Raw genomic sequence first — 57,671 nt, 5'->3', positions numbered from 1 at the left:
CGTGGCCGAGCCTGATCCAGACATCCTGGAGGATCTCCTCCGCTTCATTCGGATCGCCCGTGCGGGCGATGAGGAAGCGCTGCAGCGCGGCGCGATGGACGCGATAAAGGGCTTCGAGACCTTGGGAGCTATCCGGCCGCACCGCTCGCCTTGTAGCCGATGCCATGGCAGCGACAACCGATCCCTTGGGGGTCGGAGTTCAACATGGCGCTCGGCGGGTTGCGCGATCGGCTTCCGGCAATCGGGGGTGCACATGACGGCACGCGTTCACCCGGTTGCGACTGGCTGACCGAAACCTTGGTGTCACATCCCGACCCTAGACATCCGCTCCGATGCGACTCGAAACTTACGAATGGAGCGGCTACCGCGTCGATCTGCTGCGCTATCTGGGGCGGCGGGTCGACGATGCGGCGGTGCGCGAAGACATTGTGCAAGAGGCCATTGTCCGGCTGCTGGTCTATCGCGAGAAGCCCAACACGCCGATCGCCAATGTCACCGCGTTGCTCCGCCGTATCTCGCTGGATCTGACGCGGGATTATTTCCGCCGCGCCGGCCGCCGCCAGTTCGTCGCGCTGACCGACGATCTTCCCTGTAGCCAGCCCGCCATTCACCAGCGCATCGAGCAGCGTCAGTTGCTCGCGATCGTCGCCGCCCTCGTCAAGGCGATGCCCAGGCTCCGGCGCGAGGTATTTTTCCGCCGCCGCGTCGAGGGGCAATCGTCGAAGCAGGTGGCCGAAGCTCTGGGCATTTCCCCCGCCGCCGTCGACACGCATATCGCCCGCGCCGTGCTCGATCTGCATATGGCCATCGAGAAGATCGAGAAGCGTGGCGGACCGATCAGAGACTGACGCGATCGAGTGGGAGGCGGCGCAATGGGTCGCCCGGCGGATGAGCGACGAGCCGTTCGACGAGGCCGGCTTCAACGCCTGGCTGGCGGGCGCGCCGCGCCGCCGCGCCCTGTTCGAGACGATGTGGCAGCGGTTCAACGGCGCCGGCCTCGATGAGGCGCTGGAAGGCTATGCCCGGCGCCGGCAGGGGCGGCGCGCGGCGCTGGCGGGCGTCGGGGCTGCCGTGCTGATGCTGGCCGGCAGCTATGCGGCGTGGCCCTCGGCCGAGCTGCTGATCGCCCGGCCCGCGCATTTCGCGGTCGCGCCCGGCATGCTCCGCGAGATCGCGCTGGACGACGGCACCCGCCTGACGCTGGCCGGCGGCGCCGAACTGCGCGTCCGCTACACCCGCCATGACCGCGTCGTCGAACTGAGCGGCGGCACGGTGTTCGCCGATGTCGCGCATGATGCACGCCGCCCGTTCCGCATCGAGGCCGGCGGCGCCGGGATCACCGATCTCGGCACCCGCTTCGAGGTCGCCACCAAGCCCGGCGCAATCCGCGTCACCGTCGAAGCGGGCGCCGTGCGGTTCGCGGCGAGGGGCTGGGCGCGCGCGCGGCTGGACCTTGCGGCGGACCAGGCGGCGACGCTGGACGACAGGGGCTTCGGGCCGATCCGCCCCGTGCAAGCCGGCGACATCGCCCGCTGGCGGCACGAATGGGCGGAATATCGCGACGCGCCGCTATCGCGGGTGATCGACGATCTGGAAAGCGCCTCGCCGCTGCCGATCCGCATCGAGGATGCCGCGCTCGGCCGCCTGCGGGTGAGCGGCCGCATTCGCCTGACCGACCCGGCGCGGCAGCTCGACAATCTCGCCGTCATCCACGCCTTCCACGTCACGCGGGTCGCTGGCGCGATCATCTTGTCCGGCACGCCGCCGCGCCTCTAGGTCGAGGGGGAATGGCCGGGATGTGGCGGTGGCGGGGGTGGAGCAGGGCGGGCGGCGCCGCGCTGGCGGCGCTGGCGGTGCCGATTGCGGCGCAGGCGCACGCCGGGCTCGATCTGCCGGCGGCCGATCTCTCCACGTCGCTGACCGCGCTGTCGCGCGTGGCGGGCATTGAGATTCTCGTCGATCCGGCGCTGTCGCGCGGCAAGGCGGGGCCCGCCATCCGCTCGGCGACGACCCCGGAGGCAGCGCTCGACCGGCTGCTGCGCGGCTCGGGGCTGACCTATCGACGGCACGGCGACACCTTCCTGATCGTCCGCGGCGAACCACCGGGCGGGCGGCGGGCGGCCGGCCCGCCGCCGGCGGCGCTGCGGCATCGCGCCGGTGCCGTCGGCATGCCCACCGGCCACGCCGCCGCCGTCGACGAGAGCATCGTCGTCACCGGCAGCCATATCGCCCGTCCCGAGTTGCGCGCGGCGATGCCGATCCGCGTCGCGCGTATGGACGACGCCCGGGATTTCGGACGGGACAGCGCTTACGAGGTGCTGCTGCTCGATCCGGCGATCGCGCCCGGCCTCGGCGAGTCCAACTCGCAGGGCCAGGAATATGACACCGGCGTCGCCAACATCAATCTGCGCGGCATGGGCAATAACCGCTCGCTTGTGCTGGTCGACGGGCGGCGCTGGGTTTCGGGCGGCGCGCGCATTTCCGCCGTCGACCTCAACACCATCCCGAGCGCGATGATCGAGCGGCTCGAGGTGGTGACGGGCGGGGCGGCGGCGATCTATGGCGCCGACGCGGTGACCGGCGCCGTCAACGTCATCATGAAGAAGGACATCACCGGGCTGCATCTGTCGGCGACGAACGGGATATCGGCCCGGGGTGACGCCGCCCAGTCGAACCAGTCGGCGACCGGAGGGGTGCGTTTCGGCGGCGGGGGCGGACAGTTCGTCATCGGTGCCGATCACGTGCGCCGCGCGCCGCTGCGGTGGGCGGACCGCTTCGATCGCCGGCAGACCTATTATGCCAATCCGGCCAATACCGGCCCCGCCGACGGCATTCCCGACAATGTCGTCGCCAGCAATTACGGCTCCTTCTATCGCAGCCCGGTGCCGAGCTTCTATGTCGGCAATCAATGGTACCAATATCGTCAGGGCAGGATCGTGCCGGTCGCTTACGACACGCCGGTCACGCCCGGTGAGACCGGCACCGGCGATGGCGGCCCGGTGACCACCGGTTTCGAGAACCACCTGCTGCGCAATGCCTCCGAACGCGCGTCGGTCTACGCCCACCTCGCCTATCAGCTGTCGCCGGCGCTCGGCTGGAGCGCGACCTTCAACTACGCGCACAGCTATACGCGTGCGATTCCCGAATGGCCCGAAGTACGCACCGATGCGCGGCCGGCCAATTGGTGGGGTGGCACCACCGGCGAGGTCGCGACACTCGCCAACCCCTATCTGCCGGATGCCATCCGCCGGTTCATGCTCGATCGCGGGCTGACCGCGCTGCCGCTCGCGCGCAGCTATTTCAACCTGCCCCAGGCCTATGAAATCCATCGGCGCGACAATGTGACGCTGGGCAGCGCGATCGACGGCGTGGTCGTCGAAGGACTGCGCTGGTCGGCGTTCTGGCGCTACGGCCAGACGATCGATCGCATCACCACCACCAACATGGTGGGCAAGGCCGAATGGTTGCAGGCGCGCGATGCCGTCGCCGACCCGGTCAGCGGACAGATCGAATGCCGCGACGCGGCGGCGCGGGCGAGGGGTTGCGTTCCGCTCGATTTCTTCAGCGTCGAGCCGTACAGCCCGGCGCTGCTCGCCTATATCGAGAACATCCGGCACGAGTGGAACAAGAACGCGCTGCTCACTGCCGGCGGCGCGATCGAAGGCAATGTGCTTCGCCTGCCCTATGGCGATGTCTCGATCGCGGCAGGGGTGGAACGGCGGCGCGAGACGCTGCACACGCGGGACGATGCGGACACGGCGAAGCTTGCCGACATCATTATCTCACCGGGCGCGGATTACGCTTTCCACCCGGCGCTCGATGCCGCGCGCGATACGATGGAGGCCTATGGCGAGGCCGAGATCCCTTTGCTGCGCGACCTGCGCTTTGCCCGCCGGCTCGCGATCGAAGGCGCTTATCGCGTGTCGCGCTACAGCGACAATCCGCGGACGCAGAGCTGGCGGCTCGGCGGCAGCTGGCAGCCGCTGGAGGGCGTCACCTTGCGCGGGGTGTTCTCGCACTCGGTCCGGGTGCCCAATTTCGGCGAACTGTTCTCGCCCGTCGGACATGCCACCTACGGGCATATCAGCGACCCGTGCCAGGCCGGCGCCATCCTGCAGAATGTTAATCGCGCCGCCAATTGCGCGGCGCTGCTGCCCGGCCTCGTCCTCCCGCTGCCGAACCCGAATCTCAACGCGCCGGTGGTCTATAGCGGTGGCAACCCCGACGTGGGGTCCGAAACATCGAACAGCTTCACCACGGGTGCGGTGATCCAGCCGAAATCATTCCCGGGACTCGCCCTGACGATCGACTATTGGAACATCAGGATCAACAATGTCATTACCTCGCTGTCCTATACGACGATCCTCAATAGCTGCGTCGATGCTCCGGGTGAGCCCAATGCCGTCTACTGCCAGTTCATCCGGCGCAATCCGGACGGCACCGTCGACTATGTCCATGCGCAATATGCCAACCTCGCCGCACAGCATGCCAGCGGGGTCGACTTCGGTGCCGGTTACCGGGCGAGGCTGGGCGCGGGGTTGTTCCGGGCGAGCGCCAGTGGCAGCTGGCTGATCGCGCAGACCACCGTCGCCCAGGTCGGCGGCGCGGGCGTGGATTATGCCGGCCAATGGAATTACCCGCGCCTCCGCGCGACGATAACCGCCAGCTATGCGCTGGGCCGGGTCACCCTCGGGCTGACCGGCCGCTTCATCAGCCGCAGCGTCTATAGCGTCACCGATGCTTCGCCGGAGACGCGCGATCCAGGCCATGTGCCGGCCTATCTCTATGCTGATCTGATGCTCCAGGTGCGCGCCGCCGACAGGATGCGGCTGACGCTGGGCATCCGAAACCTCACCGACGCGCAGATTTTCGCGCCGCTGCGCGACACCGCGCCCGGGCCGCATGGCGCGGGAGGTGTCGCCACCGGCGCGGCCTATTACGATGCGATCGGCAGGTCCTTCTTCACGCGGATTGAAGTTGATTTCTGATTGTCCGAACGGGTGGGCGAGTGGCTGCAATATAAGTGCAACAAAAAACAATGTAAGATTTGGATCGCTGCGACGGCTTGTCCCCCGAACGAGGTTCGTAACAGGGGGATTGCAAGTGTTCATGGTCCGTGGCCCGCTCCGTGCGGGGGTGGCGAGCTGCGCGCTCGCGCTTGGTCTGTTCGCAGGCGGGATCGCGCATGCGCAGATCAGCGTCGATCCGGGCAGCGACATCATCGTCACCGGCACGCACATCGCGCGGCCGGAGCTGCAATCGACGATGCCGATCCGCGTCATCACCACCGAGGATGCGCGGAATTTCGGGCGTAACACGGTCTACGATGCGCTGCTTCTCAATCCGGCGGTTGGTCCCGGGCTCGGCGAGATGAACTCGCTCGGCCAGGAATATGACCAGGGCGTCGCCAACATCAACCTGCGCCAGATGGGCGCCAACCGCTCGCTGGTGGTGGTGGACGGACATCGCTGGGTGTCGGGCGGCGCGCGGACCTCGGCTGTCGATCTCAACACCATCCCGACCGCGCTGATCGACCGGATCGAGACGGTGACCGGCGGCGCCGCCGCGATCTACGGCGCCGATGCCGTGACCGGTGCCGTCAACATCGTGATGAAGAAGGAGATGACCGGCCTGCATCTCACCGCGACCAGCGGTATCTCGAGCCGCGGGGATGCGCGCCAGTCGGACGTGTCGCTGGCCACCGGCTTCGATTTCGGCGGCGGGCGCGGCCATTTCGTGATCGGCGGCAATTACAGCGACACCGGGTCGCTGGCGACGCTAGACCGCACACGCAAGCGCTATGTCTATCAGGTCAACCCGAAGAGCACGGGTCCGAACGACGGCATTCCCGACAATTACCTGATCGACTATCATCAATTCTACCGCTCGCACTTCCCGACCTTTTGCATCATCGGCACGGCGGGCATGTGCGGCAGCCAGAACGGGCAATGGTATCAGCTGATCGACAGCCAGGTCGTCGCCATTCCCAAGAACAGCTATTCGGTGGTCTCGAACGGCGATACCGGCGTTCAGGACGGCGGGCCGGACAGCGCCTTCGGCATCTATGATTCGGTGCTCCTGCGCGGACGGTCGGCGCGGGCGTCGGGCTATTCGCATCTGTCCTACGAGCTGACGCCGGCGGTGACCTGGAACGCGGTGTTCGGCTATGCCCACAGCTATAGCCGCGGCAATTCCGAGTGGCCGCAATATCGCGACGACGCGCGCGCCAACAACTGGTGGGGCACCAATGGTGTCGGCACCACCGGCGAGATCGCGCGGCTGACCGATCCCTATCTGCCCGATGCGCTGCGCAGCTTCATGGTCGCCAACAAGCTCACCCAGATCTCGTTCGACCGCCACTATAACAACCTGCCGACGCCGTGGGAGGTGCACAAGCGCGACGCCATCACCCTTGGCACCGATGTCGGCGGCGCGCTGACGGGCAAGCTGAACTGGCAGGGCTTCGTTCGCTACGGGCAGGTGATCGACAACATCACCACCAAGAACGCGGTCGGGCGCGATGAGTGGCTGAAGGCGCGCGACGCGATCATGCTGGATGGCCAGATCGTCTGCCGCGATCCGGCCGCGCGCGCAGCCGGCTGCGCGCCGTTCAACTTCTACACCACCGAACCCCCCAGCCAGGCATGGATCGACTATGCCGAGAAAGACCGGTTCGAGCGCACGAAGAATACCATGGTGAACGGCGGCGCCAGCGTCGACGGCAGCCTGTTCAGCCTGCCTTATGGCGACATCTCGATCGCGGCCGGCGTGGAGTGGCGGCGCGAAACGCTGCGTACCCGCGACGATCCGGACACCGCCAAGCTCGCCGACATCATCTGGTCGCCGGGCATGGACATGGCGCTCCACCCCGCGCTCGATCACCGCCGCGATACCGCCGAGGCCTATGGCGAGGCGGTGATCCCGCTGCTGCGCGACCTGCCGTTCGCGCGCCGGCTGGAGATCGAGGGCGCGGTGCGCTGGTCCCACTATAACGACAATCCCGACACCACCACGTGGAAGGCAGGCGGCGCGTGGGAGCCGGTGACCGGCCTCACCGTGCGCGGCACCTATTCCCATTCGGTGCGCGTGCCCAATTTCGGCGAGCTGTTTTCGCCGATCAGCATGGTCACGCTGGGCCATATCAGCGATCCCTGTCAGGTCGGCCGGGTCGCGCAGGACAATGATCGCGCCGCCAATTGCGCGGCGACGGTGCCCAACTGGTCGGGGCCGCTGCCCAATCCCAACCTCAACCAGCCGCGCGTCTTCAGCGGCGGCAATCCCGATCTGACGCCGGAGACTTCCAACTCCCTCACCATCGGCGCGGTGATCCAGCCGCGCTTCCTGCGCGGGTTCGATCTCACCGTCGACTATTGGGACATCAAGATCGACAACGTCGTCACATCGCTCGCCTACACCACGCTCATGGAAAGCTGCGTAAACGCCACCGGCGGCCCGGACGAGGCCTATTGCCAGTTCGTGCACCGCGATCCCGCGACCGGCGAGGTCGATTATGTCCAGGCGCAATATGCCAACCTCGCCGGCCAGCGCGCACGCGGCATCGACGTCGGGGCGAATTACCGTTTCCCGATCGGCCGCGGCCAGATGCGGCTGAGCCTCAGCGGCACCTATCTCCTGGAGCAGACCACCATCTCCCAGGTCGGCAGCAAGGGCACCGACAATTCCGGCGCGTGGAATTACCCGCGCTTCAAGGGCACGTTGCTGACCAGCTATTCGCTGGGCCCGGTTACGCTCGGCGTGAATACCCGCATGATCAGCGCCGCCAAATATAGCGCTACCGCCCAATCGGACGAGACATATGAAATCCCGCGCATTCCTGCCTATTTCCTCAATGACGTCACACTGAATATCCGCGCGAGCGACCGCTATACGTTCAGTCTCGGCGTGAAGAATGTGAGCGACAAGCGACCGCCCTTCTTCCTCCAGGATACGCCGACGACACCGCACCAGACAGTCGGCAACAATAGCGGCAATGCCTATTACGACGCGATCGGGCGCTATTTCTTTGCCAAGATCGACGTCGATTTCTGATCGTGACGCCACGAGGAGGAATGCAGATGAGAGCCGTCACCCTGATCTCGGCGATCGTCGCCGCGCTCGTCGCCTCCGCGGCGCCGGCGGCGCGGCGGCCGCTGGTCGTCGCCCATCGCGGCGGCGCGCTCCTGATGCCGGAAAACACCATTCCGGCGTTCGACAACGCGCTGCGCCTCGGCGTCGACATGCTCGAGTTCGACATGGTGATGACCGCCGACGACCAACTCGTCATCACCCATGACGCCAGCGTCAACGCGAGCTTCTGCAGCGCCGACGGCGTGGCGCCCGCGCCCGTGCGCAGCCTGACGCTCGCGCAGATCGAGACGTTCGACTGCGGCGCGAAGCATCGCGCCATCTATCCCCGCCAGCAGGCGGTGCCCGGCACCCGCATGCCGACGCCGGACGCCTTCTTCGCGCGCTACGCCCCGGCCAAAGTGATGTTCTTCGGCGAGATCAAGATGCCCGGGCCTTCCGAGGGCAGCGTCGATCCGGTCGCCTTCGCCCGGCAGCTCGATGTGCTGATCCGCAAATACCGGCTGGAAGATCGCTACATGCTGCAATCCTTCGACTGGCGGGCGATCGATGCGATGCATGCCATCAACCCGCGCATGCGCACCTGCCTGCTCGGCGTGTGGCGTGAGAAGGCCGACCCGCTGGCGCTGGCCCGGGCCCATCATGCGAGCTGCGTGCTGCTGCGGCTGGAGGATGCCGACGCCGCCGGCGTGAAGCGGCTGCGCGACGCCGGCGTGCAGGTATTTTCCGATGTCGTCGACGATGAGGCGGGCTGGAGCGCGTATCTCGCGCGCGGCGACGACGCGATCTTCACCAACGACCCCGCCGGCCTCACCGCCTTCCTGCGCCGCGCCGGTCGCTGATCCCATGCCAACCAGAGGGCTTGCCATGCTGAAACTCGATCGCCGACAGCTCATCAAGGCCGGAGGCGGCATCGCCCTGCTCGCCGGCCTGTCGCGCTCGCCGCTGTTCGCAGCGCCGCTCGGGGCCAACCCGTTCACGCTGGGCGTCGCGGCCGGCGATCCCTGGCCGGACGGCTTCGTCATCTGGACCCGGCTGGCGCCGCGCCCGCTCGACGAGCATGGCGGCATGCCGGCCGCCCATGTGCCGGTGCGCTGGGAGGTCGCCGAGGACGCCGGCTTCGCGCGCGTCGTCCGCACCGGCGAGACGATGGCGCTGCCCGAACTCGGCCATTCCGTTCATGTCGAGGTTGACGGGCTGCAGCCGCACAGGCGCTACTGGTATCGCTTCGCGACGGCCGGCTCGGATGTGAGCCAGGTCGGCACCGCCCGCACCGCCCCCGCCCCGGGGGCCACAGTCGACCGGCTGCGCATCGGCGTCGCCGGCTGCCAGCATTACGAGATGGGCTATTACGATGCCTGGAGGCACCTCGCTGCCGAGCCCGATCTGGACCTGATCTTCCATTATGGCGACTATATCTACGAAGGCGGCACCGCGCCGCTCGGGAAGAACGGCAACAATCCGACAGTGGTGCGCCAGCATGCCGGCGCCGAAATCTACAGCATCGACGATTACCGCCGCCGCTACGCGCAATATAAGAGCGATCCCGATCTGATCGCCGCCCATGCCGCCTGCGCGTTCGCCGCCTCGTTCGACGATCATGAGGTCGACAATAACTGGGCGAGCGATTTCGATCAGGATGGCACCGACCCGGCGATCTTCGCGCTGCGCCGCTATGCCGCGTTGCAGGCGTGGTACGAGAACATGCCGGTGCGCAAGGCGCAGTTCCCGACCGCCGGCGGGCTCACCGCCTATCGCCGGCTGGATTATGGCCGGCTGATGCGGATGCATGTGCTGGATACGCGCTCCTATCGATCGGACCAGCCCTGCGGCGACAATGGCGGCAAGGCCAATTGCCCGCCCGAGGCGCATATGCAGCCCGACATGCTCGGCAAGGCGCAGGAGGCGTGGCTCGACGCCGGCCTCGGCAATGACGCCACCTGGAACCTGGTGGCGCAGCAGGTCATCGTCATGCCGATCGACCTGCGCCCGGCCAGCGCCACCACGCCCCGGCACGGCACCGATCTGTGGGACGGTTATCGCCCCGCCCGGCAGCGGCTTGTCGACACGATCCGCCGCCATGATCTCAAGAACGTCGTGATCGCCACGGGGGACCATCACAAGCATATGGCCGGCGCGCTGCCCGCGGATGACAGCCGGCCCGACGGCGAGAAAGTCGCGATCGAATTCCTGACGACCTCAGTCGCGACCGGCGGAAACGGGGCCGGAACGAAAGGGCTCGAGCATATCGTACGCAACAACCCCCAGATTGATCTTTACGCCGACCAGCGGGGATATCAGCTCTTCGATATCGCGCCGAAACAGTGGACGACCGACGTCAAAGTGCTTGATCGCGTCGACTCCCCCGGAGGCAGGCTGTCCACTCTCGCCCGCTATGCCGTCATCCCGGGTTGGCCGGAGTTGCATCGGGCCTGAGGCGTCGGTGACCCGTTGAGGTCGGGGGGGGGGCCGCGCGCCGCAAGGCGCTGGTCCTCGCCTCCATTTCGGGCCTATGCAGTGCCATGGCCCGGATCCTTGTCATTGAGGACGATCCCTCCACGGCGGAGGAGATCGTCACCGAGCTGAAAGTCCATGGTCACCATCCCGTCCATGTCGCCGATGGCGCGGCGGCGCTGGAGCGCGCCTGCCATGAAAGCTTCGATACGATCACGCTCGATCGCATGCTGCCGGGCCTCGATGGCCTCGCGCTGGTCGCACGCCTGCGCCAGCGCCACATCGACGTGCCGGTGCTGATGATCAGCGCGCTCAGCGATGTCGACGAGCGCATCGAAGGGCTGCGCGGCGGCGGCGACGATTATCTGACCAAGCCCTTCGCCACCGGCGAGATGATCGCACGGATCGAGGTGCTGCTGCGCCGGGGGCGGGCGCCGACGGACACCACGGTGCTGCGCGCGGGCGGGATCGAGATGGACCTGGTTCGCCGCCAGGTGGCGGTGGATGGCGAGCCGGTGCGGCTGCTCCACATGGAATTCCGCCTGCTCGAATTCCTTCTTCGCAATATGGGCGAGGTGGTCAGCCGGCGGATGATCTTCGAACAGGTGTGGGGCTATTATTTCGATCCGGGCGCCAACCTGATCAACGTCCATATCGCCCGGCTCAGGCGCAAGCTGGATCGGCCCGGGCGCATGTCGGCGATCAGCACGATCAAGGGCGAAGGCTACAGGCTCGATGCCGTCTGAGCCGCTGCGCCTGCGCGATATCCGCCACACCAGCACGTTCCGGCTGGCCTCGCTGCTCGGCCTCGTCTTCGCGCTCGGCATCGTGATCCTGCTGGCGGTGATCTACACCATGACGGTAAGCGAGCTGACCGCGCGCAGCGATCTCATCCTGCGCGAGGTCGGCGCGCGGCTCGTCTCCGCCCCGGCCGCGCGACTGCCGGAGCGGGTACGCGCGGAGATCGCCAGCAATGTGCAGGGGCTGGACTTCATCGCGCTCATCGGTCCGGACGGGCAGCGGCTGACCGGCAACATCCGCGTGCCGGCGCGGGTGAGGCTCGACAAGCCTGTCGACCTGCCGGCGAGGCCGGGGGTGCGCGGGCCGATCCGGCTGCTCGCGCTCCGGGCGGCGGGCGGCCATATCATCCTCATCGGCCGCGACATCAGCCAGATCGCCTATCTGCGCAGCCGCTTCCTTCAGATCTTCCTGTGGAGCGGGCTTGCGGCGGCGATCGGCGGATTGCTCGCAGGCGTCGCGCTGAGCCTGAGGCCGTTGCGCCGCGTGCGCGATCTGCAACAGGTGAGCCGCGCCATCGCCGCCGGCGCGCTCGACGCGCGGATGCCGATCGCCGGCCGCGGCGACGAACTGGACCAGTTTGCCGGCACGGTGAACGTCATGGTCGAGGAGGTCGGCCGCGTCATCGCCCAGGTGAAAGGCGTGACCGATGCCATCGCCCATGATCTGCGCACCCCGCTTGCCCATGTCCGCACCAGCCTGCTGCGCACCCGCGGACGGCCGGACACGCCGCCAGCGTTCGCCGCGCTGGCTGCCGAGGCGGTCGACGATCTCGACGCCGTGCTCGATCGCTTCGCCGCCCTGCTGCGTATCTCGGAGCTGGAGGCGAGCGCGCGGCGCTCCGGCTTTCGCCCGACCGATCTCGCGCGCCTCGCCGAACGCGCCGCGGAGCTTTACGAGCCGCTCGCCGAAGAGCGCGGCCAGACGATCATCGTGCAGGCGCAGACGGCGGCGACGATCGAGGCCGACGAACCCTTGCTGTTCGAGGCGCTGAGCAACGTCCTCGACAACGCCATCAAATTCTCCGGCGTCGGCGACCGGATCGATGTCATTGTCGGCGAGCGCGACGGCGATCCCGGCATCGAGGTGCGCGACCACGGCCCCGGCATCGCCGCGGAGGAGCGCGACGCGGTGCTGCGCCGCTTCCATCGCGGTGCCAACGCCGGCGCGACGCCGGGATCGGGGCTCGGCCTCAGTGTGGTGGCGGCAATCGCCCATCTGCATCGCTTCGGGCTGGAGCTCGAAAACGCGGGCCCCGGCCTCAGGGTGCGCATCCGCTGCCCGAGGTGAAATTCATTTCACTCGCCCCGGAGAGGGAAGGGCGCGAAACGGGCGCCGCACCAATCCTGGACGGGAAATGCTCCAACTCGTCAAAATTGCGCTCAGCAAGCCCTATAGCTTCGTCGTTCTGGCGATATTGATCGTGCTGGCCGGCGGCATCGCCGCCGTGCGCACGCCGACGGATATATTTCCCGACATCAGGATTCCGGTGATCGCGGTGGTGTGGACCTATCGCGGGCTGCCGCCGGAGGACATGGCCGGCCGGGTCATCTATTATTACGAACGCCAGCTTTCCACCTCGGTGAACGACATCGAACATGTCGAGAGCCAGTCGCTGGCCGGCATCGGCATCGTCAAGATATTCGTCCGGCCGGGCGTCGACATCCGCACCGCGACCGCCCAGGTAACCTCCGTCTCGCAAACCGTGCTGAAACAGATGCCGCCTGGCATCACCCCGCCGCTGATCCTCAACTACAACGCCTCGACGGTTCCGATCCTGCAACTCGCACTGTCGGGCAAGGGCCTGTCGGAACAGAAGATCTTCGACCTCGGCCAGAACTTCATCCGTCCCGCCCTTGCCTCGGTGCAGGGCGCCGCCATCCCGTCGCCCTATGGCGGCAAGGAGCGGCAGATTCAGGTCGATCTCGACCCAGCGGCATTGCAGGCGCATCACCTGTCGGCCAGTGACGTCGGCGCGGCGCTGGCCGCGCAGAACCAGATCGTGCCGGCCGGCACCACCAAGATCGGCCAGTTCGAATATAATTTCCATCTCAACAACAGCCCGGATGTCGTCGACAAGCTCAACGAGCTGCCGATCAAGACGATCGACGGCGCCACAGTCTATATGCGCGATGTCGCCCATGTCCGTGATGGCTCGCCGCCACAGCGCAACGTGGTGCGCGTCGATGGCGGGCGCGCGGTGTTGATGACGGTGTTGAAGAGCGGCTCGGCCTCGACGATCGCGATCGTCGATCAGGTCAAGGCGCTGCTGCCGCGCCTCGCCGAGACGCTGCCGGCCGGTCTCAAGGTCGACCTGCTCGGCGATCAGTCGCTGTTCGTGAAGGCGGCGGTGTCCGGCGTGGTGCGCGAGGGCGTGATCGCGGCCGCGCTGACCTCGCTGATGATCCTGCTGTTCCTCGGCTCCTGGCGATCGACCGTGATCATCGCCGCGTCCATCCCGCTCGCCGTGCTTGCGGCGGTGGCGGGGCTGTCGGCGGTGGGCGAGACGCTGAACATCATGACACTGGGCGGCCTCGCGCTCGCCGTCGGCATCCTCGTCGATGATGCGACGGTGACGATCGAGAACATCAACTGGCATCTGGAACAGGGCAAGTCGGTCCGCCAGTCGATCCTCGACGGCGCGCAGCAGATCGTCCAGCCGGCTTTCGTCTCGCTGCTGTGCATCTGCATCGCCTTCGTGCCGATGTTCTTCCTGCCCGGCGTCGCCGGCTTCCTCTTCGCGCCGATGGCCAAAGCCGTGGTCTTCGCGATGATCGCCTCGTTCGTGCTGTCGCGCACGCTGGTCCCGACGATGGGCAATTATCTGCTGCGCGAACATGCTGGCCCGTACACCGCCAATGTCATGCAATCCCATGATGCCCAGGCCGGGCGGCCGGGCACGCGCAATCCCCTGCGCCGGTTCCAGCACGGCTTTGAAATGCGGTTCGAGGCAGTGCGCCGTTACTATACGGCGACACTCGACCTGGCGCTGGCGCGCCGGCGGCTGTTCATCCCGGCGTTCATGGGCGTTGTGCTGATCTCCTTCGCGCTGATCCCGCTGCTGGGGCGGAATTTCTTCCCGGCGGTCGATTCAGGCGCGATCAACCTGCATGTCCGCGCTCCGGTCGGCACCCGCATCGAGGAGACCGCGGCGCTGTTCGACCATATCGAGGATCGTATCCGCAGCGTCATCCCGCCGAAGCAACTGGCCTCGATCGTCGACAATATCGGGCTGCCGGTGAGCGGCACCAACCGCGCCTATTCCAACACCGGCGGCATCGGGCCTCAGGACGGCGACATCCTCATTACACTCGCGGAAGGGCATCGGCCCACCGACCAGTTCGTCCGCGAACTGCGCGCCGCGCTGCCGGACGCCTTTCCCGGCTCCGCCTTTTCGTTCCTGCCGGCCGACATCGTCAGCCAGATCCTGAACTTCGGCACGCCCGCGCCGATCGACGTGCTGATCACCGGCCCCGATCGCAAGGGCGGCGAGGCCTATGCCCACAGGCTCGCTGCACGGATGCGGCATATCGCCGGCATCGCCGATGTCCGCGTGCAGCAATCGACCAGCTATCCGGAACTCGCCTTCGACGTCGATCGCACGCTCGCTAACCGCGTCGGCATCACCGAGAACGATGTGACGCGCAGCCTTGCGGTCAGCCTCGCCGGCAGCTTCCAGGTGGCGCCCGCCTTCTGGCTCAACCCGAGCAACGGCGTCTCCTATCCGATCGTCGTGCAGGCGCCGCAATATCGGCTGGATTCGCTCTCCGCGATGCAGAACCTGCCGATTACCGGCGTGCAGCCGGACAATTTCCAGATCCTCGGCGCCCTCGGCGTCATGCATCGCGAGCCGAGCGCGGCGGTGGTCTCCCATTACAATGTGCAGCCCGCCTTCGACATCTATGCCACCGTGCAGGGCCGCGACCTCGGCGCGATTGCCGGCGATATCCAGAAGGTCATCGACAGCAGCGCCCGGGAGCGCCCCAAGGGCGCCGACATCGCCTTGCGCGGCCAGGTGGAGACGATGGGCACGGCCTTTGTCGGCCTGCTGCTCGGCCTCGCCGGTGCGATCGTGCTGATCTACCTGCTGATCGTCGTCAACTTCCAGTCGTGGATCGACCCGCTGGTGATCATCTCGGCGCTGCCGGCGGCGCTTGCCGGCATCGTCTGGATGTTGTTCGCCACCCACACCCCGTTGTCGGTGCCGGCGCTGACCGGTGCGATCATGTGCATGGGGGTGGCCACCGCCAACAGCGTGCTGGTCGTCACCTTCGCCCGCGAGCGGCTCGCCGCGACCGGCAATGCGCTCCGCGCCGCCGCCGAGGCCGGCGCCACGCGCTTTCGCCCGGTGCTGATGACGGCGCTGGCGATGATCATCGGCATGGCCCCGATGGCGCTCGGCCTGGGCGAGGGCGGCGAGCAGAACGCGCCGCTCGGCCGCGCCGTGATCGGTGGTCTGATCTGCGCAACGCTGGCCACGCTGATCTTCGTCCCTGTGCTGTTCAGCCTCGCCCATGCCCGCCGGCCGCGCCCGGCGCCGTCACCACACCATCCTGCCGATTCCGCCGGAGACCCCGTTCATGTCGCCTGACGCCCCCGCCAGCCCAACCGCGCCCCGAGGGCTCAGGACCGCCGGCATCGTCGCGGCCTGTGTGGCGGTCACTATCGTTGCCACCGGCGGCATCAGCCGCGCTCACGATCGCGACGCCGCCCAGCGCTGGTCCGACGCGCGCGCCGTGCCGACCGTGCAGCTCGTCGCGGTGGACGGCGCCGGCGCGGCGGACGCGCTGACGCTTCCGGGGACGCTGCAGGCATGGAACGCGGCCAAGCTCTACGCCAGGGTGAACGGCTATATGAAGAGCTGGTCGCGCGACATCGGCGACCGCGTGCCGGCTGGCGCGGCACTGGGCCTGATCGACACGCCGGAGCTTGACCAGCAGATCGCCCAGGCCCGCGCCGACCTCGCCAGCGCCAAGGCCGGCGCCGAGCTTGCCCAGAGCACGGCGGATCGCTGGAACGATCTTCTCTCGACGGCGTCGGTCTCGAGGCAGGAAGCGGATGAGAAGAACGGCGCGCTTGCCGCGCGCAGGGCCGCCGTTCTGGCCGCTGAGGCCAATCTCGGCCGGCTGCTGGCGATGAAGAGCTTCGCCACGCTGCGCGCGCCGTTCGCCGGAACGGTGACGCTGCGCAGTGTCGACATCGGTGATCTGGTCGGCACCGGCAGCGGGCAGCAGCCGCTGTTCGCGGTGGCCGACACGCGCAAGGTCCGCGTCTATGTCAACGTGCCGCAGGGCTATGCGGCGGAGATGAAGCCGGGGCTCACCGCCGAGCTATCGTTGCCGGACTATCCCGGCCGCCGCTTCCCCGCCCGTCTGATCGGCAATTCCGGCGCGATCGACGGGCGCACCGGCGCTTTCCAGGTCCAGCTCGCGGCCGACAATGCGGACGGTGCACTCAAGCCCGGCGGCTACGCGCAGGTGCGCTTCGACGTCCGTGACGGCGGCGATGCCGTGCGCGTGCCGGCCAGCGCGCTGCTGTTCCGGGCCGAGGGGACGCAGGTTGCACTGGTTGATGCCGATGGACGGGTGCGGCTGCGTCCGGTCACGATCGGGCGCGATCTCGGCCAGAGCGTAATCATCGCGGCCGGCCTGACGGCGAGGGACAAGGTGGTCGACAACCCGCCCGATTCCCTTGCCGAGGGGGAGAAGGTGCGGCTGCTCGGGCCGGCCCGTGGCTAGGATGCGGCCGATCCTGCTGGCGGCGGCGGCGGCGCTTGGCGGCTGCTCCTTCGCGCCGCCCTATCGGCCGCCGACCGTGGCGACGCCGGCCGCCTATAAGGAGGCGGGCGCGTGGACGCCCGCCGCGCCGGGCGCAATCGCGGCTGGCGAGTGGTGGCGTGGCTATGGAGACGAGACGCTGAACTTGCTGGAAGCGCGCATCGCCAGCGCCAATCCCGGCCTCGCCGTGGCGCTGGCCCGCTACGACCAGGCGCAGGCCGATCTCGTCCGCATCGGCGCAGGCCGGGTCCCCAGCGCCGGCATCGACGTCGACGTCTCGCGCAACCGCCAGTCGGACAACCGTCCGCTACGCGGCCAGAATCAGCCCGATATCTACAGCGCCGATACGATCGAGGTCGGCGCCGGCTTCGAGCTCGATCTTTGGGGCCGGGTGCGCAATGCGGTCGCTGCCAGGCGTGCCGAGACCGAAGCCAGCGCCGACGATGTCGCCGGCGTCAGGCTCAGCCTGCAGAGCCGGCTTGCCGCCGCCTATGTCACGCTGCGCGGCCTGGATCAGCGCATCGCGCTGCTCACCGCCACGGTTGATGCCTATGACAAGGCCGACGCGATGACGAAGCGGCGCTTCGCGGCCGGCATCGCCTCCGGTCTTGATGTCAGTCGGGCCGGTGCGCAACGCGCCGAGGCACAGGCCAGGCTGTTCGATGCCCGCGCCGGCCGCGCGCTCGCCGAACATGCCATTGCCAGCCTCGTTGGCACGCCGGCCCCGGACTTCTCCGTCACCCCGTCGGTCGCCAGCCTGGAACTGCCGCCCGTCCCCGCCGGCGTGCCCGCCGCGTTGCTGGAACGCCGCCCCGACATCGCCGCCGCTGAACGGCGCATGGCCGCGGCCAATGCGGAGATTGGTGTCGCGAAGGCGGCCTTCTTTCCGGCGATCACGCTCGGCGGCGGCGTCGGCTTCCAGAATACCGGGATGGACGGGCTGTTGAGCGCACCCAACCTCATCTGGTCGGTCGGCCCCGGCGCCGTCTTCAACCTGTTCGATGGCGGACGCCGGCGGGGTGGCCTCGCGCTCGCGCGCGCTCGCTGGCGCGAGGCCACCGCCCGCTATCGCGCGGCGGTGCTGCAAGCGTTCGAAGAGGTGGAGAACGGTCTGGCCCTGCTCCACCATCTCGACGGCGAGGCGCTCGCCCAGGATGACGCCGTCCGGCAGGCGACCCAGACGGAGGCCCTGTCGATGAACCGCTACGTCAAGGGCGCCGTCGACTATCTCGACGTGGTCACGGCCCAGACCACGGCGCTGCGCACCCGGCTCGATGCGCTCGACCTGCAGACGCGCCGTCTGAAGGCGAGCATCCAGCTCAATGCCGCGCTCGGCGGCGGATGGCACGACGCGGGGTGAGGGCAGCGATCACCGGCCGGTGTCGCAGGGCGATCCCGGCTCACCGGACAATGCCCACCCCGACCCGCAGCCGCGTTATCCGGCGATTGTAATCGAGCAGGTTCTCGCCATAGCCTGCAAAGGCCTGACCGAAAGCGTAAAGATTGAGCTCAGAATAGACAAGTCGATCGAGCGGGTAGCTCAGATTGGCGTCGATTGCCCCTTTGCCCGTGGCGAAATTGAAGCGGGTGTTCGTGGATAGTCGAATCCCATCGTCTTGTCCGATTTCGGCGAACAGCGAGGCATTGCCGCGATAGCGCTTGATATCGGGGTTGTCCTTGAGGCGGCCGACGTAAAGATCCAGGCGCGGCCCCAGCGAGAGCGTATATTTGCCGACCGACATCGTGGCGACAGGCTGGAGGTAGAGGGTGTTCAGGCTCCTCGATGCCAATCCGTCGCGGCCGTTCGATTCATGACGGAGGCCGGCCTGGCCGCCGAGCGCGATCCGCCGGTCAATTGCCGTGGCGGGAAGAAGATAGAAAAGCTCGGGCATGAAGTCGATATTGCGGAACGGCGTGGACTCAGTTCCCAGATCCCAGAACATTCTCTGCGTTACGGCGATGTGGATGTTGTTGATGAACGGGTGGCCTCGTCCGGTCGCGCCGGCTTCTCCAAAAAGCTGATATTTGAAGCTGATTTGAAGGCGCGCGTCGCTGTCCGTCCCGGGGCCATAGACCGCATAGATCGGCGCATAGCTCGACAGATTGCCCAGGAAGGCGTTGCCCCTTTCCGGCTTTGCCGATTGAGGACGGGCGGGCTCCGGCGGAGCGAGCGCATTCTCCGCTGATCGAGGCCGATCCTGGGCCCGCGAGGCGTCGACGCCGGACAGCGAGAAGGCATAGCCCGAGCCGGCCTCGTTCCCCAGCGAAAGGACCGCGAGCCCTGTTGGCGAACCATGCGCAGGCAAACGCAGAGCATATTTCGCCTGGCCGAACCTGCCCCGGTCGACAGGCCGCTCGGGCGGGGCATCGAGACGGTCGAGCATCACCGCGACCTTGTTGCCGTCAATCTCCAGTTGCGCCGGGAAATGTGCGGGCAGGTCATCGACCGATGACGACGATTGGAACTGAAGGATGGTGATTTCCACGACCATCATGTCCGCCGCCGAACCGGGCTCGACATTGCTCACCAGGGTGCGCGACGCGGGCTGCGCCAGTGTCGGGGCGGCGGCCGACACGACCACAAACGCTGCGATCGGAGTTGCTATTTTCATGTCGCGGATCATGCGGGAAAGGGGGCGGTATCGAAAGGCCGCAATCGTGCATGGGCGGGCGTGCGGGATTGCAGGCGTACCGGGCACGTCTCCTTCCTTCCCGCATGGCGGCTCTCCGGCCGCACCGGCACGGGGGGAGCAGTGTGGCTTGAGTGCCGACAAGGAGCAAAAATTGGCAGAAAAAGGCGCCCGGAGGCCTGCTCCGTCTAAAAGGGGTCAGACAGGGGAAGAGGAACTGATCGTGAGCGCAGACCATATGCCCATGACGGGGACCGTCCATGGTCTCCCCCTGCCGGCGCGGGCGAAGGAGATGGGCGTCACCGCGATGGTTTACAGGGGCGACCGCTGGGTCGCGACTTTCGCGAGCCGTCCCAATGCGTCGTTCCCATTGCCGCAGCCGGTGTCCAATTGGCTGCTTGGGCGCGATCGCCTGCGTTGATCCACAGGGCCAGGGATCGGCAGAAAGGGCGACCCATCCGTCCCGAGCGGGCCCGCGGAAAGGAAAAACGAAGGACCCGGGAGCGCGCGCTCCGGGGCCTCCGTCGTCTGTCCCCAAGGTCTAGTGCAGGTAGAGCCGGCGCAGTTCGGCACGATCCGCCGCGCTGACCCCGACCTCCTGCTCGAGATAGGCGTCGACCGACCCCCATTTCGCCTCGATCTCGTCGAATGCGCCCTTCAGAAACGGCGTGCCGTCTGCCTCCTTGAGCGGTTGTGCGACGCGCATCGCGGGATTGTCCTGATAGCGCCCGAACATCTGCGCCGCCGCATTGTCAGGATAGCGGGCAAGGTCGATATGCGGCATTTCATATTGCGGCTGCCGATAGGCAGTGGAGAGGTGATAATCCTGAATGATCGTCTCGCGCGGAATGCCGAGGGCGGAAAGGATCATGGCGGTGGTGAAGCCGGTACGATCCTGCCCGGCAGAGCAATTATACTCGATCGGACCTTGCTGGCGTCTGAGAAGATCGAACACGATGCGCAGCTGAGGTGCCAGCATCGTCGGGAAGCCGCGATAGATGGTCGCCCCGTTTTGCGGCGCTGCGTTTTTCATGCCGGCCAGCAGTGTCGTCATCGAATAGCCGATTGCCGAATAGGGGACGCCGTCGATTTTGCTCGGCGCGAGAACACGCTCCTCGTCGGAGCGAAGATCGACCATGTTGCGCAGGCCGAGTGCGTTCACCTTCGACACGTCATCCGGGGTCAACATCGCCGATGCGCCGGACCGGTAGATGACTCCCCAGCGCACGTGCCGCCCATCGGCCGCGGCATAGCCGCCAATGTCGCGAAAGTTCGAGCCCTGGGCGAGCGGGACGATCCGCTCCGAAACCTCCGTCATCGCGCCGTCGGCCGCGTCGCGGAGCAGGAAATAAGGCCGCTTGGTCGCGTCGACCCTGACCAGCGCCTTGCCGTCCTTGTCCGCCCCCGAGACGAGCACCGCATCCGCGATGCGGGCATCGGGGGCATAGGCCAGATAGACGTCGACCGCGCCGGTGGCGGTCCAGCCCAGCTGGACCTGATCGCCCGCCGCGCGCGTGGCGAGCGCGTTGGTGACTGTTGCCGGCGCCGGGCCGGCGGCGCATGCGATGACTAGGCCCAGGACTTTCATGTGTATCCGCATGGGTTTTCTCCGGTTCATCAGAATTTCACCTGGGCTTCGATGCCGAACGTCCGCGGCTCGTTGAAAAAGCTCGTCAGGCCCGATGCGGCGTTGCCCGAGATGTAAAATCTGTGCTGTTCGTTGAACAAGTTTCGCGCCCACAGTGAGACGGTCAGTTTCGTCTCGCCCGCGCCGAGACCGATATCGCTCACCGCAATCCGGCCATTGAAGATGGTGCTTGCATCGCCCTTGAATACGGGAGCAGTCGAAGCAGTATAGAATCCGTCGTCGTAATTGGCGTCGAGATGGCCGGACAGCGTGAAGCCCGACAAAGACCTTTCCCAGTCGATCGCGCCGCTCAGGGCGTTCCTGGGTGTATAGGTGGTGTAGATCCTGATCGGCGTGGTGTTGACCACCATGCCCTTCCCCTCGACGAAGGTGGGATAGGGATTGGACGTGTCCGGGATGCGTACATAGGTGTAGGCGTAACTGGCCGACAGCGTCAGTCCGCGCACTGGCGCCACCATCAGCTCGGCCTCCACGCCCTTCACCCGGCCATTGCCCGGCGCGTTGTAGGTATCCAGCGTCGTGCGCGTGGTGCCGGCGGTTATCGGATTGCCGGCGGCGTCGAAATTATAATAGGGCGCAGCGAAATCGAGCTGAATGTCCTTATATGTCCCGGTGTACGCCGACACATTGAGGCGGACGTGACGATCGAAAAATTCCGTCTTTGCCCCGATCTCGAAGATCGACACCTTTTCGGGATTGAAGGGCATATAGCTCAGCGAGCGCGAGTTGGCGCCGCCGGATTTATACCCCGTGCTCCACTTTCCGTAGAGGTGAACGTCGCGCGTGACGTCATATGCAAGATTGACCATCGGGTCGACGCGCGACCAGCTTTTCTTGAAAGTCAGTATGCGTGAAACACCATAGGCATCGACCGGCAATTTATTGTTGACGATATAGAGTTCGCCATTCTTCCTGTCGTTCGTCCAGCGCGCACCGGCCGTGAGATGAAGATTGTCCTCCAGGATGCCGGGCGTCCAGGTAAACTGGCCGAATACGCCGTAGCTGTCAGTGCTGATGCGGCTGGCGCGATCGACCGGGGCCCCGGGAACGTTGACCGGGATCGCGGCGGTGGTGCTGCTCGGCGGCGGCAATACCGTTGCGACCGTGCCATCGCCATTGAGCTGCATTGTATAGAATGCCTGGGCATTGTCGCGCACATGCTCGTGAAAGCCCATCGCACCGACGACATAATGGATCCGGCCGAGGTCGCCGATCGCCTGGAATTCCTGGCTATACTGATGCTGGTAGAATTCAGCGAGGCTGTAGCGGGCGAACTGGCCACCGGCGGCAAGCGCGCCGGGCAGCGTTGCGGTAGTCGCGGCGGCATTATCGAACTGGGATTGGCTGAGCTTGCGATAGGACGAGATGGACTTGAGGGTCAGTGATGGCGCCACCTGCCATTCGAGGAACAGGCCATGGCCGGAATTCTTGCCGATGCTGGGCTGCTCCGGCACGCCGACGCTGGCGGTGCTGGTCCGGTCCGGTTGCAGGGGCAGGACTGGCGCGCGCGGCTGCGTGCCCCCCGCGATCGCCTGCTGATAGAGGGAGGAGGAAGCGTCGTAGGACGTGTCGTAGGAATAGTTGGCGGTAAAATTGGGGGCCGGTTTCCATTGCAGCTGCGTATGCAGGCCGCGCCGATCATAGGCGTTGAACCCCCAGGCGCCCGACAGCGGGTTCTTGACCGTGCCGTCGCGGGCAGTGACGATGCCGTCGATCTTGAGGCTGAAATTGTGAAATTCCGGCAGGTCGACATGTGCTTCAGTCTTGTAGCTGCCGAAGTTGCCGACGCCACCGAGCAGGCTGACGTGGAATTCACCGGTGGGCTTTCTCGTGGTTATGCTGACCGCGCCACCTTCGGTATTGCGGCCGAACAGGGTGCCCTGGGGTCCTTTCAATACCTCTATGCTTTCAATGTCGTAGAGCGCGGCGCCAAGCCCCTGTGGGCGGCCGAGGTAAATGCCGTCCACGTAAATGCCGACACCCTGGTCGCGCGCCGGCTGGTTGCCGTCGGAGAGGACGCCGATGCCGCGGATATTCACGATCAGCGCGGAGTTGCGCGAGAAGAAGGGTGCTACACGCAGGGAGGGGATGGCGCCGTTGCTGAGATCGAGCAGCGACTGCACATGGCGGTTCTGAATGTCGTTCGCACCCAGCACCGAGATCGAGATCGGCGTCTTTTGGAGGTTCGTAGGCCGCTTCTCGGCGGTGACGACGATTTCGGTGAGCATTCCATTTGGATCTTGCTGCTCGGTGTCCGCCACTGCGTTGACCGCGCCGACATCCGCCAAGGCGGCCACTGGCATGCTGAGAATCAGCGCCACGCCGGCCAGGGCTGAGGCACGCACGCGCACTGCGATCAGTCTCTTCATTGGAACCCCCTATTGAATAGAGGGGCGACTAGAACGATCGTATGGCTACATCGTAACGGTTATATGTACCTAATGTGACGAGCGTGCCGCGGCTTTTACGCTCGAATAGCGATTATCGGCTTGCTATTGTCCGCCGCGGGTAAAAGCGTGGCGAAGCCATGCCGGTATCGGGAATTTGCAGCTTGCCAGTAACACGGGATCGTCTGGTTCAGGCCGCGTTGACGCAGTGGACGAACGAGGGCGGCGCCGGCATATCCGCGCGCCGACTGAGCCAGATCGCCAATGTTCCGGCCTCGTCAATCTATCACCACTTCGGCTCTCTGGAACAGTTGTTGCTGGTCGCCCAGGAAGGCGCCTGTGACGCCGCAGCGCTCTGGTGCGAGGCCAGGCTCGACGAGATGGCTGGGCCGCCGATCGCCGCGAACGGCTTTGCCGCCGCCTTTGCCGCGCTGATCGATGAATGGGCGGTCGGCCAGCGCGGCCTCGCCTTCGCCTGGCGCGAATGCCAGTTGCTCGGCATGCGCGATCCGCGTTTCCGCCCGATCTCGCAGCGGTGGAGCGCGCTTTGGTCGAATTTCTGGGCGAGGTTCGGCGGTCATGTCGGGCTCGCGGATCATGCGCGCCTGACCCAATATGTATTCGACAGCGAAAGCTATTTTCACATGTTCCGTTGGCGCCGCGTGGTCGACCGGGCGGGCCTGGACGAATTCTGCCGCGGATGGGGTGCATGGCTGACGGGCCTGCCGGCGCCGCCTTCGCCATGGCGCGATTTCGCCCGCCTCGAGGCGATGCGCGGGCTTCCGCCCCTGCCGGATCGGGACGAGACGACGGCGCGCATCGCCGCGGCGGCTGCCACGGTCATCGCCCGCGCCGGGACGGCCGGACTGACGCATCGCGCCGTGGCCGCGGAAGCCGACCTCACGCTCGGCGTGGTCTCGCACAAGTTCAGGACGGTGGCCGATCTGCTCCGCGCCGCCTTCGAGACCATCTACATTCGCTCGGCGGGCGCGAGCGAGCGCGACCCGCCGCCCACGCCACGCGGATCGCGCGAGGAACTGCTGCGACAGATGGCGGGGCTGCAGCAGCGGAGCGCCACGGATTCGGGCGTCGAGGATCTGTTCATCGCGGTTGCCCGCGATCCCGCGCTGCACCAGTTCGCCGCGCAATTGCGCTATCGGCGCGGCCATACATCGGGTGCGTATCTACGCGCGCTGGTGGCGCCGGGGCGCGTCGTGAGTTCGCTCGACGCGGCGCTGTTCTCCGCCTTCATGACCGGGCAGATCCGCGCGCGTCGCTTCGGCATCGAATGTGCGCCAGGCGAGAAACTGGCCCAGTTGATGGCCCTGATCGACCGGCCCTGACGACGAAGAATAAGCGTGTCGAGGCAATCGGCCCCCATGTCATGCCGAATTGCCCGGAAGCGCCCCCTCCGAGACATGCGCTTGACATCGACGAGCCATCTGTGCAGCTCATATCATATATGATTTTTTCATGGCCTGCCATCGAGATGACCCGGAGCGGACGGCAGCAAAAGTCGGCCGCCCCTGGCTCGGCGCCCGCGCCCGGCGGGCGCGGCGATGAGGCGCATCGGCACCTGATGCGGGCGCCGCCGGGCATATGGGCGTTTGCCGGAGGGGGCACGCCGGCCCGCCTGCGCGCCGGTCCGGCGACGGTCATCTCCCCGTTCGCGGCGAGCAGATGAGATGACAGGCGGCATGCCTCGCTTCCGTCGGCTTCGCTGGATGATGATCGTGCTGGTGATGGCGGCGATGATCCTCAACTATCTGTCGCGCAGCGTCCTCGGCATCGCCGCGCCGGCGGTGATGGACGAGCTTCATATCGGCCCCGAGCAATATGGCTGGGTGACCGGCGCCTTCCAGCTCGGCATCATGCTGCAACCGCTGGCGGGCTATGTCGTCGACATCATCGGGGTGAAGCTGGGCTTTGCGCTTTTCGCCGGTGCGTGGTCGATCATCACCATTGCGCATGGTCTTGCGGGCGGCTGGCTGGGGCTGGCGGCGCTGCGCGGAGCGCTCGGCCTTGCGGAGGGCGCCGGCCATCCGTCCAGCCTGAAGGTGGTGGCGGCGTGGTTTCCGGCGCGGGAGCGGGGGATTGCCGGCGGGCTCTACAATATCGGGGCATCCTTCGGCGCGGTGCTGGCGCCGCCGCTGGTCGCCTGGGCGATCTGGACCTCCAGCTGGCGCATGGCCTTCGTCGTCGCTGGCGCGCTCGGCCTGCTCTGGGTGATCTTGTGGCTGGTCGCCTATGCGCCGCCCGAAACCCACCCCCGGCTGTCGGATGAGGAGCGCGCCTATATCCAGAGCGATCAGGAAGCCTTTCCCGATCGCGCCGCCGGCCGGGCCTCGCTCGGTCAGCTGCTTCGCCAGCGCAACCTGTGGGGCATCGCCATCCCGCGCATGCTGGCCGATCCGACCTGGGGAACCTTGTCGTTCTGGATGCCGCTGTACCTGACCACGGTGCGCCATTTCGATCTCGCCCAGATCGCGCTGTTCGCGTGGCTGCCGTTTCTCGCCGCGGACCTTGGCTGCCTGTTCGGGCCGTTCCTGGTGCTGATGCTTCAGCGCATGGGTGTCGGATTGATCGACGCGCGGCGCGGTGCGTTCACCGCGGGCGCGGTGATGATGGTGGCGGTGGCGTTCGTCGGGACGGTGGAAAGCCCGGTCACGGCCGTCGCGCTGCTGTGCCTGGCCGGTTTCGCGCACCAGACGCTTTCCGTCACCGTGATCACCATGTCGTCCGACCTGTTTCCGCCGAACGAGGTGGGCACGGTGGCCGGGGTGGCGGGGCTGTTCGGGAATTTCGGTGTGCTCGCCTTTTCGCTGATGATCGGCCAGATGGTCGAGCGCGTCGGCTACAGCCCGTTCTTCGTAGCGCTGGGCGGGCTTGATCTGGTGGGCGCGCTGGTCCTGTGGACAGTGGTGCGGGCGCCTAAGGCAAGCATATGACGACCTATCGCAATCCCATCCTTCCGGGCTTCAATCCCGATCCGTCGATCGTGCGGGTGGGCGACGATTATTATCTCGCCACCTCCACCTTCGAATGGTTTCCGGGCGTCCAGATCCACCATTCCCGAGACCTCGTCCATTGGCGGCTGGCATCGCGCCCCCTGACACGCCCGCGCCAGCTCGACATGCGCGGCGACCCCGACAGCTGCGGCGTGTGGGCCCCCGACATCAGCTGGCAGGACGGCCGCTTCTGGCTGATCTACACCGACGTCAGGCGCTATGGCCGCACGACGGTGGGCGGCGCTTCGGGCGCATCCCTGCGCGACTTCCACAATTATGCCGTCACCTGCGAGACGATCGACGGCGTCTGGTCCGACCCCGTCTTCCTTAACAGCAGCGGCTTCGACCCGGCCCTGTTCCATGATGACGACGGCCGGAGCTGGCTGCTCAACATGCTGTGGGATCATCGGCCCGGACGCAACCGCTTCGCCGGCATCGTGGCACAGCAATTCGACCGCGCCGCCGGGCGACTGATCGGCGAGCGGCGCATGATCTTCGAAGGAACGGCGCTGGGCCTCACCGAAGGGCCGCACCTCTACAAACGGGATGGCTGGTATCACCTGCTCGTCGCCGAGGGGGGAACGGCGTGGAACCATGCCGTCACCATGGCGCGCGCGCGCAGCCTGTTCGGCCCGTACGAGGTCCATCCGGACGGTCCGGTGCTGTCTGCGCGCGGCCGCTCCGAGGCGGCGCTGCACCGCACCGGCCATGCCGACATCGTCGAAACGCCGGCCGGCGAGACCTGGATGGTGTATCTGTGCGGCCGCCCGCTGCCGGATCGCGGCCGCTGCGTCCTCGGCCGCGAAACGGCCCTGCAGCAGATGCGTTGGGGTGAGGATGGCTGGCTGCGCACATTGGCCGGCGACGCCTTGCCGGTGCTCGAGGCGGACGCGCCTGCGCTTCCGGCCGCCCCCGTCGAGAGCCGGCCGCACGAAGGTTCGTTCGGAAGCGCGCTGCCGCCGGAGTTCCAGTGGCTGCGCACCCCCGAACCGGACGATATCTTCAGCCTCTCAGCTCGCCCGGGCCATTTGCGGCTATACGGATGCGAGACGATCGGCAGCCTGTTCACCCAGGCGCTGGTGGCCCGCCGCCAGCAGCATTTCCGCTATACCGCCACGACGGTGCTCGATTTCACCGCGGCCCATTTCCAGCAGGCGGCGGGGCTGGTCTGCTACTATAACGGCGCCAAATTCCATTATCTCCACGTCACTCATGACGAGGCGGTCGGGCGCCATCTGCGCGTAATGTCGATGCTGCCGGATTCGCCGCAGGGTGACGCCTTCACGCCGCCCGTACCTGTCCCGGACGGCCCGGTGGAGCTACGCGCCGAGGTGGATCATGCACGCCTTCTCTTTGCCTGGCGCCCGCTCGGCGCGGAGGCGTGGAACTGGCTGCCCGAGCAGTTTGATGCCAGCATCCTGTCGGACGAGGCGAGCGCGCCTGGACTGCCCAATTTCACCGGCGCGTTCGTCGGCATGGCGGCGCAGGACATGGCCGGCACGCGAGCGCCGGCCGATTTCGCTTCATTCTCCTACCGACCCCGCTGACCGGCCGCGGTCTTGGAAACGGGGCGCGAGCCGCTTCCGAGGGCGCGCTCAGTTGTCGCAATATTCCCGATGGCCGGCCTCGCAGGCGGCGACGGCGTGGCGCCACGCCGCCATCCTGCGCGCGTAGTCCGCGCGGGCCGCGCTATAGCTCTCTTGCCCGCTGCGTAGCTGCTCGTCGCTCCGCGCATCGCGCTGGCGGACAAAGGCGAGTTGCCGTTCGTTCATATGCTTGGTGATGGCGCGGTCACGGGCGTGCGCCTCGTCGCTCCGCATCGTCGGATCATTGGGATCGTCGGCGTGCGCAGCCGCCGCCGACAAGAGTCCCATGCTCATCGCGAGTGCGCAAGCAGACGCACGGATTTTCATGACCATCACCCGCTCATGCCCTGATATCCGCCAATTGCCCGACGGCAGGCGCCAGGCAATCGATTTGCGACGAGTGGGGAATGGGCGCGGCCGGTGGCGAAGGCCGACCGGCGAGGCGGCGGACGGGCGCCCCCCCGGGCGGCGCTCAGCGCATCAGGCCAGCGGCGCGCAAGGCGTCCTCGATGACGCGGCCCACCCCGCCGGAGGCGGGTTCGGGCTCTGGCTGTGGCCGGCTGCGCTGGGCGGCGACGGCGATCGGCGTCGGCAGCGTCGCGCGCGGTTGCGGCTCGGCAGCGGTATCGCGACCCGGCGCCTCGGACTGCGTGCGGAGCAGGCCCCAGGCGCAGGCGATCCGGCGGGTCGAGGAAATGCCGGCCTCCAGCATGTACGGCCCGGCGGTACCGCAGGCGTCCGCGCCGAAGGTGCTGAGCGGCGTGCCATGGCCGAGGCCGGCGATCCGGTACTCCTCGATCGCGTCCCGCCCTTCGCTGTCGCGCCACACCCGCCGAACGTGGCCGTCGACCGGTTCGACGGCATCCGGCGCGGCGGCCGCCCCGTGCAGGGCGCGCCATTGCTCGACGATCAGCGCCGAGTTCGCGTGGCTCACCGTCGCGTCGCTGTCGCCATGCCACACCGATATCGTCGGCCACGGGCCGCGATGCGGCGAAGCCGCTCGGACCAGCGCCCCGAGCGCGGCCGCCGGCGGCCCGCCATGCGCGCGCATGCGATCAAACGCCTCCGGGATCGAGGCGGCGGTGCCGTAAGGCAGGCCGGCGATGATCGCGCCGCCCGCGAACACCTCGGGATAGGTGGCGAGCATCACCGAGGCCATGGCGCCGCCGGCGGACAGGCCGGTTACATAGACGCGGGCGGGATCGACCCCGTGCGTGGCGATCATCGCCGCAACCATCTGCCGGATCGACAGCGCCTCGCCGGAATCGCGCCGCGTATCGGCAGCATTGAACCAGTTGAAGCAGAGGTTGGGGTTGTTGCCGCGTTGCTGCTCGGGATAGAGCAGGGCGAAGCCATGTTCGTCGGCCAACCGCGACCAGCCCGAGCCGCGGTCATAGCCGGCGGCATCCTGGGTGCACCCATGAAGCACCACGACGAGGGCCGCAGAGGCCTGGAGTGAAGCAGGCACGTAGCAGCGGCCGCGCAGCGCGCCCGGGTTGGAGCCGAACGCGGGAAGATCGGTCAGCCGGTCCTCGCCCGGAATGCCCGGACCGCCGGGCAAAGGGCTGTTCCGCAGCCGTGAGAGGCGGCCAAGGGTATCGTTCAAGCGTCGCATGCGGCTTTCTCCTGGCCAGGCGGAAGCCCGCCGTGCAGAACAATCCTCCCGGCGGATTGCTGCGCTGCACAATGTCGTGCCGGATCGGGCCGAGGGCAAGGACGCCGGCGAACTATTTCCTGTTTGCGGGTAGGGGGCTGGCGTGGCCGTGCCGACATCATCATATAGCGGCTATCGCGCCGTCCATTCCGAGCTTGGCCGCGACTGAGAGTTCTCATGCTCCCGCTCTGACGCGGAGCTCCTCGCGATGCTGTTCATCCCCGACACCCGTTTCGCCCGGCTCGCGCTCCGCACTCCCGCCGTCCACAAGCAGACCGCCGAGACGGAGAGGGCGGCGCACGCCCAGTTCGGCGGCGCGTGCGCGGCGGTCGAGAGGCGCCCCATCCTCTCGCTGCCCTTCGGCCGGGCACGGTCGATCGGCTGACCAGACCCGCCGCCGCCGTGGCCGGGGTGCAGCGCCGGCGGGTCTAGCCGGCCGTGTCCGGCGTGATGCGGATGATACCGATGCCGTTCTCGATCGAGATGGCGGTGCCGAACGGCATCGACAGGCGCTGCACGCGCCCAAGGATGGCGCCGCCGACCTCGGCGTCGGCGAGCTTCGGCACCCCCCTCGCTACGCCGGCCGCCTTCACGCCGAGATCGATCGGGTAGAGCCTGATCTCGCTCAACCGTCCGTTGCGATAGCGGCTGACGGCGATGACCGATTCGTAGAGCCTGCGGTCGGCGAAGGAGCGCGCATTCCGTGCCTGCAACAGCTCGGGCGTCGTCGTCGATCCGGGCGCCACGCCATATTGATCATACATGTCCGGCGGGACGGCATCGAGCGAGTTGTTCATCATCGCGAAGTTGCCGAGCGAATAGAAAATCGGTTTGCCCTTGTAGATTTCGATGCCGCGCAACAGGTGCGGGCCGTGGCCGATAAAGGCGTCGGCGCCTTCGTCGATCGCCTTATGGGCGATGGCGACGGCGAAGTCGCCGGGCTGCTCGCTGGTGGCGCCGGCTTCGTGATTGTGGAGGGAGAAGATCGCGAAATTGCCATTCTGTCTCGCCTGCCGCACGGCGAGGGCGTTGGCGCGCTCGTCGGCCGGATCGATCTCGTAGGTGACGCCCGTCTGGTCGCCGGCGCGGTAGCGGAGGCCGCCGAACCGGACCGGCGCGCCCCCCGTGGTGCCGGACAGCCGGGCCAGCACCGCGAGGTCGGCCGGCGAGACGAGCCTGGTCTGCGCCGTGCGCAGCGCGTTGACGCCGCCGCGCCCCGGAATTTCGCCCAAGGGATCGGCGGCGCGCGACATCGGCGTGAACGAGCTGCTCGCCGAGACGAGCCCGATCCGGCCGGCGGGCGTGTCGAGATAGGCAGGCGCCCGCGCCGCCGACAGGGTACGCCCCGAGCCCGAATGGACGAGGCCGGCTTCGTCGAGGCCGTCGAGCGTTTCGTACAGCCCTTCGACGCCCCAGTCGGTGACATGGTTGTTGGCGTGGCTGACGATGTCGAAGCCCATCTTCGCCAGATCGCGCGGAACGGCCGGATCGGCGAGCAGCCAGGCACCGCCCGACTCTGCCTGGGGCGAGCCCTTGAAGCGTCGCGGCTGGAAGACGCTGGTCTCGAAATTGCCGAAGGTGACGTCGGCCTCGCGCAGGATTTTCACCATGTCGGGCGATTGGCGCTCTATCGTCGCCAGCATCGGGCGCAGATAGATGAGGTCGCCCACGGCCGCGAGCGTGAATCCGTCGCGAACGGGCGTTGTCGGCACTGGCGTCGTCTTCAGCGCCTCGCCGGTCTGGGCGCGTGCGGCAGCCGTGGCCGACAGCAGCGCGCAGCAGGCGAGGAACGACAGGCGGGCGACACGGCGCATTCAGAACTCTCCCTCGGGTGCGATAGCAGGCTGTTCGGAGCGGGCGACGATGGCCGCGACGATGCCGTTGGCGACGACGTTGGTGGCAGTGCGCCCCATGTCGAGGACGTGATCGATGCCGAGGATGAAGGCGATCCCGGCTTCGGGCAGGCCGAAATGGGGGGCCGTCGCCGCCACCACCACGATCGAGGCGCGGGGCATGTTGGCGATGCCCTTGCTGGTCACGAACAGCATGAAGAGAAGCTGGGCGATCTGCGCGGGCGACAGCAGCACGTCATAGGCGTGGGCGATGAACAGCACCGCGAAGGTGCAATAGCACATCGAGCCGATGAGATTGAACGCATAGCCCAGCGGCAGCACGAAGCCGGCGACGCGATTGGGCACGCCGTACCCTTCCAGCTTCTGTAGAAGGGCAGGGTAGGCGGCCTCGGCGCTGGTCGTTGCGAGAGCGATCAGCGCCGGCTGGCGCAGCGCGCCGAGCAGATCGCGCAGCGCATGCCGGCCGAGCGCGAGCGCCCCGGCGCCGATCATCGCCAGCCAGAGCAGCCCGAGCGCGAGGTAGAAGCCGCCGACGAAGCCCGCATAGGTGACGATCACGCCCGCGCCGTCCTTGGCCAGCGCGGCGGCGATCGCGCAGAACACGGCAAGCGGCGCGAACCGCATGACCAGCCCCGCCATCGTCAGCATCATGCCGAGCAGCCCGTCGGCCAAGCGCAGCAGTCCGGCGCCCGCCTCGCCCATCCTCGCCAGCGCGAACCCGGCGAGGATCGCGAAGAACAGGATCGGCAGCACATCGTTGCGGGCCATCGCGTCGGCGATCGAGGTCGGGATGATGTTGCGAAGGAACCCGGCGATATCGAAGGGAGGCGGCCGGACGCCGCTGCCGGCCGCCGTCGCGTGCAGGTGAAGGCCGGCGCCGGGAGCGAGCAGCGCGGCCACCGCCAGCGCGGCCAGCGCGGCAAGCAGCCCGGCGCCAATGAACCACAGCATCGCCCGTCCGGCCATCCGCCCGACCGACTCAAGCCCCTCCGTGCGGCCAATGCCACTGACCAGCGCGGCCAGGACCAGCGGCGCGATCAGCATCTTGATGGCGCGCAGGAACAGGCTGGTGACGAAATCGAGCGCCGCTACGAGGTTCTCCGCCCTCGTGGGATCGCCAATCAGCGCGTGGACGGCGAGGCCGAAGACGATGCCGAGCGCCGAGGCGGCGATGATCTGGCGGGTGAGATTGCGTGGGCTGGCGATCACGGCTCAGAGGTGATCCGGCTGGCCGAACGCCGCGCGATAGGCGGCCAGCGCCACCGCCCCGCCGGTATGCACGAACACCACGTCGGAATTGGCCGGGAAGAAGCCCTTGCGGACGAGGTCGATCAGGCCGGCGGCGCCCTTGCCGCTATAGACCGGATCAAGCAGCACGCCTTCGGTCTCGGCGAACAGCGATACCGCCTCGATCATGCCCTCGGTCGGCAGGCCATAGCCCTGGCCGACATAGTCGCAATTGGCGACGACATGCTCGCGCCGGACGATGCCGGGCAGGCCGAGACGGTGGGCGGTGCGGGTGGCGAGGTCCAGCACCGACTGCTCCTGCCGTTCCTTCGGCGCGCGCACGCCGACGCCAAGCACCGGGATGGCGGCGTTCAGCGCGACAAGGCCGGTGACGAGGCCGGCCTGAGTGCCGGCGCTGCCGGTGGCATGAACGATGTGGCCGATTTGCAGCCCGCGGTCATTCGCCTGCGCGACGAGTTCGAAGGCGGCGTTGACATAGCCGAGCGCGCCAACCGGGTTGGAGCCGCCGCCGGGAATGACATAGGGCTTGCGATCCTTCCCGCGCAGCGCTTCCGCCAGCGCCGCCATCTCCGCGTTCATGTCCGCGCCGGCCGGCCGCTCGGACAGGGCGGCACCGTGCAGCCGGTCGAGCAGGACATTGCCGTTCAGCCGATAGTCCGCGGAGGTGTAGCCGGTGCGGTCCTCCAGCAGCAGATGGCAGGCAAGGCCGAACTTCGCCGCCGCCGCCGCCGTCTGGCGGGCGTGGTTGGACTGGGTGGCGCCCTGGGTAATGATCGTGTCGGCGCCTTCGCGTAATGCGTCGGCGATCAGGAATTCGAGCTTGCGCGTCTTGTTGCCGCCGCCGGCGAGGCCGGTGCAATCGTCCCGCTTGATCCACAGCCGCGGGCCGCCGAGCCGCTTCGACAGCCGCTCAAGCGGCTCCAGCGGCGTGGGCAGATGTCCGAGACGGACGCGGGGAAAGCGGGACAGATGCATGGATTATCCTTGAAAAAGACGATCGGATCAGAAGCTGGTGCGCAGCCCGACGCGGAAGGTGCGGCCGAGCACGTCATAAAGCGAGCTGTTGGTCTGCACTTGCTCGGACGTGGTCACCGCCGTGTTGGCGCCGCCGAGCGGGATGATCACCGGGCGGCGATTGAAGATGTTCCGCACGGTAAAGAACAGCTGGTTGACGACATTGCCGATCTTCAGGTCGTAACTGGCCGAGCCGTCGACGTAGAAGGCGCCGGCGATGCTGTTATCATTGATCGTGCGGTTTTGCAGCGTCGAGACCGGGCAATTGCCGGTGCATTCGATATATTCGTTCGATACCTTGCCGGCGCTGACCCCGCGGCCGGTGAGCGTCACCCGCCACGCATCGAGCGCGTAATTGATGTCGGCACGATAGCTCCAGCTCGGCAGGCCGCCGAGATTGACGCCGGCGCCGTCCGACGTCGGCGAGAAGCCGTCATCCGAGAAGGATCGGAGATAGTGGGTGGCGAGGCCGTGCAGCGTTAGCCGGCCGGGAATGCGATCGCCGAGCGGCACGTGGTAAGTGACATCGAAGTCGATCCCTTCCTGCCTGGTCGAGGCATAGTTGATCGGCCAGACATGCACCGTATAGGGCGGGGCTGCCGGGTCGCTGTTCGTGCCAATGCTGTCGCAGAAGGATGAGACCTTCTGGACGAAGCACAAGGTGAGCACGTCGTTGACCCCGATCGTCCCGATCCTCTTGTCGAGGTCGATCCTGAAATAGTCGACCGATGCCGCCAGCCCGGGCACGAAACGTGGCGACAGCACCACGCCGAGGCCGAGGGTATTGGCGGATTCGGGCTTGAGCTTGGGATTGCCGCTTTGATCCTGCAGGTAATAATAGTCGACGCCGTCGATGGTGGTGCGGTTGGTGCGCGCCGTGCCGGCCCCGAACAATTCGCTCAGATTGGGTGCGCGAATATCATGCGAATAGGTGAGGCGAAACTTGATGTCCTCGATCGGGCGATAGTTGAGGCCGAGTTTCCAAGTGTTGACGCCACCTGACGTGCTGTAGTCGGTGTGGCGCAACGCGCCCGTGGCATCCATGCCCTTCAGGACCGGCACCACCGTCTCGATATAACCTTCGGCCACGGTATAGTGGCCGGCGGTGACGAGATAATTGCCGACCTGCCAGCCGCTCTGGAATTGGCTCGGCACGAAGCCGTTGATCGAAACCCGGCGCCATTCCGCGCCGAACGCCACCGACACCGGGCCTGCCCAATTGTCGAATGGGCTGCCCGACACGTTGAGGCCGACATCATATTCGCGCAGCCGCTCGTCGCGATAGGGATTGTCATAGGCGACGTAATCGAGGCCGCGCTGGTAATCCGCCGCCGATTGCGCGCCGCCGGCGATGCCGATGCGGGAGAGGGGCGCGCAGCCATTGGCCGGGTTGGCCAGCGTCGATCGGCAGGCGATGCTGCCGATCGGCAGGCCGGACTGGCCGACATTTGCCGCCGTCACGAACACCGCGTCCTGCGCCAGCGTCATCCGCGTCAGGCTGAAATTGCCAAGGATTTCCTCATGCACGTTGGAGCGGCTGGCGGCGCCGTAGAGATCGTATTTCCATGCGCCGCCGAAATGGATCGTGCCCTGGCTACCGATCAGGTAGCGCTGGTTCTCGCGGATATTGTCGAAGCCGTAGAGCGGCATCCCCTGGTTGGACGAGCCCATCGTGAATGTTCGCGCCGCCCCCGGCGCCAGGCCCTGCTGCAGGATGGCGCGTACCTCTGTCGGCAGGAAGGCATTGTCGGAGCTGAGGGTGATGTTGTTGACGTTGGAATAATTATTGCCGTTGTTGCTCCGCACGCGAGCCCAGGAATAGGAGGCGCTGGCATAGAGCTCGACGTCCGGCGTGATCTCGAAGCTCAGCCGGCCATAGCCGTTTCGGCGCTTTTCCGCCGGCATCAGATCGACGGTGCCGCAGGAATTGAGGCAGGTCGTCACCTGATCGCCGCCGATCATCCACGGATTGGCCTCGACTCCATAGTTCAGCCGGCCATAGGCGCCCCCGGTGCCGAAATAGATCCCCTTGGCGGGGCCGCTGGTGATGATGCCGCCCGGCGCGAGCTGCGACGGCACGACGCCCCAGCTGCTCAGATAATAGGGCTGGCCATTCTTGTCGCCGGCCGGATTGACGACGGTGAAGTAACGCTGCGCGGCCCAGGGGCGTGGATTGTTGCGCACGCCGTCGCCATTGTAGAATTCGCCGCTAAGCAGGACATGGCCGCGCCCGTCGGCGAACTTCACCCCGGCGGTGGCGGCCGCCTTATAACTTTTATTGTCCCCGTAGGTGGTCTCGCCATATTGGAGATCGCTCTTGAGGCCGGTGTAATCATTATCGAGGATGAAGTTAACGACACCGCCGACCGCGTCGGAGCCATAATCGGCCGACGCGCCGCCGGTGACGATGTCAATGCGCTTCACCAATTGTTGCGGGATGGTGTTGATGTCCACCTCGCCGGTGGCGAGCGAGGCCGCGCTGCGGTGGCCGTCGACCAGCACCAGCGTGCGGATCGTGCCCAGCCCGCGCAGGTTAAGCGCGTTGACGCCGGCGGCACCGTTGCTGATCGCGCCTTGCGAGTTGTTCGGCGTGGTGCTGCCGATCACCGCCGGCATCTGGTTGACGACCTCGGCGATGTTGTTGGGGGCGATATTCCGGATCAGCTCCTCGCCGACTACCGTCACCGGCGTCGGCGCGTCATAGCCGTCGCGGACGACGCGCGTGCCGGTGATCGTCACCTCCTCGACGCCGACCGCCGACGCGGCCGCATCGTTGAGCGCGAGCGCCTGGGCATGGCCAGCCGCGGCCGTCAGGCAGAGCGCGGTTGCGCCCGCCGAAGCAAGCAGGATCCTGCGGCCGGAATATGACGTCATGATGTGAAACCCCCGCTATCTGATTGGCAGCCGCCCGCGGCCCGCCCAGTCGAGCGACTGGCGGTGATCACGATACGGCCAATCGGCGCCTGCCGGGCTCGCCGGCCGGCGCCCCGTGTCTCGTCAGCCGCACGTCCCTGGCGTCGGCGTGTGCGGCAGCGGCCGCCCGGACAGCACCGCCGTCATCCTGCCGCCGTCGATCGCGGCCTTGCCGTTGACCAGCAGTTCGGTCACGCCGGCGGCGAGCACGTCGTAATGCGCGAAGTCGTTTTTCGGCGCGTAGGTTTTCGGGTCGAAGACGACGACATCGGCGAAATAGCCGTTCCTCAGATAGCCGCGTTCCTTGATGCCGAAGATATCCGCCGTCAGTCCGGACGAATGGCGGATGAAGAAGGGGAGGGTGATGACCTTCTTCTTTACCACATAATCCTGATATTTGAGGGGGAAGGTGCCATATTCACGAGGGTGCCCTTCGCCGCCGTCGGAATCGGTCACGGCCCAGGGCTGTTTCATGAAATTGGCGATGTCTTCCTCGCTCATCACGAATCCGATCATCGACTGGCTACCGCCCTGACGGACGATGCGCAGCGCCGCGTCGACCGGGGTCAGGCCCCATTCCTTGGCCACCGCATCGAGATATTTGTTCGACCACGGCTCGCCGCGTCCGCGGAACAGGAAGTTCCCGGCGCCGCCGGTGCGATTGAGATTGGCGGTCATCTCCGCCTTGATCCTCTCCAGCGTCGCCGGCTCGTCGAGCCGCTTGAGCAGCGCCTCCCGCCCGCCGTCGAGCGCCCAGTTGGGCAGGAACATCGCCGAGATGCTGGTGCCGTTGCCGGTATAGGGATATTGGCTGGCCGTGACCTTCTGGCCGGCGGCGCGAGCGTCGTCGATGAGCTTGATGACGTCGACGGACTTGCCCCACACGACCGGGCCGAGCACCTTGATATGGCTGAGATGCACCGGGATGCCGGCTTCCTTGCCGATCGTCAGCGCCTCCTGATAGCTGTTCATGAAGCCGACGGTGAAGTTCGAGTAATCCCGCGTGTGCGTATCGTAGACGCCGCCGCGCCGCGCCGCCTCCCTGGCCAGCTCGACGACCTCATTGGTCTTCGAATAGCTTTGCGGCACGTAGAACAGGCCGGTGGAAAGTCCGATCGCGCCTTCGCACATGCCCTTGGCGACCAGCGCCTTTTCCTGTGCCAGTTCGGCCTCGGTGGGCGCGCGGGCGACCTGCCCGACGACACGGGGACGGATCGCGCCGAAGCCGACATAGGAGGCGACGTTCACGCCGACGCCATGTTCGCGCAGCGCGGCGAAGCGTTCGGCGATCTCGGGCTTTCCGTTGCCGTCGACGCCGACGAACACAGTGGTGACGCCTTGAGCCAGCCAGGCAGGAACCTGCCGCTGCCGGGGGTCGCGGGATTCGATGAAGTGATCGGCATGGGTGTGCGGATCGATGAAGCCTGGGGCCACCGCCAGCCCCTTGGCATCGATCGTCCGCCTCGCCTGCACATTGGCGCGGGGGCCAACATAGGTGATGCGCTCGCCGCTGATCACGACATCGCCGACGAATGGTTTCATCCCCTCGGAGCCGTCATAGATGGTGCCGCCCCGGATGAGGATGTCGGCGACGGGCTGCGCGCCCGCGCCCGCCGCCCATGCGATCGCCGCAAGCGATGCCAAACCGAGTGCCGCGCCCCGTAATGCCACGATGTCCCCCTTTGCCCCGCGCTGATATCGCGCGTCTCGGATAAATCCCTACCTATCCGATGGGTAATATGGGTCAATCGAAGTTTTGCTTGCGCGGCCTAAACCTCGCCGATGGCTTGTGCGCGGCGCGCCATCGGTCGGGGCCTAGCGCGTGCTGAGATTCTTTCTGACGATCGCGGCAAGGATGATGAGGAACGCCGTGAGCCGGAGGAGATAGATCCAGCTCCGCTCTTCGAGGGGTACGCCGCTGAGGGTAAGCAGCGCCGTGCCGAGCCCCATCAGCATGAAGGCGGCGGCGAACGCCAGAAACAGGATGTCCGACGCGCTGCGCCAGAAGCGCAGGAAGAAGAGGCTCGACAGGAAATATCCCATCGTCGTGGCGCCAGAAATGAAAGTGAGAAGGGTCATGCTTCCTCTCCCTGGCTCCAGATGAAGCCAAAGAGCAACACCGAGACGGCACCCAGAGACAGGATGGATCGTGCCAATCTCAGGTCGACTGCCGGAAAGATGAGCATATCGAGGATCAGCACCAGGTTATTCGCGGCCAGCAGCCCAAAGCACAGCGCGCTCCAGAACAGCAGCGGCGCGCGACTTCTGCGCCATGTCTTGCCAAGCAGCCAGGCGCATGCCGTGCTGGTGACGAAGCACAGGACATAAACGATCGCAGGAAGCAGATCCCCCATCTGTCAGTCCTTTCGCATACGAAATGCGTCTGCAAATGCACTTAACCCATCATGTGCCGAATTCACGATCAGCCTGCGCACCTTGTCAGGACTGGTGGCATATTGTGCTTCCGCCTCTTGCACCAGCAGGTCAAGCGCTTCGCTGGCCGGCTGGTAGCGCGACGTTTCCCTGGAGGTGGTGATGACCAGTCCGGCGGCGACGAGAGCGGCGAGGCTCTGGTCGATCACCAGGTCACTGGCGCGGAGTGCTGCGACGAGCTCGTCGCGATGCCATTCGCGATCCGCGCCGCTCCTCAGGAAGCAGAGCAGTTCGAGCGCCCAGACCGAGCGAAAGGTCGCTCTGATGAAACTGAACACGTCACGCCGGGTCGGCATGTTCCAGCGATCCTCCTGGCGTCTGGTCTCCACCGCAGCCCCGCGTCCTAGCCATCGGACACGATTAGACAACCCCGTGTCGTCCCGGCCGGGGGAGGTGAGCAAATTTTCTGCGCCGGAGACAACAGCTCTGTTATGCAGGAGATCAGCGCCTGACGGAGGGCGGCCGAATGATCGACGGGGTGGAAATGGTTGGAGCGAATGATGCGCGCTAAGCTGTCCTCGCAGACACTGGATCGACGCCAGCTTGTCTCGGCCCTGCGCAGTCTCAGGCGCGGGGATTTCTCGGTCCGGCTGCCGGAGGATCTGTCGGGCGAGGACGGTGAAATCGCCATGCTGTTCAACGAGGTGGTCGGCCTCGAGGAGCAGATGACCAACGAGTTCGAGCGGCTGTCGCGGGTGGTGGGCAAGGAAGGCAAGATCACCCAGCGCGGGCATGTCTATGGCGCCACCGGCGGATGGGAAACCAAGCTGCGCGCGCTCAACGAATTGATCGAGGACATGGTCCAGCCGACGGCGGAGGTCGCGCGCGTCATCGGCGCGGTGGCCAAGGGCGATCTGTCGCAATCAATGACGGTGGAGATTGACGGGCGGCCGTTGCGGGGCGAATTCCTGCGCATCGGCAAGGTCGTCAACACCATGGTCGAGCAGCTCGCCTCCTTCGCCAGCGAGGTGACGCGCGTGGCGCGCGAGGTCGGTACCGAGGGCAAGCTCGGGGGGCAGGCCAAGGTGAGGGGCGTCGCCGGCACCTGGAAGGATCTCACCGACAACGTCAACGCCATGGCCACCAACCTCACCGGTCAGGTGCGCAACATCGCGGAGGTGACCACCGCCGTCGCCTCGGGCGACCTGTCCAAGAAGATCACGGTGGAGGTGAAGGGCGAGATCCTCGAGCTGAAAAACACCATCAACGTCATGGTCGACCAGCTCAACTCCTTCGCCAGCGAGGTGACGCGCGTGGCGCGCGAGGTCGGCACCGAAGGCAAGCTCGGCGGGCAGGCGCAGGTGCCCGGGGTGGGCGGCACCTGGAAGGACCTTACCGACAATGTGAACCTGATGGCGGCGAACCTCACCGGTCAGGTGCGCAACATCGCCGAGGTGACCACCGCCGTCGCCAAGGGCGACCTGTCCAAGAAGATCACCGTCGACGTGAAGGGCGAAATCCTCGAGCTGAAGGACACCATCAACACGATGGTCGATCAGCTCAACGGCTTCGCTTCGGAAGTGACGCGCGTGGCGCGCGAGGTGGGCTCGGACGGCAAGCTCGGCGGGCAGGCGCAGGTCGAGGGCGTCGCCGGCACCTGGAAGGACCTCACCGACAACGTCAACGCCATGGCCACCAACCTCACCGGTCAGGTGCGCAACATCGCCGAGGTGACCACCGCGGTGGCGCGCGGCGACCTGTCCAAGAAGATCACCGTCGACGTGAAGGGCGAAATCCTCGAGCTGAAAAACACCATCAACACGATGGTCGATCAGCTCAACGGCTTCGCCTCGGAGGTGACGCGCGTGGCGCGCGAGGTCGGCACCGAAGGCAAGCTCGGCGGGCAGGCGCAGGTGCCCGGCGTCGCCGGCACCTGGGCGGACCTTACCGACAATGTGAACCTGATGGCGGCGAACCTCACCGGTCAGGTGCGCAACATCGCCGAGGTGACCACCGCCGTCGCCAAGGGCGACCTGTCCAAGAAGATCACCGTCGACGTGAAGGGCGAAATCCTTGAGCTGAAGGACACCATCAACACGATGGTCGATCAGCTCAACGGCTTCGCTTCGGAAGTGACGCGCGTGGCGCGCGAGGTGGGCTCGGACGGCAAGCTCGGCGGGCAGGCGCAGGTCGAGGGCGTCGCCGGCACCTGGAAGGACCTCACCGACAACGTCAACGCCATGGCCACCAACCTCACCGGTCAGGTGCGCAACATCGCCGAGGTGACCACCGCGGTGGCGCGCGGCGACCTGTCCAAGAAGATCACCGTCGACGTGAAGGGCGAAATCCTCGAGCTGAAAAACACCATCAACACGATGGTCGATCAGCTCAACGGCTTCGCCTCGGAAGTGACGCGCGTGGCGCGCGAGGTCGGCACCGAGGGCAAGCTCGGCGGGCAGGCGCAGGTGCCCGGCGTGGGCGGCACCTGGGCGGACCTCACCGACAACGTCAACGCCATGGCGGCCAACCTCACCGGTCAGGTGCGCAACATCGCCGAGGTGACCACCGCGGTGGCGCTTGGCGACCTGTCCAAGAAGATCACCGTCGACGTGAAGGGCGAGATTCTCGAGCTGAAGAACACCATCAACACGATGGTCGATCAGCTCAATTCCTTCGCCTCGGAAGTGACGCGCGTGGCGCGTGAGGTCGGCACCGAGGGTAAGCTCGGCGGGCAGGCGAATGTGCGCGGTGTTGCCGGCACCTGGAAGGACCTTACCGACAATGTGAACCTGATGGCCGACAATCTCACCGGTCAGGTGCGCAACATCGCCGACGTCACCACCGCGGTCGCGCGCGGCGACCTGTCCAAGAAGATCACGGTCGACGTGAAGGGCGAGATTCTCGAGCTGAAGAACACCATCAACGTCATGGTCGACCAGCTCAACGGCTTCGCCTCGGAGGTGACGCGCGTGGCGCGCGAGGTCGGCACCGAGGGCAAGCTCGGCGGGCAGGCGCAGGTGCCCGGCGTGGGCGGCACCTGGAAGGACCTCACCGACAACGTCAACCTGATGGCAACGAACCTCACCAATCAGGTGCGCGGCATCGCCGACGTCGTCACCGCCGTCGCGCAGGGCAATCTGAAGCGCAAGCTGACGCTCGACGCCAAGGGCGAGATCGCCGCGCTCGCCGAGACGATCAACCTGATGATCGAAACGCTTGCCACTTTCGCCGATCAGGTCACCAACATGGCGCGCGAGGTCGGCATCGAAGGCAAGCTTGGCGGGCAGGCCCGCGTCCCCGGCGCCGCCGGGCTGTGGCGCGATCTCACCGACAACGTCAACCAGCTTGCTGCGAACCTCACCAATCAGGTGCGTTCGATCGCCGACGTGGCGACGGCGGTGACCAAGGGCGACCTTACCCGCTCGATCGCGGTGGAGGCCTCGGGCGAGATGGCGGCGCTCAAGGACAATATCAACGAAATGATCCGCAACCTGAAGGATCAGACCCTCAAGAACGCCGAACAGGATTGGCTCAAGACGAACCTGGCGCGGTTCAGCCGCATGCTGCAGGGCGAACGCGATCTGTCGACCGTGTCGAACCTGATCATGACCGAGCTGGCGCCGTTGGTCGGCGCGCAATATGGCGTCTTCTACGTCACCAATCGCGACGGCGACGAAACCGTCCTTGAACTCGCGGCGAGCTATGGTGCCGAAAATCGCCAGGCCCTGAAGCCGGTCTTCCAGTTGCGCGAGGGGCTGGTCGGGCAGGCTGCGGCCGACAAGAGGTCGATCCTCTTGCAGGAGGTGCCGGCAGACTTCATTCGCATCGGTTCGGGCCTGGGCGAGGCGCGGCCGGCGAATATCACCATCCTTCCCGCGCTGTTCGAAAGCGAGGTCAAGGCGGTGATCGAGCTGGCCTCGTTCAACGAATTCAACGAGACCCACCAGAACTTCCTCGACCAGCTGATGGAATCGGTCGGCATCGTGCTCAACACCATTGCCGCGACGATGCGCACCGAAGGGCTCCTCAAACAGTCCCAGCTCCTCACCCAGGAGCTTCAGGCGCGCCAGACCGAGCTGACCACGAAGCAGGAAGAGCTGCACAACACAAACGAGGAACTGGAAGAGAAGGCCCAGCTCCTCGAAAATGAGAAGAGGCAGGTCGAGGCGAAGAACCTCGAGATCGAGATGGCTCGCGGCGCGCTGGAGGAAAAGGCGGAACAGCTCGCCCTGACCTCGAAGTACAAGTCCGAGTTCCTGGCCAATATGAGCCACGAGCTGCGTACGCCGCTCAATTCCCTGCTCATCCTCTCCAAGCTGCTTGCCGACAATCCGCAAGGCAATCTCAACGAGAAGCAGGTGGAATTCGCACGGACGATCAACTCCGCCGGCTCGGACCTGCTCAGCCTGATCAACGACATTCTCGACCTCTCCAAGATCGAGTCCGGAACCGTTTCCATCGAGATCGGCGAGATGCCGATGCACGGCCTCAAGCAGCGCATGGAGCGCACGTTCCGACAGCTCGCCGCGGACAAGGGGCTCGATTTCGTCGTCGACTTCGACGGGGAGCTGCCGTCGACGATCCGCACCGACGAGAAACGTCTCCAGCAGATCGTGCTCAACCTTCTTTCGAACGCCTTCAAATTCACCGCCCACGGCTCGGTGACGCTCGCCGTGCGCACCGCCAATAGCGGCTGGAGCAGCAATCATCCGGTGCTGCGCTCCGTTGACCGTGCCATCGCCATCAGCGTCACCGACACCGGCATCGGCATCCCGAAGGAGAAGCAGAAGCTGATCTTCGAGGCTTTCCAGCAGGCCGACGGCACCACCAGCCGCAAATATGGCGGCACGGGGCTCGGCCTGTCGATCAGCCGGGAGATCGCCCGGCTGCTCGGCGGGGAGTTGCAGGTGCGCTCGATGCCGGGGCAGGGATCGACCTTCACGCTGTTCGTGCCGCTTCAGGTCGTGGCGCCGGCGACGCTGCCAAGCGACGCGACCCCCGCGCGCTATCAGAATAACGGCGCGATGGTCCCGCCGGCGCTGCCCGACGCCTTCGACGTCGGCGACGATCGGGACGGGCTGGATGGTGCGCCGTTCGTGCTCATCGTGGAGGACGATCCGACCTTCGCCTCGATCCTGCTCGACGCCGCCCACGGCGCCGGCCTCAAGGGCGTCATCTCCGCTGCGGGTGCAGGCACGCTGGCGATGGCGCGCAAGCTCCGGCCGCATGCCGTCACGCTCGACCTCGGGCTGTCCGATATCGACGGCTTCGTGCTGCTCGACCTTCTCAAGCACGATCCGCAGACGCAGGCGATCCCGATCCATGTGATTTCGGGCGCGGACAAGCTGGCGCGGGCGCTCGATCTCGGCGCCGCCGGGGTGATCGAGAAACCGGCGAGCGCGGAGACGCTCTCCGCGCTGTTCACCGCCATGGCCGGCGCGATGGACCAGGCGGACACGGTCGTCGTCGAGGTCCTGCCGGAGGAGTATACGAGAACCGCCCACGCCGTGCCCGAACTCGCCGGCGCGAAGATCCTCATCGTCGATGACGACATCCGCAACATCTACTCGCTGACCAGCGTGCTCGAGAGCCATGGCGTCGAGGTGCTGCATGCCGAGCGCGGACGCGAGGGCATCATCATCCTCGAGGAGTTTGCGGGCATAGACGTGGCGCTGATCGACATCATGATGCCGGAAATGGACGGTTACGAGACGATGCAGCAGATCCGCAAGCGGCCAGCCCTTTCGGAGCTGCCGCTGATCGCGGTCACCGCCAAGGCGATGAAGGGCGATCGCCAGAAGTGCCTCGATGCCGGGGCCTCAGATTATATCGCCAAGCCGGTGGACATCGACCTGTTGCTGGCGCTGCTGCGCGTGTGGATCGGCCGCTCGCGGGAGGCCCATCAGGGGGCGGGGCTGATCGTCCTGGGCCATGACTGACATGACCGCATCAACGACGCCGCTTTCCCCGACCATGACGACAGCAGCCACGCCGAAAAGCCGGGCCGACACCAATCTGGTGCGCGTGCTCGTCGTCGACGATGACGAGCGAAATCTGCGTGCCATCGCCAGCGTGCTGGAGGACGTGGCCGAGATCGTCACCGCCCGCTCCGGCGAGGATGCACTGCGGCATTTGCTGCGCGACGAATTCGCGGTGATCCTGCTCGACGTCTATATGCCCGGGCTGGATGGCTACGAGACCGCCGCGCTGATCCGCACGCGCGAACAGACGCGACGGGTGCCGATCGTGTTCCTGTCGGCGGTGAACAAGGAAGTCGAACATCTGCTGCGCGGCTATTCGATGGGCGCGGTGGATTATGTCTTCAAGCCGGTCGATCCGACGATGTTGCGATCGAAGGTCGCGGTGTTCGTGGATCTTTATGCGATGCGTAAGGAGATCGAGCGCAACGCCCGCGAACAACAGCGGCTTCTCGACGAGAATCTGCGGGCGAATACCGAGCGTTTTCGTGCCGAGCAGCAATTGCGAGTGACCGAGCAGCGTCAGGCGGCGATTATCGCGTCACTGCCGATCACCCTTTATCTCGAGGGGATCGACGAGGCGCCGCGAACCCTCAAATATGCCAGCGAGAATTTCGTGACGCTGACCGGCTTCACCCCGGATCAGATCGGCAATTCTGCAGAAACATGGGCCGAGCGGCTTCATCCGGAGGATCGCGAGCGGGCGGTGTCGGCGCTATCTGCGCGGCGCGACAGCGGCACTCACTCGGTCGAGTATCGGTGGCGCTGCGCCAACGGGCAGTACCGGCATTTCCTCGATCATTCGGTGCTGATCTGCGACGCGGACGGCGCCCCGGCGGAATATGCCGGGACGCTGCTCGACGTCTCGGACAGGCGAGAGCTGGAAAGCCAGCTCAACCAGATCCGCAAGATGGATGCGATCGGCCAGCTCACCGGCGGCATCGCGCATGACTTCAACAACCTGCTGGCAGCGGTGCTTGGCGGCATGAGCATGATCGAGCGGCGGATAACGCTCGACGAGGAGCAGAAGCGGCTGGTCGACATGATCCGCCACGCTGCCGAGCAGGGCGCGGGGCTTGTCCGGCACCTGCTCGCCTTCTCGCGCCGGCAGAAGCTGGAGCCGGCCGCCGTCAACGTGGCGGCCCTCGCCGATACGGTGGGCCGGCTGCTCGCCCACACGCTGGGCGGCAGGGTCGAGCTGGCGTGGAAGCTGGCTGACGACGCCTATGCGGTGTTTGCCGATTACGGGCAGCTCGAGCTGGCCATCATGAACCTGGTGATCAACGCGCGGGATGCGATGCCCGACGGCGGCACCGTGACGGTGGACGTGCACAATCATGTGGTGGAGACGCGGCAGGACGTCGCTGGCGTTCATCTTGCCGCCGGGCGCTATGTGATCCTGTCGGTGTCGGACACCGGCTGCGGCATCGCGCCGGAGCGCATCGAGCAGGTGATGGAGCCCTTCTTCACGACGAAGCCGGTCGGGAAAGGCACCGGGCTCGGGCTCAGCATGGTGTATGGTTTCGTCAAGCAATCCGGCGGCGCCATCCGCCTGACCAGCGCGCTGGGGGTCGGGACATGCGTCGAGCTGTGGTTGCCGGCGGCGGCGGCGGAAGCGCTGGCGCCGGCCGCGGAGCCGGCGGTGCCCGTGGCGGTCGAGGAGGCGGCGCGCAGCAATCTCAGGATCCTGCTGGTCGACGACCATGATGGCGCCCGCGCCGCCACGGCCGCGATGCTTCAGGATCTCGGCCATCACGTCTCCGAGGCCTGCGAGGGGTCCGCCGCGCTGGAGCTGTTCCGTGAGCAGCCGGAGGCGTTCGATGTCGTCCTCAGCGACTATGCCATGCCCCGGATGTCGGGGGCGGAGGTGGTGCGCGAATTGCGGCTGCTGCGGCCCGCGCTGCCGGCGATCATCATCACCGGCTACGCCGAGCCGAATGCCGATCTGATGCGCGGGCAAGTCCCGGTGCTGGTCAAGCCGTTCTCCGCGGCGGCGCTCGGTGCAGCCGTGGAAGAGGCGGGCAAACGCAGGTTGTGACCGTGACCATCGGCTAAGCGACGTGCACGGCGGGGCCGCGGCCCCCGGCTGTGGACGGCGACCCGATGGCGAGCGTCAGGCAGCCAGACGGATTCGCTCCGCGAAGACCGGCTCGTTCGGCGGTGGGGCCGACACCGGCTGCGCGGGCGCCCGGACGAGGCGGTCGTAAATCCCGGCTTCGTCCTTCGGCGAGAAGAAGAACGGGTAGAGCGAGCGGGAGCTTGGTTGATCCTGGGTGGCGGCATGGCAGTTGATCTGCTCGCGGATGGCGGCGACCTTGAGCCACATCAGCTGGGCGGGTGCGTCGACGCCCTCGTTGGTACGCACCGCGCCGAGCCGCTGGAAGCCGAGCATCGCCTCGTAGAAACGGACGTGGCGCGGATTGACCTCGATCAGCAGGTCGGTGCAGCCATGGGTGCGGTGGCCGTAGACGAACACGATGTGGAACAGCGCGGCCATCAGCTCCCGGGACTGGACGGCGGGATCGAAGGCGAACTTGGTCAGCTCGCACAGCTTGACGCCGGGCAGATCGCGGAACGCGTCCAGCTCATCCTTGAAGGCGCGGTCGGCAGCGAGGCCTTGCGCGGAGTCGACGGCGAGCGTGATCGTGCCGACCACCTCCTCTTCGACTTCGGCCGTGAAGGTCATGTGGTTGGCGTCTTCCGCGATGCGATGGCTCGAGCCATAGCCGCGCCACGCATAACGATCGTTGATGAGGTCGCACGCTGCCTGAATCTTCTCGGTGGATTCGACGAGGCGGACCGAGACGTTCTTCAGTTTCCCGGATATCTCGAGCTTGCGGAGCCGGATCGAGCGAACCGATTGATGCGGTTCGTCCTGGTGGATGTTTTCCCGAGCGCTCTGCTCAAGCTGACCGTTCCAATTGAAAGGCATTGCTGGCCTCGCTGTAAAAAGTCATTTGATGGGCGCTTCAGCCGCAGGAGATGTCGCAACCTCGAGCGTCGAGCGGGTCGGTGCAGGCGACTGCGCCGGTCAGGGAACGGAAAGCGGCAAAGCCGCGATCAACATGGCCGACAGGATGCGGCGAACAGCATCGAACGACCCGAAACACCATGAAAAGTGGTGCGCATGACCAGCCCTATTCGGTAGCCCCGCAACCTCGGCAGTGCCGAGGCCGGAGGATTTGCGTCCGCCATCGCTGGCGGTGTGCCGTTAGCGAAGGACGATCGCGGCCAGCTTGGAAGCCGGCAGGCGTCGCCATCCGCTGTTGCGCGGGCATCCACCCACACGACGTTGCGAAGGCGCATTTTCCGGGCGGTCTCCCGACCGGTGTTCCTGCGCTCGTTGCTTGTGCGGACCCGTTTATCCGGGCCTCGGGCGGGCTGAATTGGCTCGCTCTCTATGTCCCTAGAATTAGCGATTCGCGGCTAAAGAATGGTTAACGGCCGCGGCTGCCGACTGAACATTCCATTGCTGGCCGTCGGCGCAACGCGGGCGCGGCGGCAGGCTTCACGAGGCGTCGGAGCCGGCCGCACGAAGGAGCTCCAGCGTCTTCGGATCCGGCGATCCGCACCACCGCTCCAGCGCCGCCTGAAACCGTCGGCGGTGGCTCGCTTCGGCGAAGAGGGTGAGGGACGAGCGAAGCTTCATCGCGTCGATGGCGCCGAATATCTGCGGGGCGGAGGTGCCGGCCAGATCGTCGAGGGCGGCGACGCATTCTGCATAGCGCGGGCCGAGCTGGGGATGGTCAAGATAGGCCCGTGCTTCCGCCAGTGAACGGATCGCGAACCGCTGGGCCATGTCACTGGCGCCCAGGCCGGCCAGCTGCGGGAAGATGAACCACATCCAATGCGATCGCTTGGCGCCACTGCAAATTTCCGCGATGGCCGTCGCATAGGTGGCGTTCTGCGCTTCGACGAACCGATTCAGCTCGAACGGATCGCGTGCGCCCGGCGGCTCGGCTTTGCTCACCCCTTATGATGCCCGTCGCACCGGCCGAGGCCAAGCGGCCTTTGCGCGTCCTGCCGCCTATCACCCTCTCGAAACCCGTCCGGCGCGAAGCAAATCGCAGGGGTGGGAGCCACTTCCACCGTCGGGACGTTCGACCCGGATGCGATGGAGGCACCGGCAATGGCCAATTTCATGTTCGCGACCGGCATCGAGAACAGCATTCCGACGATCAACGATGGCCGCACCCGCGTCGACCAGATGGAGGTTTGCGGCCATTATCGGCGTTGGCGGGAGGATTTCGACCTCGTTGAGGAGATGGGCATACGCTATCTCCGCTTCGGCCCGCCGCTGCACCGGACGTTCCTCGGTCCGGGCCATTACGACTGGGAGTTCGCTGACCTGACGCTGAACGACCTGCGCGAGCGGGACATCACGCCGATCGTCGATCTCTGCCATTTCGGCGTGCCGGACTGGATCGGCAATTTCCAGAACCCGGATTTTCCGATCCTGTTCGCCCGCTATGCCGCGGATTTCGCCGAGCGCTATCATTGGGTGCAGCTCTATACGCCGGTGAACGAGATGTTCATCTGCGCAGTTTTTTCCGCCCAATATGGCTGGTGGAACGAGCAGATGCAGGGCGACAAGTCGTTCGTCACGGCGCTGAAGCACATCGTCAAGGCCAACGTGATGGCCATGCAGGAAATATTGAAGCGGCGTCCCGACGCCATCTTCATCCAGAGCGAAAGCTCGGAATATTTTCATGCCGATAGCCCTTCGGCGATCGGCCCGGCGGAGCGGATGAACTCCAAGCGTTTCCTAAGCCTGGACCTGAACTACGGTCGCCGGGTCGATAGTGAAATGTATGAATATCTTCTCGACTGCGGCATGACCAAGGAGGAGTATCATTTCTTCCTCGGAAACAGGCTCAAGCAGCACTGTATCCTTGGGAACGACTATTATTGGACGAACGAGCATCGCGTTCACGCCGACGGCCACACCTGCGCCTCGGGCGAGGTATTCGGCTATAGCGAGATCACCCGCCAATATTATGCCCGCTATGGCCTGCCGGTGATGCACACCGAAACCAACCTGCGCGAGGGGCCGAATGGCGACGAGGCGGTCAACTGGCTGTGGAAGGAATGGGCGAACGTCCTTCGCCTGCGCAATGTCGGCATCCCCACCGTGGGCTTCACCTGGTATTCGCTGACCGATCAGGTGGACTGGGACACGGCGTTGCGCGAGCAGAACGGCAATGTGAACCCGCTCGGCCTCTACGACCTCGATCGCAATATCCGTAAGGTCGGCGAGGCCTACAAGCAGTTGATCCGCGACTGGCGCGACGTGCTGCCGGCCCAGAGCGTGTGTCTGGTCGTGCCGGTGGTGCAGCCGTCCCACGCCGGCCGGGTCGACGCGCGCGAGCAGGAGGCGACGGCGGCGCGGATGGCCGCCCGTCCGGTAGCGCAGACGGCCAGCGCCGACGAGGTCGGCCGCTGACCGCGGCTCAGGCGGCGAGGCTGGTTTCGCCCTCGATCCGCTCGAACGTGCCGATCTCCGCGATGACGGGGCGGGTGGGCCGGGCGACACGCGTATAGCGCGCGTCGACGGCGGCTTCCTCGGCGTTCAGCGGGCGCATGTAGCTGACCGAAAAGCGCCGGCCGAACACGTCGTCGCCGCGCATGCGAAGCTCGGCATCGGCGCCGGGCGGCAATGTTTCGCGGAGCGCCGAAAGGGTGGCGATCATCTCGTCGAGCGACACGTGGTCGGAAAGCTCGATATAGTCGCGGACATATCTGGTCATGTGCGCAGCCCCCCGGCTGCAAGGTCAAGCTGGAGCCTCTGATGGGGCCAGTATCGCGCTCATCCCTGTATTTTTGATTAACCCGAGGCAGTTATGCGATGGGCCGCGCGGTCGCGGTCGCGGTCGCGGTCGCGGCCTCGTGCCGGACGGGGGGCATGCGCGATGTCATCGCTCGGTGGCGCAAAGGTTGAGCGAAACTAGCTCCGCGTCTTCGAATTGCGCACGAACCGCGCCAGTTCGGCGACCGTGTAGCGTTGGTCGGCACTGTCGATGGCCGTTTCCCGGCCAAGCTCCGCGAGGCTTTGCGCGTGGGCCAGCGCCTCGCGCGCCGTGTGAAATCCGGACGAGCAGTTCAGCCCCTCTCCGTCCCAGCTTACCCGCCACATCGATTGTCTCCGCCCGGGCGGGGCCGGAGTGGCCGCGCATTGCTCATCAACGCGCGGTCACGCGGAACGGCCGCCGCATTTCTGCGGCTCGACCTCAAGCCGGTCGAGCTTCGCCAGCAGGTCATCGAACAGACCGTCATCCGCAACGGGGCGGTGGCCGACAAAGGCTGCGCCCGACATGGCGACAGTCCGCCGAGCAACCACGCCGGACGATACAGAAGGAAATTCCAACATGACTCCACCCTCGCGGGGCGAGAAGCATTCGCTCTCAGCCGCCAGAAGCCCAGCATGTCCGGCGATACCGGTCAGACGATTGATGCAGGTTAATGTTCCAGCGGGCCAGCGCAAGCCGCGCGCGCTGTCCTGGCCGTGGGTTATATCGCGATGTCGGCGAATCCGCGGTCGGGATTTTCGCTGAGAGCGCGGCTTTCTTCCTCGGTGGCCTCCCGCTTGCGCAAGGCGATGTCATCGGCCACCGCCCGGGTACGCACCTGTCGCTCTTCCCGACCAGCGGCGATCAACGCTTCCTGGCCCCATGCCGCTGCGGCGATGGTCGAGACCCGCCGGATGTTTTCGAGCAACGTGCCTGCCGCGCGATCGCGGTGATAGGCTTGCTGAAGCCGGCAGAGATCGGAAGAGGGGAGCATGGCTTGTCCTTTGAAGAGGCGGCCGGCAGAGGTGCGGCCATCTGCGGTTAGCGGCAAATCATGCGACGCGGTGGGAACGATACGGTAAAGAAAAACCGGCCATCGAATGGAGAATGGATTTTCTTGCACAGATAATTTGGGGACTGACAGCGTCGATTCAAGGGCTCCAGGATTGTGGTGGTAAAAATAGAGAATCCCTGCCCTCAATAATGAATTCTGGCGGTTATGATTGGGACGATCATTAAAACTTCATCAGCGACGCTGTTGCGAACATCTCCTCGCTCGACCAAATGGACATAATCTGCTGAGATCGTGCGGCGTCTCGTCGCGGGTCTGGACCAGGCGCCTGCCGGTGCGTGCCGTTCGCGGGCAAACCGCGCGAGAAACGAACGCCTTAACCATCATATGCCCCATAACCCTACAAACCGGAGGCGGCGAACTCCGGGGTGGGGATTCCCGCCGAAATGCGCTATATGGGGATCGCTGAACGTCGCCTGCGACGGATATCGGGCCGGCCAGGTTCCTTGTCCCTTACGTGCCTCACGAAGCCGGAAAGCGCTCTCCTTTGCGCCTGCCCGTCCTGCCATGCTGAAAGGCCATCATGCCAAAATCCGCGATTGTCCCCTTCCTGCTCACCAAGGATGAGGAGGGGAATTTCCGCATCACGATCCGCAGCACGCGCTACAATTCGCAGAATTACCCGCTGGTGACGTCGACCATGCAGCCGCAGACGTTCAAGACGGCAACGGCCGCGCGCGCTCATGCCAAGGAGCATTTCGGCGCGCAGGCCGGCGAGTTCGCGACCAAATAGCGCGGCGTGAGGGTCCGCAATATGAGCCTGCCAGCGCCCACGGGCTATTCCGACGAGGAATTGTGGGCGTGCGCAGCCAGCCTGCTCCAGCGATGGGGCGCCCATACCGGGCAGTTCCTCGCCGATCGCATCCTGCTGGTGCCGGTCGACGATCGGAACCAGCTGCTCGCATGGATGAGCATCGAGCAGCGCGTGCAGGAGCTTTCCGGCCTTCCGCCGCCACCGCGCCTGCACTGATCCCGCCGCGCGATCGAGCGCTTAGCCTGCGCGCGCGGGAGTGCGCCAGATTGCCCGTGCGGAGCACGCCGCCCGGGGCGTGCGGCGGGGCGTGCGGAGTCATGTCGCCAGTGATAAGAGCTGATGTGAAGCGTTGCCCGTCCAGTGAGGGTGGGCGAAGTGGCGGGGGCCATTGGCAAAATCTACTATTTATGCCTAGGAAATATCATATATAATTTGCCAAAAATAAGGTGAGCATCTCACGCATGTCGAACGCTCGTGACGTCCCTCCTCCCGCCAAGCAAGGCCCGGCAAGTCCTTCTGCAAATGGGCTAACTCTCGTCGAGAGCGCTTACGAATATCTCCTCTCGATGCTGATGACGGTGAAGATCGCGCCCGGCGAGCGCATCCGCATCGATGCGGTTGCCCGCCATCTCGGCATCTCGCAGACGCCGATCCGGGAGGCGCTGAGCCAGCTCGAGGCGGAGAAGCTGGTCTACAAGGTGACCAACGTCGGCTACCGCGCCAGCCCGCAAATGTCATCGGAGGAGGTGCACGACCTCTACACGCTGCGCCTGCTGATCGAGCCCTATGCCGCCGCGCGCGCCGCCGAGCGCATGGACGACGATGACCTCACCACGCTGCGCCAGGTGCAGGCGGACATGGACGAAAAGGTGGAGAGCAGCGGCCGCGGCGTCGCCCGATTCGCCAATGCCGATACCGAGTTTCACCGCATCATCGCGCGCGGCAGCGGCAACCGCCTGATCGAGGAGACGATCGAGCGGTTGCACGCTCATCTCCAGATTTTCCGCTCGCTCTATCAGAGCAAGATGCAGCCCAAGGTCGTGGCGCAGGAGCATCGCCGCATCATTGCCGCGCTGCTGGCGCGCGATCCAGCGGCCGCCGAGAAGGCGGTGCGCGAGCACCTCATCTCCTCCCAGCGGCGCATGGATCGCGGGTCGGCCTAGGACCGCCGTCGCGCCCCGCCGCGGCGGTGCCGCGCGCCGCGCTTATCCTATAGGATCATACGTGAAGTCCCTTGACGGACACTGGGCCACGTCTTACGCCTGCAGTCCGGATCATATATGATATGAACAAGGTCTGGAGGGGATTTCCATGGGAGCTGCACGATCGGCGGGATGGGCAAGCTGCGGGCTTGCCGTCCTGCTCGCCACGGCCGCCTGCGCGCCGTCCGCCGACAAGGCGACTCCGTCCGACACGCTGGTGCTGCGTGATTTCACGCTGATCGACGGCACCGGCCGCGCGCCCGTCGCCGGGCAGGCGCTGATCATGGCCGGCGGCCGGATCAAATGGGTCGGCCCGGTCGCGCAGCTCAAGGTGCCCGAGGGCGCCACGGTGCAGCCGCTCGACGGCAAGTTCATCATGCCGGGGCTGATCGACAGCCACGTCCATCTCGGTCTGGTCAATGGCATCACCCAGGATCTGAAGTACCAGACGACGGAAAATATCGAGCAGCAGCTCAAGACCTATGCCGCCTATGGTGTGACGACGGTGCAGACATTGGGCACCGAGCAGGACCTGATCTTCCCGATCCAGAAGCTGCGCGACGGCCGGCCGCAGATGGCGCGGGTCTACACGGTCGGGCGCGGCGTGGTGTACAAGGGCAGCTATGGCGGCGTGCCCGGGCTGGAGCAGTCCGTGGCGACGCCCGAAGAGGCGCGCGCGATGGTCGACGCCCAGGCGGCGAAGGGCGCGGACCTCATCAAGCTGTGGGTCGATGACGAGTTCGGCCAGCTGCCGCTGCGCATGCCGCCGCCGATCAGCACCGCCATCATCGACGAGGCGCACAAGGACGGCAAGAAGACCGTCGCCCACATCTTCTACTATGATAATGCCGCCGAGCTGGCGCGCGAGGGCATCGATGCCTTCGCCCATTCGGTACGCGACAAGCCGGTGGACGATGCGCTGATCGCGCAGATGAAGGCCGGCGGGGTATGGCAGATGGCGGCGACGCTGAGCCGCGAGGCCTCGTTCACCTATAAGACGCTGCCATTCCTCGACGATCCCTTCTTCTCGCGCGCCGTGACGCCGGCGGTGCTCACCGAGCTGGCCAGCCCGGAGCGGGCGGCGAAGCTCGGCGCGGCGCCGAACTTCCCCAAATATGGGCCGACGCTGCAAATGGCGCTGGCCAATTTCGGCCGCGAGGCCAAGGCCGGGATCCGCTATGGCATGGGCACGGACAGCGGGCCGAGCGCACGCTTCCCGGGCTATTTCGCCCATTGGGAGCTGGAACTGATGGTCCAGGCCGGTGTGACTCCGCTTCAGGCGCTGACGGCAGCGACCAGCGCCAATGCCGAGTTCATGGGCGCCAAGGACGTCGGCACGATCGCCCCCGGCAAATGGGCGGACCTGCTCGTGCTGGATCGTGATCCGACCGCCGACATCCGCAACACCCGGGCGATCGACGCGGTCTATGTCGGCGGCAACAAGGTGCCGACGATCTGGCAGACCTGCACCGGCCGGCCGGCCAATGCCTGCGGCCCGCGTCCGTGAGCGACACCGCCCCGCCCGCCGCACGCGCGGCCGCCGCGCTGGCCGGACTTGCGCCCAGCCGCACCCGATACAAGGTGCTGGCGTTCGTCATCGCGGCCTATTTCATCACCTATATCGACCGCGTGCTGCTGTCGGTGTCGGCGCCGTTCATCGAGCGCGACCTCGGCCTGTCGACGATCACCATGGGCTGGGTGCTGTTCAGCTACAGCATCGCCTATGCCGCCTTCCAGATTCCGGGCGGCTGGTTCGGCGACAAGGTCGGGCCGAGGCTGGCGATGACCTGCGTCGTCATCTGGTGGTCGGTGTTCACGGCGCTGACCTCGCTTACCTGGTCGGCGATGTCGATGGGCGTGTGCCTGTTCCTGATCGGCATGGGCGAGGCGGGCGCCTTTCCGATCGCCAACCGCGCCCTGTCGCGCTGGATGCTGCCGTCCGAACGCGCGCTGGCGCAAGGCGCCACCCATGCCGGTTCGCGGCTGGGCAGCACGCTGACCCCGATCATCGTCGTCGGGCTGGTCGGCGTCTCGGCGCTGACCTGGCGGCTGCCGTTCCTGATTTTCGCGGCGGTCGGCATCATCTGGGCGCTGCTGTGGTATCGCTATTACCGCAATTCGCCCGCCGATCATGCCGGCGTCAACGAGGCGGAGCTGGCGCGAATCAATGGCGCGCTCGGCATCTTCAAGAAGGGCAAGCGCAAGGTGCCGTGGGGGCAGATCCTGTCCAACCGGCAGATGTATGTGCTGGGCGCGATGTATTTCTGCTACGCCTATGACATCGGCGTGTTCCTGAGCTGGTTCCCAAAATATCTGAACGCGGCGCGCGGCATCGATCTCGCGCAGATGGGATTTTACGCCAGCGTGCCGTTCCTCGCTGGCCTGGTCGGGGACATCACCGGCGGCGTGGTGTCGGACGAGATCCTCAAGAAGACGGGCAAGCTCGCCTTCGCGCGGCGCATCGTGTCGGTGACCGGCTTCTGGATTTCGGCAGGCGCGGTGACGCTGGCGGCGTGGGTCGATGACCCGGTGGTGTCGATCTGCTGGTTCGCGCTGGCGCTGTTCGCGCTGGAGCTGACGGTCGGCGTGTCATGGGCGGTGACGCTGGATGTCGGCGGCGAGTTCGCCGGCTCGATCTCGGCGGTGATGAACACCGCGGGCAACATCGGCGCCGCCATCGCGGTCGCGGTGACGGCGCGGCTCGCCACGGATCATGGCTGGGGCTCGGCGTTCGCGGTGATTGCGGCATTGGCGGCGGTGGCTGGCGTCCTGATGCTGTTCGTCGATCCGTCCCGCCGCTTCTATCGCGACGAAGCGGGCGCATGAGCGGCGCCCGGCTCCGGATGAATGGTTTGCGCGAGGGCGCAAAAAAGGAGGTTATCAAGGTGACCAGTAGCATGTCGTTCTGCCCGGGCGGCGGTACCAAGTGAGCGGGTCGGTCCCCGCGTTCGGCGCGCTGCGGCTGCCGCGCTCCGTCCTGTTCGGACGCGGCCAGCGCCACGCGCTCGGCTCCGTCGCCAGCAGCCGCGGCAAGCGTGCCCTGCTATGCACGGATCCGCGGCAGAGCGCCCAGCCCGAGTTCGCAGCGATGCTCGCCGATCTCAAGGCGCATGGCCTGGAGACCCATGTCTTCGACCAGACCATCCCTGATCTGCCGCTTGCCTCGATCGAGGCCTGCGTCGCCGAGGTGCGGGGCTTCGCTGCCGATCTGGTGATCGGCGTCGGCGGCGGCAGCTCGATGGACATGGCCAAGGTGGTCGCGGTGATGCTGGCCCATGGCGGCGATATCCGCTCCTATTATGGCGAGTTCGCGGTACCGGGGCCGGTGCTGCCGCTGATCGCGTTGCCGACCACGGCGGGCACCGGATCGGAAGTGACGCCGGTCGCGGTGGTCGCCGACGAGGAACGCGGCGCGAAGGTCGGCATCGCCAGCCCGCATCTGGTGCCGATG

44 protein-coding genes and 1 riboswitch (2 of these 45 running past the window's edge) are annotated in these 57,671 nt (G+C 66.3%); of the genes, 24 read left to right on the top strand and 20 right to left on the bottom strand.

From position 1 onward, the window contains the following. A protein-coding gene (locus KOF26_RS06925; RefSeq protein WP_363181994.1) for an RNA polymerase sigma factor crosses the window boundary here: on the bottom strand, positions 1–142 show its start. Its footprint begins 380 nt before the window's first position; only the first 142 of its 522 coding nucleotides appear in the window; its start codon is at positions 140–142; the stop codon falls past the left edge of the window. A gap of 190 nt (positions 143–332) precedes the next feature. Between KOF26_RS06925 and KOF26_RS06920 the strand changes: the two genes are divergently transcribed. The 11 genes from KOF26_RS06920 to KOF26_RS06870 all read left to right on the top strand — a co-directional run bounded on the left by KOF26_RS06920 (position 333) and on the right by KOF26_RS06870 (position 18,474). Beyond that, positions 333–848, top strand: a complete 516-nt coding sequence (locus tag KOF26_RS06920; RefSeq protein ID WP_216322296.1) for an RNA polymerase sigma factor — start codon at positions 333–335, stop codon at positions 846–848. Then, positions 826–1,776, top strand: a complete 951-nt coding sequence (locus tag KOF26_RS17400; RefSeq protein ID WP_216322294.1) for a FecR family protein — start codon at positions 826–828, stop codon at positions 1,774–1,776. Before KOF26_RS06920 ends, KOF26_RS17400 begins: the two co-directional genes overlap by 23 nt. A gap of 20 nt (positions 1,777–1,796) precedes the next feature. Continuing rightward, the gene (locus KOF26_RS06910; protein ID WP_216322291.1) at positions 1,797–4,988 is read left to right on the top strand and encodes a TonB-dependent receptor; all 3,192 of its coding nucleotides are present in this window, start codon (positions 1,797–1,799) and stop codon (positions 4,986–4,988) included. 121 nt (positions 4,989–5,109) lie between these two features. Continuing rightward, on the top strand, positions 5,110–8,049 hold the full coding sequence (locus KOF26_RS06905; RefSeq protein ID WP_216322288.1) for a TonB-dependent receptor domain-containing protein: 2,940 nt from the start codon (positions 5,110–5,112) through the stop codon (positions 8,047–8,049). Between the two features lie 26 nt (positions 8,050–8,075). After that, positions 8,076–8,927: a glycerophosphodiester phosphodiesterase family protein gene (locus tag KOF26_RS06900; protein WP_216322286.1), complete on the top strand. Its 852-nt coding sequence runs from the start codon at positions 8,076–8,078 to the stop codon at positions 8,925–8,927. A gap of 25 nt (positions 8,928–8,952) precedes the next feature. Then, the gene (locus KOF26_RS06895) at positions 8,953–10,521 is read left to right on the top strand and encodes an alkaline phosphatase D family protein (protein ID WP_216322283.1); all 1,569 of its coding nucleotides are present in this window, start codon (positions 8,953–8,955) and stop codon (positions 10,519–10,521) included. 86 nt (positions 10,522–10,607) lie between these two features. Then, positions 10,608–11,285, top strand: coding sequence for a response regulator transcription factor (locus KOF26_RS06890; RefSeq protein ID WP_216322280.1), 678 nt, complete (start codon positions 10,608–10,610; stop codon positions 11,283–11,285). After that, on the top strand, positions 11,275–12,627 hold the full coding sequence (locus tag KOF26_RS06885) for a sensor histidine kinase (protein WP_216322277.1): 1,353 nt from the start codon (positions 11,275–11,277) through the stop codon (positions 12,625–12,627). The genes KOF26_RS06890 and KOF26_RS06885 overlap by 11 nt, the downstream gene beginning before the upstream one ends. 67 nt (positions 12,628–12,694) lie before the next feature. Further along, on the top strand, positions 12,695–15,928 hold the full coding sequence (locus tag KOF26_RS06880; protein WP_216322273.1) for an efflux RND transporter permease subunit: 3,234 nt from the start codon (positions 12,695–12,697) through the stop codon (positions 15,926–15,928). A gap of 61 nt (positions 15,929–15,989) precedes the next feature. Next, a complete protein-coding gene (locus KOF26_RS06875; protein ID WP_363181988.1) occupies positions 15,990–17,075 on the top strand; it encodes an efflux RND transporter periplasmic adaptor subunit in 1,086 nt (361 codons plus the stop codon). A 1-nt stretch (position 17,076) separates the two neighbouring features. Beyond that, positions 17,077–18,474 (top strand): efflux transporter outer membrane subunit, encoded by a 1,398-nt coding sequence (locus tag KOF26_RS06870; protein WP_216323093.1) that lies wholly within the window; start codon positions 17,077–17,079, stop codon positions 18,472–18,474. 40 nt (positions 18,475–18,514) lie between these two features. On the opposite strand, the gene KOF26_RS06865 is transcribed toward KOF26_RS06870, so the two are convergent. The 3 genes from KOF26_RS06865 to KOF26_RS06855 form a co-directional block, all read right to left on the bottom strand. Further along, a complete protein-coding gene (locus KOF26_RS06865; protein ID WP_253201208.1) occupies positions 18,515–19,738 on the bottom strand; it encodes a phospholipase A in 1,224 nt (407 codons plus the stop codon). 547 nt (positions 19,739–20,285) lie between these two features. Beyond that, the gene (locus KOF26_RS06860; RefSeq protein ID WP_253201207.1) at positions 20,286–21,332 is read right to left on the bottom strand and encodes a tyrosine-protein phosphatase; all 1,047 of its coding nucleotides are present in this window, start codon (positions 21,330–21,332) and stop codon (positions 20,286–20,288) included. A 29-nt stretch (positions 21,333–21,361) separates the two neighbouring features. Further along, a complete protein-coding gene (locus KOF26_RS06855; RefSeq protein ID WP_216322267.1) occupies positions 21,362–23,761 on the bottom strand; it encodes a TonB-dependent receptor in 2,400 nt (799 codons plus the stop codon). 218 nt (positions 23,762–23,979) lie between these two features. Here KOF26_RS06855 and KOF26_RS06850 point away from each other — a divergent pair, with 218 nt between their 5' ends. From KOF26_RS06850 to KOF26_RS06840, 3 genes are all read left to right on the top strand, one after another. Continuing rightward, positions 23,980–25,122, top strand: coding sequence for a TetR/AcrR family transcriptional regulator (locus tag KOF26_RS06850; RefSeq protein WP_216322264.1), 1,143 nt, complete (start codon positions 23,980–23,982; stop codon positions 25,120–25,122). Positions 25,123–25,476: 354 nt separating this feature from the next. Further along, positions 25,477–26,727, top strand: a complete 1,251-nt coding sequence (locus KOF26_RS06845) for an MFS transporter (RefSeq protein ID WP_216322261.1) — start codon at positions 25,477–25,479, stop codon at positions 26,725–26,727. Then, entirely contained in the window at positions 26,724–28,334 is a 1,611-nt protein-coding gene (locus tag KOF26_RS06840; protein ID WP_216322258.1) for a glycoside hydrolase family 43 protein, read from the top strand. The genes KOF26_RS06845 and KOF26_RS06840 overlap by 4 nt, the downstream gene beginning before the upstream one ends. A 48-nt stretch (positions 28,335–28,382) precedes the next feature. On the opposite strand, the gene KOF26_RS06835 is transcribed toward KOF26_RS06840, so the two are convergent. Continuing rightward, entirely contained in the window at positions 28,383–28,667 is a 285-nt protein-coding gene (locus tag KOF26_RS06835; RefSeq protein ID WP_253201206.1) for a hypothetical protein, read from the bottom strand. A 178-nt stretch (positions 28,668–28,845) separates the two neighbouring features. Beyond that, on the bottom strand, positions 28,846–29,988 hold the full coding sequence (locus KOF26_RS06830; protein ID WP_216322254.1) for an extracellular catalytic domain type 1 short-chain-length polyhydroxyalkanoate depolymerase: 1,143 nt from the start codon (positions 29,986–29,988) through the stop codon (positions 28,846–28,848). A gap of 247 nt (positions 29,989–30,235) precedes the next feature. On the opposite strand from KOF26_RS06830, the gene KOF26_RS06825 reads away from it, so the two are divergent. Beyond that, a complete protein-coding gene (locus tag KOF26_RS06825; RefSeq protein WP_216322251.1) occupies positions 30,236–30,412 on the top strand; it encodes a hypothetical protein in 177 nt (58 codons plus the stop codon). A 43-nt stretch (positions 30,413–30,455) separates the two neighbouring features. Here KOF26_RS06825 and KOF26_RS06820 read toward each other — a convergent pair whose 3' ends face one another. From KOF26_RS06820 to KOF26_RS06785, 8 genes are all read right to left on the bottom strand, one after another. Then, positions 30,456–31,841, bottom strand: coding sequence for a CapA family protein (locus tag KOF26_RS06820; protein WP_216322248.1), 1,386 nt, complete (start codon positions 31,839–31,841; stop codon positions 30,456–30,458). Beyond that, on the bottom strand, positions 31,842–33,089 hold the full coding sequence (locus KOF26_RS06815) for a dicarboxylate/amino acid:cation symporter (RefSeq protein ID WP_216322245.1): 1,248 nt from the start codon (positions 33,087–33,089) through the stop codon (positions 31,842–31,844). 3 nt (positions 33,090–33,092) lie between these two features. Further along, positions 33,093–34,103: a D-cysteate sulfo-lyase gene (gene cuyA / locus KOF26_RS06810; RefSeq protein ID WP_216322242.1), complete on the bottom strand. Its 1,011-nt coding sequence runs from the start codon at positions 34,101–34,103 to the stop codon at positions 33,093–33,095. A gap of 27 nt (positions 34,104–34,130) precedes the next feature. Further along, a complete protein-coding gene (locus KOF26_RS06805) occupies positions 34,131–37,016 on the bottom strand; it encodes a TonB-dependent receptor plug domain-containing protein (RefSeq protein ID WP_216322239.1) in 2,886 nt (961 codons plus the stop codon). Positions 37,017–37,139: 123 nt separating this feature from the next. Then, positions 37,140–38,726, bottom strand: coding sequence for an N-acyl-D-amino-acid deacylase family protein (locus KOF26_RS06800; RefSeq protein ID WP_363181982.1), 1,587 nt, complete (start codon positions 38,724–38,726; stop codon positions 37,140–37,142). Positions 38,727–38,870: 144 nt separating this feature from the next. Beyond that, a complete protein-coding gene (locus tag KOF26_RS06795; protein WP_216322236.1) occupies positions 38,871–39,134 on the bottom strand; it encodes a DUF5985 family protein in 264 nt (87 codons plus the stop codon). Further along, positions 39,131–39,409, bottom strand: a complete 279-nt coding sequence (locus KOF26_RS06790; protein ID WP_216322233.1) for a DUF5985 family protein — start codon at positions 39,407–39,409, stop codon at positions 39,131–39,133. The genes KOF26_RS06795 and KOF26_RS06790 overlap by 4 nt, the downstream gene beginning before the upstream one ends. A 3-nt stretch (positions 39,410–39,412) precedes the next feature. Next, complete coding sequence (locus KOF26_RS06785; RefSeq protein ID WP_216322231.1) at positions 39,413–39,784, bottom strand: hypothetical protein; 372 nt, start codon at positions 39,782–39,784, stop codon at positions 39,413–39,415. Positions 39,785–39,988: 204 nt separating this feature from the next. Here KOF26_RS06785 and KOF26_RS06780 point away from each other — a divergent pair, with 204 nt between their 5' ends. Both KOF26_RS06780 and KOF26_RS06775 read left to right on the top strand, forming a co-directional pair. After that, positions 39,989–45,367, top strand: coding sequence for a HAMP domain-containing protein (locus KOF26_RS06780; protein WP_253201205.1), 5,379 nt, complete (start codon positions 39,989–39,991; stop codon positions 45,365–45,367). A gap of 34 nt (positions 45,368–45,401) precedes the next feature. Further along, positions 45,402–47,444 carry a response regulator gene (locus tag KOF26_RS06775; protein WP_216322223.1) on the top strand — a complete coding sequence of 681 codons (2,043 nt, stop codon included), beginning with the start codon at positions 45,402–45,404 and terminating at the stop codon, positions 47,442–47,444. Positions 47,445–47,519: 75 nt separating this feature from the next. Here the strand turns inward: KOF26_RS06775 and KOF26_RS06770 are convergent, their stop codons facing one another. Both KOF26_RS06770 and KOF26_RS06765 read right to left on the bottom strand, forming a co-directional pair. Continuing rightward, the gene (locus KOF26_RS06770; protein WP_216322221.1) at positions 47,520–48,338 is read right to left on the bottom strand and encodes a GNAT family N-acetyltransferase; all 819 of its coding nucleotides are present in this window, start codon (positions 48,336–48,338) and stop codon (positions 47,520–47,522) included. Between the two features lie 208 nt (positions 48,339–48,546). Beyond that, a riboswitch (cyclic di-GMP riboswitch) is annotated at positions 48,547–48,626 on the bottom strand. Positions 48,627–48,914: 288 nt separating this feature from the next. After that, positions 48,915–49,376 carry a DUF1810 domain-containing protein gene (locus KOF26_RS06765; protein WP_216322219.1) on the bottom strand — a complete coding sequence of 154 codons (462 nt, stop codon included), beginning with the start codon at positions 49,374–49,376 and terminating at the stop codon, positions 48,915–48,917. 102 nt (positions 49,377–49,478) lie between these two features. Between KOF26_RS06765 and KOF26_RS06760 the strand changes: the two genes are divergently transcribed. Next, positions 49,479–50,849, top strand: a complete 1,371-nt coding sequence (locus tag KOF26_RS06760; RefSeq protein WP_363181978.1) for a family 1 glycosylhydrolase — start codon at positions 49,479–49,481, stop codon at positions 50,847–50,849. Positions 50,850–50,856: 7 nt separating this feature from the next. On the opposite strand, the gene KOF26_RS06755 is transcribed toward KOF26_RS06760, so the two are convergent. From KOF26_RS06755 to KOF26_RS06745, 4 genes are all read right to left on the bottom strand, one after another. Continuing rightward, positions 50,857–51,153, bottom strand: a complete 297-nt coding sequence (locus KOF26_RS06755) for a hypothetical protein (RefSeq protein ID WP_216322218.1) — start codon at positions 51,151–51,153, stop codon at positions 50,857–50,859. A 197-nt stretch (positions 51,154–51,350) separates the two neighbouring features. Then, entirely contained in the window at positions 51,351–51,539 is a 189-nt protein-coding gene (locus KOF26_RS06750; protein ID WP_216322216.1) for a hypothetical protein, read from the bottom strand. Positions 51,540–51,596: 57 nt separating this feature from the next. Next, positions 51,597–51,719 carry a hypothetical protein gene (locus KOF26_RS17295; RefSeq protein WP_301183119.1) on the bottom strand — a complete coding sequence of 41 codons (123 nt, stop codon included), beginning with the start codon at positions 51,717–51,719 and terminating at the stop codon, positions 51,597–51,599. A gap of 194 nt (positions 51,720–51,913) precedes the next feature. Further along, entirely contained in the window at positions 51,914–52,393 is a 480-nt protein-coding gene (locus tag KOF26_RS06745; RefSeq protein WP_216322214.1) for a hypothetical protein, read from the bottom strand. 394 nt (positions 52,394–52,787) lie between these two features. Here KOF26_RS06745 and KOF26_RS06740 point away from each other — a divergent pair, with 394 nt between their 5' ends. The 6 genes from KOF26_RS06740 to KOF26_RS06715 form a co-directional block, all read left to right on the top strand. Beyond that, entirely contained in the window at positions 52,788–52,997 is a 210-nt protein-coding gene (locus KOF26_RS06740) for a hypothetical protein (protein ID WP_216322212.1), read from the top strand. Between the two features lie 21 nt (positions 52,998–53,018). Then, complete coding sequence (locus KOF26_RS06735) at positions 53,019–53,234, top strand: hypothetical protein (RefSeq protein WP_216322210.1); 216 nt, start codon at positions 53,019–53,021, stop codon at positions 53,232–53,234. A 245-nt stretch (positions 53,235–53,479) separates the two neighbouring features. Beyond that, positions 53,480–54,181 carry a GntR family transcriptional regulator gene (locus KOF26_RS06730; RefSeq protein WP_216322208.1) on the top strand — a complete coding sequence of 234 codons (702 nt, stop codon included), beginning with the start codon at positions 53,480–53,482 and terminating at the stop codon, positions 54,179–54,181. Positions 54,182–54,329: 148 nt separating this feature from the next. After that, positions 54,330–55,727 carry an amidohydrolase family protein gene (locus tag KOF26_RS06725; RefSeq protein ID WP_216322205.1) on the top strand — a complete coding sequence of 466 codons (1,398 nt, stop codon included), beginning with the start codon at positions 54,330–54,332 and terminating at the stop codon, positions 55,725–55,727. After that, a complete protein-coding gene (locus KOF26_RS06720; protein ID WP_363181974.1) occupies positions 55,724–57,046 on the top strand; it encodes an MFS transporter in 1,323 nt (440 codons plus the stop codon). The genes KOF26_RS06725 and KOF26_RS06720 overlap by 4 nt, the downstream gene beginning before the upstream one ends. Positions 57,047–57,146: 100 nt before the next feature. Beyond that, on the top strand, positions 57,147–57,671 hold the 5' portion of the coding sequence (locus tag KOF26_RS06715) for an iron-containing alcohol dehydrogenase (RefSeq protein ID WP_216322203.1). Its footprint extends 711 nt past the window's final position; only the first 525 of its 1,236 coding nucleotides appear in the window; the start codon lies at positions 57,147–57,149; the stop codon falls past the right edge of the window.

The sequence above is a fragment of the Sphingomonas quercus genome (assembly GCF_018863195.1).
Taxonomy (GTDB): Bacteria; Pseudomonadota; Alphaproteobacteria; order Sphingomonadales; family Sphingomonadaceae; genus Solisphingomonas; species Solisphingomonas quercus.
Note: the sequence above shows the minus strand (reverse complement) of the source record. Positions and strands in the feature narration are given on the sequence as shown.

Excerpts from the sequence above, each read along its gene's own strand:
- KOF26_RS06920 (WP_216322296.1), top strand. The coding sequence starts at position 333 with ATGCGACTCGAAACTTACGAATGGAGCGGCTACCGCGTCGATCTGCTG.
- KOF26_RS06910 (WP_216322291.1), top strand. The coding sequence starts at position 1,797 with ATGTGGCGGTGGCGGGGGTGGAGCAGGGCGGGCGGCGCCGCGCTGGCG.
- KOF26_RS06905 (WP_216322288.1), top strand. The coding sequence starts at position 5,110 with ATGGTCCGTGGCCCGCTCCGTGCGGGGGTGGCGAGCTGCGCGCTCGCG.
- KOF26_RS06900 (WP_216322286.1), top strand. The coding sequence starts at position 8,076 with ATGAGAGCCGTCACCCTGATCTCGGCGATCGTCGCCGCGCTCGTCGCC.
- KOF26_RS06895 (WP_216322283.1), top strand. The coding sequence starts at position 8,953 with ATGCTGAAACTCGATCGCCGACAGCTCATCAAGGCCGGAGGCGGCATC.
- KOF26_RS06890 (WP_216322280.1), top strand. The coding sequence starts at position 10,608 with ATGGCCCGGATCCTTGTCATTGAGGACGATCCCTCCACGGCGGAGGAG.
- KOF26_RS06885 (WP_216322277.1), top strand. The coding sequence starts at position 11,275 with ATGCCGTCTGAGCCGCTGCGCCTGCGCGATATCCGCCACACCAGCACG.
- KOF26_RS06880 (WP_216322273.1), top strand. The coding sequence starts at position 12,695 with ATGCTCCAACTCGTCAAAATTGCGCTCAGCAAGCCCTATAGCTTCGTC.
- KOF26_RS06870 (WP_216323093.1), top strand. The coding sequence starts at position 17,077 with ATGCGGCCGATCCTGCTGGCGGCGGCGGCGGCGCTTGGCGGCTGCTCC.
- KOF26_RS06865 (WP_253201208.1), bottom strand. The coding sequence starts at position 19,738 with ATGATCCGCGACATGAAAATAGCAACTCCGATCGCAGCGTTTGTGGTC.
- KOF26_RS06860 (WP_253201207.1), bottom strand. The coding sequence starts at position 21,332 with ATGAAAGTCCTGGGCCTAGTCATCGCATGCGCCGCCGGCCCGGCGCCG.
- KOF26_RS06855 (WP_216322267.1), bottom strand. The coding sequence starts at position 23,761 with ATGAAGAGACTGATCGCAGTGCGCGTGCGTGCCTCAGCCCTGGCCGGC.
- KOF26_RS06845 (WP_216322261.1), top strand. The coding sequence starts at position 25,477 with ATGCCTCGCTTCCGTCGGCTTCGCTGGATGATGATCGTGCTGGTGATG.
- KOF26_RS06840 (WP_216322258.1), top strand. The coding sequence starts at position 26,724 with ATGACGACCTATCGCAATCCCATCCTTCCGGGCTTCAATCCCGATCCG.
- KOF26_RS06835 (WP_253201206.1), bottom strand. The coding sequence starts at position 28,667 with ATGAGCATGGGACTCTTGTCGGCGGCGGCTGCGCACGCCGACGATCCC.
- KOF26_RS06830 (WP_216322254.1), bottom strand. The coding sequence starts at position 29,988 with ATGCGACGCTTGAACGATACCCTTGGCCGCCTCTCACGGCTGCGGAAC.
- KOF26_RS06825 (WP_216322251.1), top strand. The coding sequence starts at position 30,236 with ATGCTGTTCATCCCCGACACCCGTTTCGCCCGGCTCGCGCTCCGCACT.
- KOF26_RS06820 (WP_216322248.1), bottom strand. The coding sequence starts at position 31,841 with ATGCGCCGTGTCGCCCGCCTGTCGTTCCTCGCCTGCTGCGCGCTGCTG.
- cuyA (WP_216322242.1), bottom strand. The coding sequence starts at position 34,103 with ATGCATCTGTCCCGCTTTCCCCGCGTCCGTCTCGGACATCTGCCCACG.
- KOF26_RS06805 (WP_216322239.1), bottom strand. The coding sequence starts at position 37,016 with ATGACGTCATATTCCGGCCGCAGGATCCTGCTTGCTTCGGCGGGCGCA.
- KOF26_RS06795 (WP_216322236.1), bottom strand. The coding sequence starts at position 39,134 with ATGACCCTTCTCACTTTCATTTCTGGCGCCACGACGATGGGATATTTC.
- KOF26_RS06790 (WP_216322233.1), bottom strand. The coding sequence starts at position 39,409 with ATGGGGGATCTGCTTCCTGCGATCGTTTATGTCCTGTGCTTCGTCACC.
- KOF26_RS06785 (WP_216322231.1), bottom strand. The coding sequence starts at position 39,784 with ATGCCGACCCGGCGTGACGTGTTCAGTTTCATCAGAGCGACCTTTCGC.
- KOF26_RS06780 (WP_253201205.1), top strand. The coding sequence starts at position 39,989 with ATGCGCGCTAAGCTGTCCTCGCAGACACTGGATCGACGCCAGCTTGTC.
- KOF26_RS06775 (WP_216322223.1), top strand. The coding sequence starts at position 45,402 with ATGACGACAGCAGCCACGCCGAAAAGCCGGGCCGACACCAATCTGGTG.
- KOF26_RS06770 (WP_216322221.1), bottom strand. The coding sequence starts at position 48,338 with ATGCCTTTCAATTGGAACGGTCAGCTTGAGCAGAGCGCTCGGGAAAAC.
- KOF26_RS06755 (WP_216322218.1), bottom strand. The coding sequence starts at position 51,153 with ATGACCAGATATGTCCGCGACTATATCGAGCTTTCCGACCACGTGTCG.
- KOF26_RS06750 (WP_216322216.1), bottom strand. The coding sequence starts at position 51,539 with ATGTGGCGGGTAAGCTGGGACGGAGAGGGGCTGAACTGCTCGTCCGGA.
- KOF26_RS17295 (WP_301183119.1), bottom strand. The coding sequence starts at position 51,719 with ATGTCGGGCGCAGCCTTTGTCGGCCACCGCCCCGTTGCGGATGACGGT.
- KOF26_RS06740 (WP_216322212.1), top strand. The coding sequence starts at position 52,788 with ATGCCAAAATCCGCGATTGTCCCCTTCCTGCTCACCAAGGATGAGGAG.
- KOF26_RS06735 (WP_216322210.1), top strand. The coding sequence starts at position 53,019 with ATGAGCCTGCCAGCGCCCACGGGCTATTCCGACGAGGAATTGTGGGCG.
- KOF26_RS06730 (WP_216322208.1), top strand. The coding sequence starts at position 53,480 with ATGTCGAACGCTCGTGACGTCCCTCCTCCCGCCAAGCAAGGCCCGGCA.
- KOF26_RS06725 (WP_216322205.1), top strand. The coding sequence starts at position 54,330 with ATGGGAGCTGCACGATCGGCGGGATGGGCAAGCTGCGGGCTTGCCGTC.